Annotated in this window: 46 protein-coding genes and 3 pseudogenes (1 of these 49 running past the window's edge); 25 read left to right on the plus strand and 24 right to left on the minus strand. The window is 72.5% G+C overall.

Annotation, left to right across the window (positions count from 1 at the left end):
* Window positions 1-60: 60 nt before the first annotated feature.
* Window positions 61-1,014 (minus strand): BTAD domain-containing putative transcriptional regulator, encoded by a 954-nt coding sequence (locus ABZ459_RS44040; RefSeq protein ID WP_357984384.1) that lies wholly within the window; start codon window positions 1,012-1,014, stop codon window positions 61-63.
* Between the two features lie 521 nt (window positions 1,015-1,535).
* Here ABZ459_RS44040 and ABZ459_RS44045 point away from each other — a divergent pair.
* On the plus strand, window positions 1,536-2,738 hold the full coding sequence (locus ABZ459_RS44045) for a histidine kinase (RefSeq protein ID WP_357984387.1): 1,203 nt from the start codon (window positions 1,536-1,538) through the stop codon (window positions 2,736-2,738).
* Between the two features lie 33 nt (window positions 2,739-2,771).
* Window positions 2,772-3,470, plus strand: coding sequence for a response regulator transcription factor (locus tag ABZ459_RS44050; protein WP_357984390.1), 699 nt, complete (start codon window positions 2,772-2,774; stop codon window positions 3,468-3,470).
* Between the two features lie 14 nt (window positions 3,471-3,484).
* Here ABZ459_RS44050 and ABZ459_RS44055 read toward each other — a convergent pair whose 3' ends face one another.
* Entirely contained in the window at window positions 3,485-3,682 is a 198-nt protein-coding gene (locus ABZ459_RS44055; RefSeq protein ID WP_357984393.1) for a TrmO family methyltransferase, read from the minus strand.
* Entirely contained in the window at window positions 3,679-6,297 is a 2,619-nt protein-coding gene (locus ABZ459_RS44060; RefSeq protein WP_357984396.1) for an AAA family ATPase, read from the minus strand. The genes ABZ459_RS44055 and ABZ459_RS44060 overlap by 4 nt, the downstream gene beginning before the upstream one ends.
* A 65-nt stretch (window positions 6,298-6,362) precedes the next feature.
* On the opposite strand from ABZ459_RS44060, the gene ABZ459_RS44065 reads away from it, so the two are divergent.
* Together ABZ459_RS44065 and ABZ459_RS44070 are read left to right on the plus strand one after the other, a co-directional pair.
* Complete coding sequence (locus tag ABZ459_RS44065; RefSeq protein WP_357984399.1) at window positions 6,363-7,469, plus strand: epoxide hydrolase N-terminal domain-containing protein; 1,107 nt, start codon at window positions 6,363-6,365, stop codon at window positions 7,467-7,469.
* 192 nt (window positions 7,470-7,661) lie between these two features.
* Entirely contained in the window at window positions 7,662-8,090 is a 429-nt protein-coding gene (locus tag ABZ459_RS44070; protein ID WP_357984612.1) for a VOC family protein, read from the plus strand.
* 17 nt (window positions 8,091-8,107) lie between these two features.
* On the opposite strand, the gene ABZ459_RS44075 is transcribed toward ABZ459_RS44070, so the two are convergent.
* On the minus strand, window positions 8,108-8,632 hold the full coding sequence (locus ABZ459_RS44075) for a YceI family protein (RefSeq protein ID WP_357984402.1): 525 nt from the start codon (window positions 8,630-8,632) through the stop codon (window positions 8,108-8,110).
* Window positions 8,629-9,087: a nuclear transport factor 2 family protein gene (locus tag ABZ459_RS44080; RefSeq protein ID WP_357984405.1), complete on the minus strand. Its 459-nt coding sequence runs from the start codon at window positions 9,085-9,087 to the stop codon at window positions 8,629-8,631. Before ABZ459_RS44080 ends, ABZ459_RS44075 begins: the two co-directional genes overlap by 4 nt.
* Before the next feature lie 101 nt (window positions 9,088-9,188).
* Here ABZ459_RS44080 and ABZ459_RS44085 point away from each other — a divergent pair, with 101 nt between their 5' ends.
* Window positions 9,189-10,100 (plus strand): LysR substrate-binding domain-containing protein, encoded by a 912-nt coding sequence (locus ABZ459_RS44085; protein ID WP_357984409.1) that lies wholly within the window; start codon window positions 9,189-9,191, stop codon window positions 10,098-10,100.
* 35 nt (window positions 10,101-10,135) lie between these two features.
* On the opposite strand, the gene ABZ459_RS44090 is transcribed toward ABZ459_RS44085, so the two are convergent.
* The 3 genes from ABZ459_RS44090 to ABZ459_RS44100 form a co-directional block, all read right to left on the minus strand.
* Window positions 10,136-10,636: a nucleoside deaminase gene (locus ABZ459_RS44090; RefSeq protein WP_357984412.1), complete on the minus strand. Its 501-nt coding sequence runs from the start codon at window positions 10,634-10,636 to the stop codon at window positions 10,136-10,138.
* A gap of 69 nt (window positions 10,637-10,705) precedes the next feature.
* Window positions 10,706-11,176, minus strand: a complete 471-nt coding sequence (gene cynS, locus ABZ459_RS44095; protein ID WP_357984415.1) for a cyanase — start codon at window positions 11,174-11,176, stop codon at window positions 10,706-10,708.
* A 76-nt stretch (window positions 11,177-11,252) separates the two neighbouring features.
* On the minus strand, window positions 11,253-11,843 hold the full coding sequence (locus tag ABZ459_RS44100) for a carbonic anhydrase (protein WP_357984419.1): 591 nt from the start codon (window positions 11,841-11,843) through the stop codon (window positions 11,253-11,255).
* 123 nt (window positions 11,844-11,966) lie between these two features.
* On the opposite strand from ABZ459_RS44100, the gene cynR reads away from it, so the two are divergent.
* Window positions 11,967-12,875: a transcriptional regulator CynR gene (gene cynR / locus ABZ459_RS44105; protein WP_357984422.1), complete on the plus strand. Its 909-nt coding sequence runs from the start codon at window positions 11,967-11,969 to the stop codon at window positions 12,873-12,875.
* Between the two features lie 28 nt (window positions 12,876-12,903).
* Here cynR and ABZ459_RS44110 read toward each other — a convergent pair whose 3' ends face one another.
* From ABZ459_RS44110 to ABZ459_RS44120, 3 genes and pseudogenes are all read right to left on the minus strand, one after another.
* Window positions 12,904-13,149 (minus strand): hypothetical protein, encoded by a 246-nt coding sequence (locus ABZ459_RS44110; RefSeq protein ID WP_357984425.1) that lies wholly within the window; start codon window positions 13,147-13,149, stop codon window positions 12,904-12,906.
* 153 nt (window positions 13,150-13,302) lie between these two features.
* On the minus strand, window positions 13,303-13,869 hold the full coding sequence (locus ABZ459_RS44115) for a hypothetical protein (protein WP_357984428.1): 567 nt from the start codon (window positions 13,867-13,869) through the stop codon (window positions 13,303-13,305).
* A 102-nt stretch (window positions 13,870-13,971) separates the two neighbouring features.
* Window positions 13,972-14,499: pseudogene (locus tag ABZ459_RS44120) on the minus strand (DUF2332 family protein).
* A 246-nt stretch (window positions 14,500-14,745) separates the two neighbouring features.
* On the opposite strand from ABZ459_RS44120, the gene lanL reads away from it, so the two are divergent.
* From lanL to ABZ459_RS44150, 6 genes are all read left to right on the plus strand, one after another.
* Complete coding sequence (lanL, locus tag ABZ459_RS44125; RefSeq protein ID WP_357984431.1) at window positions 14,746-17,481, plus strand: class IV lanthionine synthetase LanL; 2,736 nt, start codon at window positions 14,746-14,748, stop codon at window positions 17,479-17,481.
* 158 nt (window positions 17,482-17,639) lie between these two features.
* Window positions 17,640-19,232 (plus strand): alpha/beta fold hydrolase, encoded by a 1,593-nt coding sequence (locus ABZ459_RS44130; RefSeq protein WP_357984434.1) that lies wholly within the window; start codon window positions 17,640-17,642, stop codon window positions 19,230-19,232.
* Between the two features lie 131 nt (window positions 19,233-19,363).
* Entirely contained in the window at window positions 19,364-19,528 is a 165-nt protein-coding gene (locus ABZ459_RS44135) for a hypothetical protein (RefSeq protein WP_357984437.1), read from the plus strand.
* Window positions 19,529-19,677: 149 nt separating this feature from the next.
* Window positions 19,678-21,429, plus strand: a complete 1,752-nt coding sequence (locus tag ABZ459_RS44140; protein ID WP_357984440.1) for an ABC transporter ATP-binding protein — start codon at window positions 19,678-19,680, stop codon at window positions 21,427-21,429.
* Between the two features lie 38 nt (window positions 21,430-21,467).
* Entirely contained in the window at window positions 21,468-23,288 is a 1,821-nt protein-coding gene (locus ABZ459_RS44145) for an ABC transporter ATP-binding protein (RefSeq protein ID WP_357984443.1), read from the plus strand.
* A gap of 52 nt (window positions 23,289-23,340) precedes the next feature.
* Window positions 23,341-24,378, plus strand: a complete 1,038-nt coding sequence (locus ABZ459_RS44150; RefSeq protein ID WP_357984615.1) for a radical SAM protein — start codon at window positions 23,341-23,343, stop codon at window positions 24,376-24,378.
* Between the two features lie 382 nt (window positions 24,379-24,760).
* On the opposite strand, the gene ABZ459_RS44155 is transcribed toward ABZ459_RS44150, so the two are convergent.
* Window positions 24,761-25,693 (minus strand): LysR family transcriptional regulator, encoded by a 933-nt coding sequence (locus ABZ459_RS44155; protein ID WP_357984446.1) that lies wholly within the window; start codon window positions 25,691-25,693, stop codon window positions 24,761-24,763.
* Window positions 25,694-25,815: 122 nt separating this feature from the next.
* Here ABZ459_RS44155 and ABZ459_RS44160 point away from each other — a divergent pair, with 122 nt between their 5' ends.
* From ABZ459_RS44160 to ABZ459_RS44170, 3 genes are all read left to right on the plus strand, one after another.
* The gene (locus ABZ459_RS44160; RefSeq protein ID WP_357984449.1) at window positions 25,816-26,514 is read left to right on the plus strand and encodes an MBL fold metallo-hydrolase; all 699 of its coding nucleotides are present in this window, start codon (window positions 25,816-25,818) and stop codon (window positions 26,512-26,514) included.
* A 226-nt stretch (window positions 26,515-26,740) separates the two neighbouring features.
* The gene (locus ABZ459_RS44165; RefSeq protein ID WP_357984453.1) at window positions 26,741-27,049 is read left to right on the plus strand and encodes a hypothetical protein; all 309 of its coding nucleotides are present in this window, start codon (window positions 26,741-26,743) and stop codon (window positions 27,047-27,049) included.
* Between the two features lie 182 nt (window positions 27,050-27,231).
* The gene (locus tag ABZ459_RS44170) at window positions 27,232-28,155 is read left to right on the plus strand and encodes a TIGR04222 domain-containing membrane protein (protein ID WP_357984456.1); all 924 of its coding nucleotides are present in this window, start codon (window positions 27,232-27,234) and stop codon (window positions 28,153-28,155) included.
* Between the two features lie 137 nt (window positions 28,156-28,292).
* Here the strand turns inward: ABZ459_RS44170 and ABZ459_RS44175 are convergent, their stop codons facing one another.
* A complete protein-coding gene (locus ABZ459_RS44175) occupies window positions 28,293-29,462 on the minus strand; it encodes an alpha/beta hydrolase (RefSeq protein WP_357984459.1) in 1,170 nt (389 codons plus the stop codon).
* A 127-nt stretch (window positions 29,463-29,589) separates the two neighbouring features.
* On the opposite strand from ABZ459_RS44175, the gene ABZ459_RS44180 reads away from it, so the two are divergent.
* Window positions 29,590-30,507 carry a LysR family transcriptional regulator gene (locus tag ABZ459_RS44180; protein ID WP_357984618.1) on the plus strand — a complete coding sequence of 306 codons (918 nt, stop codon included), beginning with the start codon at window positions 29,590-29,592 and terminating at the stop codon, window positions 30,505-30,507.
* Here ABZ459_RS44180 and ABZ459_RS44185 read toward each other — a convergent pair.
* From ABZ459_RS44185 to ABZ459_RS44200, 4 genes are all read right to left on the minus strand, one after another.
* Window positions 30,464-32,020, minus strand: coding sequence for an OmpA family protein (locus ABZ459_RS44185; RefSeq protein WP_357984462.1), 1,557 nt, complete (start codon window positions 32,018-32,020; stop codon window positions 30,464-30,466). The two genes, ABZ459_RS44180 and ABZ459_RS44185, sit on opposite strands and share 44 nt — an antisense overlap.
* 158 nt (window positions 32,021-32,178) lie before the next feature.
* Window positions 32,179-32,994, minus strand: a complete 816-nt coding sequence (locus tag ABZ459_RS44190; RefSeq protein WP_357984465.1) for a hypothetical protein — start codon at window positions 32,992-32,994, stop codon at window positions 32,179-32,181.
* Window positions 32,995-33,013: 19 nt separating this feature from the next.
* Window positions 33,014-34,231: an MFS transporter gene (locus ABZ459_RS44195; RefSeq protein WP_357984468.1), complete on the minus strand. Its 1,218-nt coding sequence runs from the start codon at window positions 34,229-34,231 to the stop codon at window positions 33,014-33,016.
* Between the two features lie 120 nt (window positions 34,232-34,351).
* Window positions 34,352-34,876 (minus strand): hypothetical protein, encoded by a 525-nt coding sequence (locus ABZ459_RS44200; RefSeq protein WP_357984471.1) that lies wholly within the window; start codon window positions 34,874-34,876, stop codon window positions 34,352-34,354.
* A gap of 452 nt (window positions 34,877-35,328) precedes the next feature.
* Here ABZ459_RS44200 and ABZ459_RS44205 point away from each other — a divergent pair, with 452 nt between their 5' ends.
* Window positions 35,329-35,892 carry an FAD-dependent oxidoreductase gene (locus tag ABZ459_RS44205; protein ID WP_357984474.1) on the plus strand — a complete coding sequence of 188 codons (564 nt, stop codon included), beginning with the start codon at window positions 35,329-35,331 and terminating at the stop codon, window positions 35,890-35,892.
* Window positions 35,893-36,014: 122 nt separating this feature from the next.
* On the opposite strand, the gene ABZ459_RS44210 is transcribed toward ABZ459_RS44205, so the two are convergent.
* Window positions 36,015-36,320, minus strand: a complete 306-nt coding sequence (locus ABZ459_RS44210; protein WP_357984477.1) for a DUF1330 domain-containing protein — start codon at window positions 36,318-36,320, stop codon at window positions 36,015-36,017.
* Between the two features lie 188 nt (window positions 36,321-36,508).
* Between ABZ459_RS44210 and ABZ459_RS44215 the strand changes: the two genes are divergently transcribed.
* The 3 genes from ABZ459_RS44215 to ABZ459_RS44225 all read left to right on the plus strand — a co-directional run bounded on the left by ABZ459_RS44215 (window position 36,509) and on the right by ABZ459_RS44225 (window position 38,985).
* Window positions 36,509-37,411 (plus strand): LysR family transcriptional regulator, encoded by a 903-nt coding sequence (locus ABZ459_RS44215; protein WP_357984480.1) that lies wholly within the window; start codon window positions 36,509-36,511, stop codon window positions 37,409-37,411.
* A 226-nt stretch (window positions 37,412-37,637) separates the two neighbouring features.
* Window positions 37,638-37,898 (plus strand): helix-turn-helix domain-containing protein, encoded by a 261-nt coding sequence (locus tag ABZ459_RS44220; protein ID WP_357984483.1) that lies wholly within the window; start codon window positions 37,638-37,640, stop codon window positions 37,896-37,898.
* 79 nt (window positions 37,899-37,977) lie between these two features.
* Window positions 37,978-38,985, plus strand: coding sequence for an RNA polymerase subunit sigma-70 (locus ABZ459_RS44225; RefSeq protein WP_357984485.1), 1,008 nt, complete (start codon window positions 37,978-37,980; stop codon window positions 38,983-38,985).
* Window positions 38,986-39,123: 138 nt separating this feature from the next.
* Here ABZ459_RS44225 and ABZ459_RS44230 read toward each other — a convergent pair whose 3' ends face one another.
* Window positions 39,124-39,708, minus strand: a complete 585-nt coding sequence (locus ABZ459_RS44230) for a dihydrofolate reductase family protein (protein ID WP_357984488.1) — start codon at window positions 39,706-39,708, stop codon at window positions 39,124-39,126.
* 183 nt (window positions 39,709-39,891) lie between these two features.
* Between ABZ459_RS44230 and ABZ459_RS44235 the strand changes: the two are divergent.
* Window positions 39,892-39,960, plus strand: a pseudogene (locus ABZ459_RS44235) (hypothetical protein); the annotation flags it as partial.
* A gap of 80 nt (window positions 39,961-40,040) precedes the next feature.
* On the opposite strand, the pseudogene ABZ459_RS44240 reads toward ABZ459_RS44235, so the two are convergent.
* The 4 genes and pseudogenes from ABZ459_RS44240 to ABZ459_RS44255 form a co-directional block, all read right to left on the minus strand.
* A pseudogene (locus tag ABZ459_RS44240) lies at window positions 40,041-40,374 on the minus strand (sigma factor-like helix-turn-helix DNA-binding protein); the annotation flags it as partial.
* Between the two features lie 69 nt (window positions 40,375-40,443).
* Window positions 40,444-43,065 (minus strand): PQQ-binding-like beta-propeller repeat protein, encoded by a 2,622-nt coding sequence (locus tag ABZ459_RS44245; protein WP_357984490.1) that lies wholly within the window; start codon window positions 43,063-43,065, stop codon window positions 40,444-40,446.
* Window positions 43,059-43,922 carry a hypothetical protein gene (locus ABZ459_RS44250; protein ID WP_357984493.1) on the minus strand — a complete coding sequence of 288 codons (864 nt, stop codon included), beginning with the start codon at window positions 43,920-43,922 and terminating at the stop codon, window positions 43,059-43,061. Before ABZ459_RS44250 ends, ABZ459_RS44245 begins: the two co-directional genes overlap by 7 nt.
* A 100-nt stretch (window positions 43,923-44,022) precedes the next feature.
* Window positions 44,023-44,691, minus strand: coding sequence for a hypothetical protein (locus tag ABZ459_RS44255; RefSeq protein ID WP_357984621.1), 669 nt, complete (start codon window positions 44,689-44,691; stop codon window positions 44,023-44,025).
* 10 nt (window positions 44,692-44,701) lie between these two features.
* Between ABZ459_RS44255 and ABZ459_RS44260 the strand changes: the two genes are divergently transcribed.
* From ABZ459_RS44260 to ABZ459_RS44270, 3 genes are all read left to right on the plus strand, one after another.
* Window positions 44,702-48,013 (plus strand): serine/threonine-protein kinase, encoded by a 3,312-nt coding sequence (locus ABZ459_RS44260; protein ID WP_357984496.1) that lies wholly within the window; start codon window positions 44,702-44,704, stop codon window positions 48,011-48,013.
* Between the two features lie 267 nt (window positions 48,014-48,280).
* Complete coding sequence (locus ABZ459_RS44265) at window positions 48,281-53,764, plus strand: fibronectin type III domain-containing protein (protein ID WP_357984499.1); 5,484 nt, start codon at window positions 48,281-48,283, stop codon at window positions 53,762-53,764.
* A 235-nt stretch (window positions 53,765-53,999) separates the two neighbouring features.
* Complete coding sequence (locus ABZ459_RS44270; RefSeq protein WP_357984502.1) at window positions 54,000-54,314, plus strand: hypothetical protein; 315 nt, start codon at window positions 54,000-54,002, stop codon at window positions 54,312-54,314.
* Between the two features lie 108 nt (window positions 54,315-54,422).
* Here the strand turns inward: ABZ459_RS44270 and ABZ459_RS44275 are convergent, their stop codons facing one another.
* A complete protein-coding gene (locus ABZ459_RS44275; RefSeq protein WP_357984505.1) occupies window positions 54,423-56,213 on the minus strand; it encodes a DUF5107 domain-containing protein in 1,791 nt (596 codons plus the stop codon).
* A gap of 209 nt (window positions 56,214-56,422) precedes the next feature.
* Here ABZ459_RS44275 and ABZ459_RS44280 point away from each other — a divergent pair, with 209 nt between their 5' ends.
* Window positions 56,423-57,671, plus strand: the start of a protein-coding gene (locus ABZ459_RS44280) for a discoidin domain-containing protein (RefSeq protein WP_357984508.1). 1,904 nt of this gene lie beyond the right edge of the window; the window shows 1,249 of its 3,153 coding nt (coding positions 1-1,249); its start codon is at window positions 56,423-56,425; the stop codon falls past the right edge of the window.

A 57,671-nucleotide genomic window follows, 5' to 3' on the forward strand; every position in this document is an offset into this window, starting at 1 on the left:
TTAAAACACTAGAGGTCATACGATATTCTTGTGGTTGTGACTGGTTTTCAGAAGTGTGCTCTACCGTTCTTCGCCGGCCGCCGCGCCGCCGCGCGGCACCGGCGCGACGGCCTCGGGACGGACCAGGGACAGCCGCACGGGGCCCGGCTCGGGCGGCGGGGTGATCGACTGCGCCTGCCGGAGGATGTCCTTCTCCAGTTCCCGCAGTTCGGGCCCGGGATCGAGGCCGAGCTGGTCGGCGATGACCTTCCGGGCTCTGCGTAAGGTGGCCAGCGCGTCGGCCTGCCGCCCGGACCGGTAGAGAGCCAGGGCGCGCAACCACCACAGCCGTTCCCGCAGCGGGTGCTCCGCCGTCTCGGACTCCAGTTCGTGGATCACCGGCTGCGGGCGGCCGACGTCCAGCAGCGCCTGGGCGCGGGACTCGATCGCGTTCATGCGCAGCTCGCCCAGGCGGTTCACCTCGGCGGCGGCCCACAGCTCGTCGGCGAACTCGCCGTAGGGGACGCCGTGCCAGAGCCCGAGTGCCTCCTCCAGCAGGGGCAGCGCCTCCGCGGGCGGGCGCAGCTCGGCGTCCGTGACCAGCTTGCCGAAGCGCAGCGCGTCGACGTCCGTGGTGGCCAGGAGATAGCCGGGCCTGCGGGCCACCAGCAGCCGGGGCGGCGTGCGCGGCGCGCGTGCCGGCTCCAGCACCCGGCGCAGGTTCGACACGTAGACGTGGACGGAGCCCACCGCGGTCGCCGGCGGCCTGCCCTGGTACAGGTCCTCGATCAGCGTGTCGGTGGAGACGACCGTCCCGGCGGCGGCCACCAGCCGGGCGAGCAGGGCACGCTGCCGCGGCCCCCCGAGGCTGATCGGGCCGCGGGCGCCGAGGATCTCGAACGGCCCGAGCACCCGGAACCGCACGTCCTCCGCCCGGCCGCCCGCCTCCCCGGCCCCGCCGTCCGAGCCCTGCTGTCCGAGCCCTCCGCACCGTTCCCCATCGGCTGTCTCCTCGTGACGAGAGGTTCGCGACATCGCTCCATCGTGGCCGCTGCCCGGCCCGGTCTCGTCACTCGTGAGGGTGATGCGGAAATCAGCCCGGGGCGGGACGCGCGGCACGTCCCCGGCGCCGGGCGGGGTCGCGGGGCTCGTACCGCCAAAGTTGACGATCTTCTCAACCCCCGGGCTGACGCCGCCGGCATGCCGCGGGTCCTACCGTCTTGGCAGCTCTCGGCATCGCCCGTGTCCCGGAACGTGCCGGGATCCCGTCACGCCTGCCACCAGGGCCGCAGCCGAGGAGCAACCGTGAGAAGACGTTGGAGCGCGGCAATCGCGAGCGTGCTCGCGCGTCCTTGCCGACCGAGCACGCCGGGCCGACCGCGGGGGCCTGCCCGGCGTGCCGGACGCTGAACCAGGTCATCCGCGGCACGGCGAAGAAACGCAGCTCGCGCGGGTACCAGGCCCGGCACCAGGAGCGGGGGTCTGCAACTTCCGCGGCAGTCGATGTCCACCCCCGGTTTGATGCGCCGGGGGTGGCGCCGGGGTTAGCGTGACGGGTGCCCTTCACCGCCCCGTCCCTTCTCCGGCGGGTGTTCGCGGTCCACCCGCTGCTGCTCGACGGCGCCGTGGCCCTGACGCTCGTCGTCGGCACCTGGCTGTGGGAGATGTTCGAGCCGGGCCGGGGCCGGCCCGGCGACGCCCTGTCGGTGGCCTTGACCGTGCTGGTCAACGCGCCGCTGGCGCTGCGCAGGGTGACGCCGGTGGCGGTGCTGCTGGTGTCGGTGGGCGCCTCGCTGGTCTACCACGTGCTGGGCTACCACCTCGGGCTCAACAGCATCGGGCCGCTGGTGGCGCTCTACTCCGTGGCCGCCCACCGGTCGTGGGCGTGGTGCGCGGCCGGCTCGGTGCTGATCGTCGTCGAGTGGACCTACGCCTCGGCGCAGCAGCCCGGCGTCGCGCTGTGGTCGGCCGCCGCGCAGTCGTGCATCGTGGCGGCCTGCGGGGTGGGCGCGGGCACCAGCGTGCGGCTGCTGTCGGAGCGCACCGGGCAGCTCGCCGACCTGGCCGCGCAGCTGCGCGCGGAGCAGGGCGCCGCCGCCCGGCGGGCGGTCACCCGCGAACGGGTGCGCATCGCCCGCGAGCTGCACGACGTCGTCGCCCACCACATGTCGGTCATCTCCGTACAGGCCGGGCTGGGGCGCTACGTGGCGCTGAGCGACCCGGCCACCGCCCACGCCACGCTCGGCGTCATCGCCGACACCAGCCACGAGGCGCTGACCGAGATGCGCCGGCTGCTGTCGATCCTGCGCATCGAGGCCCACGACGACGACGAGGGCCTCTACGCCACCGCGCCGGGGCTGCTGGCCCTCGATCCGCTGGTCGAGCGCATGCGCGGGGCGGGCGTCGGCACCGAGCTCGTCGTCGAGGGCCGGGCCCGGCCGCTGCCGTCCGGCCTCGACCTGTGCGCCTACCGCATCGTCCAGGAGTCGCTGACGAACGTGCTCAAGCACGCCGACCCCGGCCGGGTGGAGATCCACATCGGCTACGGCCCGGCCACGTTGACGTTACGCGTCAGCAACGACGGCGCCGCCGTCCAGGCGGCGGACGGGCCTTCCGGCGGCCACGGGTTGATCGGCATGACTGAACGTGTCAGGCTCTACCAGGGGTCGATCACCGCCGGGCCGCTGCCCGGGGGCGGGTTCGAGGTGCTGGCGACCTTCCCGCTCCCCGCACCCGGTGCCGACGATCGGCCGCCGTGACGACCGTGAAGCAGGTGCGAGATCAAAGTCCTCGTGGTCGACGACCAGGTGCTCATCCGCGCGGGTCTGGCCGCGCTGCTGCGCGCCGCGGGCCTGGAGGTCGTGGGCGAGGCCGCCGACGGGGAGGAGGCCGTGCGCCTGGCCGCCACGCTGCGGCCCGACGTGATCCTCATGGACATCAGGATGCCCGGCATCAACGGCCTGACGGCGACCGAGCGCATCCTGGCCGCCGCGCACGACCCGCCGCCCAAGGTGCTCATCCTGACCACGTTCGACCTCGACGAGTACGTCTACAACGCGCTGCGCCTGGGCGCCGGCGGATTCCTGCTCAAGGACACCCCGCCCGAGCGCCTGATCGCCGCCATCCACACGGTCGCGGCGGGCGACATCCTGCTGGCCCCGGCCGCCACCAGGCGGCTGATCGAGGCGTTCACCGAGCCGCCCGCCCCACTGCCCTCCCCCTCCCTCGACCGGCTCACCGGGCGCGAGACGGAGGTGCTGCGGCTGGTCGGGCACGCGCTGTCGAACAGGGAGATCGCCGAGCGGCTGTCGGTGAGCGAGGGCACGGTCAAGACGCATCTCAACCGGCTGATGGCCAAGCTGGGGCTGAGCAGCCGGGCGCAGGTGGTGGTGGTGTCGTACGACGCCGGCCTCGTCCGCCCCGGCCACCCCCTGTCCCGCCGGACGACCGCCGGCGACCAGGGCCCGGCGGATCCCCCGGACGGCTGGTAGGGCGGCGCCCGAGGTCAGCGGTGGGGCGTGAGCAGGGGCTTGACGTCGAGGATCGGGGTCGCGTCGAGCGCCTCCAGGTTGCGGACGTGCACCCGCCGGCCCTCGACGGCCAGGATGTGCACGGTGTGCAGGCCGATCGGGTGCGGGGGCGTACCGGTCGTCGAAGACCAGCCAGGCGTCGGGGGCTCCCTCGTCGGGCTGCCGAGGCTCAATCGTCGAGCGTGAGGCCGGCGAGCTGGCCGCGGGCGGTGACGCCCAGCTTGGGGAAGGCCTTGTACAGGTGCTGGCCCACCGTGCGCGGGCTCAGGAACAGGTGCGCGGCGATGTCCCGGTTGGACAGCCCCGTGGCGGCCAGCTGCACGATCTGCCGTTCCTGCGGGGTGAGCCGCGCGAAGCGGTCAGCGCCGGTGCGGCGTGGCGCGCTCCAGCCCGTGGCGCCGAGTTCCGTACGCGCCCGCTCGGCCCAGGGTTCGGCGCCGAGCCGTTCGAACACCTCCAGCGCGGCCCGCAACCGTTCCTGGGCCTCGCCGGTGTGGCGGGCCCTGCGCAGCCACTCCCCGTACAGGAGCTCGGTGCGCGCCCGGTCGAAGGGCCGCTCGTGCACGGCCAGCGCGGCGCGGAAGTGCGCGCCGGGGTCGCCGGTGGTGTCCAGCAGGGCACGGCATCGCAGGACCAGGGCGTCGGCCCAGCGCTGGCCCAGCGTCGCCGCCCACGACTCCAGCCGGGCGAACGGCTCCGCCGCACGGGCGATCCTGCCGCTGCGCAGCGCGGCCTCGACCAGGTCGGGCACGTGGTGCATGGCCTGGATGCGGTTGCGGGAGCGCCCGTAGACGAGCGACTCCAGGCTGAGCAGGGCCTGCTCGGAACGTCCTTGACCGAGGTCGAGCAGGGCGAGCGCGCCCGGGTGCGCGGTGGCCGGATCGAGCGCCTCGCCCCGGACCGCCGCGAACCGGTCCAGCAGCCCGGCGGCCTGGCGCGCCCACGCGGGCTGGCCGGTGTCGCCGGAGATGGCCACGGCCTCGGTGGCCAGGCTGCGCGCCTCGGCGTGGCGGCCGCGCGCGTACTCGACCCTGGAGAGGAACGTCAGCGCCTGCGGCAGCAGGCCGACCATGCCCTCGGCCCGCATCGTGGCGGTGGCCGCGGAGGCCAGCATGTGGGTACGGGCGTCGTACTCGGCCAGGCCCAGCCCGCCGATCAGCAGCAGCCCGCGACGGTCGGCCTTCGCCAGCGCGCGGGCCGACTCCACCACCTCGGCCAGGGGCGGCAGCCCGTCGGCCGGCCGGCCGAGCGCCATGGCGATGAACCAGCGCGACAACCGGTGCACCGGGACGACCTCGTCGTCCGGCGGCACCTGGAGCGCGTCGAGCTGCTCGGCGGTGCGCCAGGCCATGTCGCGGTCGCCGTCGAACCAGATCATGGACGCGGCGTCGAGCAGCAGCCAGGCGGCCGAGCGCGGATCGGTGATCGCCAGGTGGTCGACGCCCGCCGACAACATCGCGTGCGCTCCGGCGAGGTGCCCTTCTCCGTAGTCGGAGCACGCGCGCACCCGGATCAGCCGGGAGGTCAGCTCGGTGCCGGGATCGCCGGCGTCCTCGGCCAGGGTCCTGGCCCGGTCGAAGCGGCCGCTGAACTCGGTCGCCTCGGCGGCGAGCGTGAGCCTGCGCGAGCGGTCCCCGAGCTCCGGGCTCAGCGCGGCGGCGCGCTCGTAGGCCGCCGCGGCGGCGGCGTACCCGCCGCGGGAGCGCGCGCGGTCGGCGGCCGACTCCAGCCGGGCCGCCACCCGCTCGTCGGCGGCCAGCGTGGCGGCGGCCAGGTGCCAGGCGCTGCGGTCGGCGTCCGCGGTCCGGTCCAGTGCCTGGCTGAGCGCGTGGTGCACGGTCAGCTGCCGGGCCAGCGGCGTACGCTGCCGGACGGCCGCGCGCACGAGGGGGTGGCGGAACTCCAGCCGCTTGCCCTCGCCCCAGACGACCAGTCCGGCGGCGAGCACCTGCTCCAGGTCCTCCGGCGTGCTGCCCAGCGTCCCGGCGGCGGCCAGCACGACGCCCGGCTCGCCCGTGCCGTCGACGGCGGCGACCTGGAGCAGGACCTTGGCACTGGCCGGCAGGCCGTCGGCCTGGGCGGCGAAGGCCTCCTCCAGGCGGGCGGTGAGCGTAGGCTCGTCGGCGGGGCCGTGCGACTTGGGCAGCTCGAGGAGCGCCAGCGGGTTGCCGGCCGCCTCGGTGAGGATCCGCCGGCGGGCCGCGGCGGCCAGGGCCGGGCCGGCTGAGTCGAGCAGCTCGGCGGCCGCCGTCTCGTCCAGGCCGGACAGCTCCAGCACGGGCAGCCCCTTGGCCTCGAACCCCGGCCGCGCGGCGAACACCATGACCACGCCCTCGGCCGCCAGCCTGCGCGCCGCGATCAGCAGCGCTTCGGCCGAGGCGTGGTCCAGCCACTGGGCGTCGTCGACCAGGCAGACCAACGGCCCGTTCTCGGCCAGCTCCGACAGCAGCGACAGCACCGCCAGCCCGATGAGGAACCGGTCGCCCGCGCCGTTCTCGCCGAGCCCGAAGGCGCCGCGCAGGGCGGCCGCCTGCCGGTCCGGGATGTGCTCCAGCCGGCCGAGCACCGACCTGAGCAGCAGGTGCAGGGCGCTGAACGGCAACTCCGCCTCGGCCTCGATGCCCGTCGTCCGCAGGACGTGCGCGTCGGTCACCTCGGCGTGGCCGAGCAGTGCGGTCTTGCCGATGCCGGGCTCCCCCAGGACGACCAGGGCGCCGCTGACCCCTTCCCGGGCGCCGTCCAACAGTCCGTCGATGATCGTCAACTCGTGGTCCCGCCCCCGCAACATGGGTCAGACATTACCTATGCGATGACTCATGCTGATCTTTCGGGCTCTCTCTACCGTTGGTCGACATGAAGCCGTACAGCGTGAACATTCCTCAGGCCGACCTCGATGACCTGCACGAACGCCTGCGCCGCACCCGGTGGACCCGGGAGATCGCCGGGCGGGGCTGGAGCCGCGGCGTGCCGCTGGACTATCTCAAGGGGCTGGCCGACTACTGGCTCAACGACTTCGACTGGCGTGCGGCGGAGGCCGAGTACAACAAGCATCCGCAGTTCGTCACCGAGATCGACGGGCAGGACATCCACTTCTTCCACATCAGGTCGAGCTCCGGCACCGCCCTGCCGCTGCTGCTCCTGCCCGACAACCCGGGCGGCACGATCGGCTTCCTCGACGTGCTCGACGAGTTGTCGCGCGACTTCCATCTCGTGGTGCCGTCCTGCCCGGGGGTCGGCCTGTCCGGCTACGTCACCGAGCCCGGCTGGACGGTCCCGCGTACGGCGGCGGCCTTCGCCGAGCTGATGTCCCGCCTCGGCTACGACCGGTACGGCGCGCAGGGCGGCGGCGGAGGCGCCAACCTCGCCCTGGAGCTGGCCCGCCAGGAGCCCGATCGGGTGGTCGGCGTGCACGTCAACGCCTGGGTCGCCTTCCCCTCTCCGGACGAGGGCGAGTTCACCGCCGACGAGCAGCGCCGCCTGGGCATCATGCAGACCTTCATGCAGGAGGGCCTGGGGTTCAACCAGATCATGTCGACCCGCCCGCAGACCCTCGCCTACGGGCTGACCGACTCGCCCGTGGGCCAGCTCGCCTGGATCGTGGAGAAGTTCAAGGAGTGGACCGACTCCCGCGCCGAGCTGCCCGAGGACGCCTTCTCCCGCGACCGGGTCCTGACCGACGTGAGCCTCATGTGGTTCACCGCGACCGCCGGGTCGGTCGCCAACCTCTATTACGAGCTCGGCCACGACCCGGGCGCCTACGCCCCCAAGCCGCGGGTGACCGTCCCCACGGCCGTGCTGCTGGCCAAGGACGACGTGACGATCCGCCGCTTCGCCGAGCGGGACGCCGACGTCCGGCGCTGGACCGAGCTCGACCGCGGCGGCGCGTACCTGGCGCTGGAGGTGCCGGACCTGCTGGTGGCGGACGTGCGGGCGTTCTTCACCCCGCCGGCGAGCGCCTGACCGGCGGGCCCGAAGATTCACGGGCCGCCCGATGACATCCGCATCTGGTGGGCGGCCCGCCCGGCGGGCCAAGGTGGGACCGGCATTCCGCCGGCGGCGTGTCGAGAACGCGGCGCCGGCTCCGTCCTGGGAACATCGGCGGCCGGCAGGCGGCCGCACTGACGAAGGAGGCCCGGCGTGGCGATCCAGCGGATGGACAACGTGCTCATCGTCGTCGAAGACCTTGACGCGGTGATCGCGTTCTTCCTTGAGCTCGGCATGGAGCTGGAGGGCAGGGGGCCGATCGAGGGGCGCTGGGCGGAGCGGGTCATCGGGCTCGACGGCGTCCGGCAGGAGGTCGCGATGTTGCGGATCCCGGGCGGCGCGGGCGGGATCGAGCTGGCCATGTTCCACACGCCGAAGCCAATCCGCCCCGAGCCGAAGGACCCGCCGGCGAACACGCTGGGCATCCGCCGCGTCATGTTCGCCGTCGACGACGTCGAGGACGTCATCGCCCGCCTGCGCACGCACGGCGCCGAGCTCGTCGGCACGCTGGAGCGGTTCGAGGACAGCTACCTGCTCTGCTACGTCCGCGGCCCCGAAGGGATCATCGTCGGCCTGGCCCAGCAACTCGGCCGGTGACGCGGGCTCCTGGTCCGCTAGGGCCGCCGGACCGCGGCGAGGTCGAGCTCCAGCGCCACCTTCCTGGCGACCAGTCCGGCGGCGGCGTTCCACTTCACGCCCCAGTCCGTGCGGTCGATCGTGACGCCGCCCCTGAGCCGCAGCGGGCGGTCGTCCCCGTCGCCGGTCAGCTCCAGCTCCACGGTGATCGGGTTGTTCACGCCGCGGATGCTCAGGTCCCCGGTGACCTGGAAGGCCGTCTCGCCGGTCCGCTCCACCCGGCTCGAGGTGAAGGTGATGACCGGGTGGTCGGCGTCCTTGAGGTACTTGCCGCGCAGATACCGGTCGCGCTGCGGGTTGCGGGTCTGGACGCTGCCCGCCTGGACGGTGAGCTCGACGCTCGACCCGGAGGGGTCGTCACCGTCCAGGTGGCCGGATCCCGCGAACCGGTCGAACCACCCGCGTACGGCGGGGCCGACGGTGTGCCGGGCGACGAAGCCGATCCGGGTACGGGCCGGGTCGAGGACGTAGTCGCCGGTCAGGTCGCGAAGGCTGCTCGTCATGCCGGTCGCTCCTGGTCGCCGGCGGGGGCCGAGCCCGGCAGCGGGCTGTCGTCGAGGTACCTGACCTCGTAGACGCGTTCGGCGAACCTCCAGCCGTCGCCGGTGCGCTGGTAGCGGTCGTGGTAGAGGGCGTAATTCGCGTGGGAGCCGCCGTCGCGCATCCGCCCGAACTCGTGGATGTAGGCCCGGCCGGTCGCGGTGTCGCCGTCGATCCGGATGACACCCGGATGGACGTTCTGCACGAAGAACTCCCAGAGGCCCTGCCCCCACTCGATCCCGGCGCGGATCGCCTCCCGGCCGACGAACTCCTTGCCGATGTGCGGCCACCGCATGACGCCGCCGGGCGTGAACAGGGATTCGACGCGGTCGTAGTCGCGGGTCATCACCGCGTCGGTGAGTTCGCCGCGCAGCGCCTCGATCTCGACGCGGTCGGCTATGGCTTGCATGTCGCTCATGTGGATCTCCCCCTCGCTCAGGTGGTGCGTCCAGCATCGAGGCCGGTCGGAGGCCGAACAAGGTAGGGTTCGTGGGGCGATCCATAACATGGGGGTTATCCGTGGAGCTGAGGGACATCGAGATCTTCCTGACGCTCGCCGAGGAACTGCACTTCGGCCGGACCGCCGAGCGGCTGCGCGTCTCGCAGGCGCGTGTCAGCCAGGCCATCAGCAGGCAGGAACGGCGGATCGGTGTGGTGCTGTTCGACCGCACCAGCCGGCGCGTGGCGCTGACCCCGGTCGGCCGCCGCCTGCGCGAGGATCTGCGGCAGGCCTACGACCTGCTCCAGGAGGGGCTCGCCCGGGCCGAGGCCGCGGGGGTGGGCGCGGGCCGCACGCTGCGGCTGGGCGTGTTCGGCCATGCCGGCTACGAGCTGCGCCCGCTAGTCGACGCCTTCCGCGCCCGTCACCCCGGCGCCGACGTCCGGTTCAGCGAGGTCACCGGCGGCGACCCGTTCGCCGCCCTGCGCGCCGGGGACGCCGACGCGCACGTGTTGTGGTTGCCGGTGGCCGAACCCGACCTGACCGTCGGCCCCACCGTGCTTGTCACCGGGCGGGTGCTGGCGGTGTCGGCCGGGCATCCGCTCGCCGGGCGTGGCGGCGCGTCGCTGGAGGACCTGGCCGACGAGCATGTCGTCGACCTGGGCCCCGCCGCCCCGGAGTACTGGGTCGCGTCCATGGTCCCCACCCGCACGCCGCTGGGCCGCCGCATCCCCCGCGGGCCCGTCGCGCGTACGTTCCACGAGATCCTCGCCCTGGTCGCCGCCGGGCAGTGCGTCCATCCGCTGGGCGAGATCGCCGCCCGCTACAACCGGCCGCCCGGCGTCGTCTTCGTGCCGCTCCACGACGCCCCGGCTCTGCGGTTCGCCCTGGTGTGGTCGTCCACCGCCGACGGTCCCGCCGTCCGCGCGCTGGCCAGGACCGCCGCCGACCTCGGCCCGCTCTCGCTCGACGGGAGCGGCGAGCCGGGCTGAGGCCCCGCCGGCCGCCTGAGGTCTGCTCCGGCGCCCTACGCGGTGGTGGGCGCGCCCGCGACGCGGCGCTCGCCGCCGTTGCGCTCCTGCCAGAACCGGTACACCTCGACGGCGTCCGCGCGCGGCTCGTGGCGCATCGGCAGCCGGCGCTGCTGCCAGGGCTTGGCGAACTCGTCGTAGAAGGTGTTCAGCTCGAAGTACTTGCGGTCGTCCACGTAGTGGGGCTCGTAGGCGGCGCGGGTGGTGAGGAAGACGACCTCGGCCGGGGAGCAGTAGTACAGCGCGCCCAGGCACATCGGGCAGGGGTGGGCGAGCACGTGGATGGTGGCGTCGGTCAGGTGCTCGGTGCCGAGCCTGGTGCAGGCCTCGCGGATGGCGAGGATCTCCGCGTGGGCGGTCGGGTCGCCGGTCTGGGCGACCTTGTTGGCGCTTTCGGCCAGCAGCTCGCCGTCCCTGACGATGACGGTCGCGAACGGGCGGCCGCCCTCGGCGACGTTCTGGCGGGCGAGGTCGATGGTGCGCTGGACGAAGTCCATGAAGGTCCTCCGGAAGTGGTCGGGCGGGCCGCCGGCGGGGCGGCGCCGCGGGGACGGGAAGGGGCCCGGTCAGAAGGGCTTGGTCGGCAGGTACTTGCCGTCCAGGGTGATGACGGCGCGCTCGCCGCCCTCGGGGTCGGCGACCTTCTTCACGTCGAGCCGGAAGTTGATCGCGGAGATGATGCCGTCGCCGAACTGCTCGTGGATCAGGGCCTTGAGGGTCGTGCCGTAGACCTGGAGCATCTCGTAGAAGCGGTACATGGTCGGGTCGGTCGGGATCCGGTCCGGCATGGAGCCGCGGACCGGGATGGTCTGCAGCAGCCTCGCCGCGTCCTCGTCGAGGTCCAGCAGCTCGGCCACGGCCCGGGCGGAGCTCTCCGGCAGCGGGTGCTGGCCGAGGACGGCGGCGGTGGTGAAGGCCACCGACAGGCCGGCGGCGTCGGCGATCTGCTGCCAGGACAGGTCCTTCCGGATCTTGGCCTCGACGGCGGCGGCGGCCAGGGCCTGGCGGGCGGCGGGGTCGAACTGTGCGTGCACCATGTGTCGGTACGTCCTTCTCTTCAGGGTGATGTCGGGATGGATGCGGGTTCCCGCGAGCGGGAGGCCCGGGGCCGGGTCAGGCCGTGAGCGCGGTGCCCGCGGCGGCGGTCAGGTCCTCGACGCGGCCGGTCGGGATGTCGTAGACCCAGCCGTGCAGGGCGACCTTCCCCGCCGCCAGCGCGCGGGCGACCGAGGGGTGGGTGGCCAGGTTCGCCAGCTGGGCGAGCACGTTCTGGCGCACCAGGGCCGGCACGTCACCGTGGGCGGCGGTGCGGGCCCGTGAGGCGTCCGCGTGCCGCAGCCAGGCGGCGACCGTCGGGGCGCCGCTGAGGTCGTGCTCCTCGGCGAGCGCGGTCATCGCGCCGCACGCCGAGTGGCCGCAGACGACGACGTCCCGCACGCCCAGGGCGGCGACCGCGTACTCGATGCTCGCGGCCACCCCGTCGGCTTCGGGACGGTAGGCGGGCACCAGGTTGCCGGCGGTGCGGATGACGAACAGGTCACCCGGCTCGGTGCCGGTGATCAGCTCGGGGACGACGCGGGCGTCGGAGCAGCCGATGAACAGCGTGTGCGGTGTGTGATGCGTGGCCAGACGGGCGAAGAGCTCCGCCTTGGCCGGGAAGACGTCCCGCTGGAAACGGGCGACGCCCTCGGCGAGGTCCTGCATGGTCACTCCCTTCGGCGGTGGCCGGCCCTTGCGGGCTGCTGACATCCAGCATGCATGACCTGGCCCTATAGTGTCCAAGAGGCGTTCCGCCTGGAATCCATTGGCTCCATCTATAGTTTGTCCATGGCCGCTCTCGAACTGCGTCACCTGCGCTACCTGCTCGCCGTGGCCGAACACGGCAACTTCACCCGCGCCGCCGAGGAGCTGCACATCTCGCAGCCCACGCTCTCCCAGCAGATCAGGCAGCTGGAGCGGACCCTGGGCGTGCAACTGCTGGACCGCACCGGCCGCACGGTACGGCTCACCGACGCCGGGGCCGTCTACACCGACCACGCCCGGCGCGCGCTTCGCGACCTGGCCGCCGCCGAACGCGCCGTGCACGACGTCCAGGACCTGTCCCGCGGCCACCTGCGGCTGGGCGTCACCCCCACCTTCACCGCCTACCTGATCGGCCCGCTCACCGCCGAGCTGCACGTGCGCCACCCGGCCGTCGACCTCACCCTGACCGAGACGACCCAGGACCGCGTCGAAGCGGCCCTGCTCGCCGACGACCTCGACCTCGGCATCGCCTTCGCCGGCCCCCACCTGCCCGGCGTCACCCCCACCACGCTGTTCACCGAGACGCTCAGCCTCGTCACCGGCACCCCGCGCGCCCGGACGCTGCCCGCCCCTCTACCGGTGCGCGCGCTCAGGGACGAGCAGCTCGCCCTGCTCAGCGGCGACTTCGCCACCCGAGGCCACATCGACGCCTACTTCGCCCGCCACCGGGCCGCACCCCGCATCGCGGTCGAGGCCAACTCCATCCAGGCCCTCACCGAGATCGTGCGCCGCGCCCCGCTGGCCACCGTCCTGCCCGACGCCATCGCCCACGGTCACCCGCACCTCACCCCCGTCCCCCTCGACCCGCCGCTGCCCAGCCGCACCGTCACCCTCCTGCACCGCGAGGGCGCCTACCGCAGCGCGGCCGCCCGCGCCTTCACCGAGCTCACCCTGGACTTCGTCCGCTCCCGCGGCTACACCCCGCCCGCGTGAACCCCGGCGCGCAGCGTGCCGGCGTCGTTCAGAACCCCGCCACACGCCCGGCCGCCGACTCGGAGCCGCCGTCGCCCTGCGGCGCCGATTCGCCGGTCGCCGGGACGCCCCCGCCGGGGCCCGGCTGGACGGCGGCGGCCTGCGTCCGGTCCAGGTTGACCACGCTCTGCGCACCCGCGATCGCGTGGCCGTCCGGACCGATGGGATGCCAGCCGCCCTCCGGTCCGCGCTGCCGCGCGGGTCGCTCGCCGACCTCCTCGGCCTCGCCACGCACAGGGCGGGCACGCCGGCGCTGATCACGTACGTGTGGCTCGCGCCGTACGTCTGGGCCGCCACCGCGGCACTGGCGGCCGCCGCCGTCATCGTCGCCCGTTTCGTCCACCTCGTCCGCGGCCCGCACGCACGCCGCCGGTCTTTCGGGCCCTCCTCAGCAGTTGAGGGCGGTGGTGGTCCGGGGGCCGCCGGAGGCGGGGTTCAGGGCTACGGGGAACGTCCGGCCGTCGGCCACCTGGATCTCAAGTGACGTCGGGCCCGTCCAGGTGACCGAGTCGAAGGCGTCGTCGGGGTCGTCGTCGTTGAAGCAGCCGAGGTCCCACTCCTTGCTGAACAGGCCGGCGTCCCTGCGGAGGCTGAGCCACATCACCGAGTCAGGGCCGAGCCCCGCCATCGACCGCTGCAGCCGGACCCGGTACGGATCCGGCCCGTCCACGAAGCCGGCTTCCTCGATCGAGGAGAACATGAGGAGGACCGCTCCCAGCAGCAGCGCGGCACTCGTGCCCAGCCAGGCGAGGACCATGACCAGGATCCGCAGCCATCCGAGCCGCAGCCTCGCCGCGGCACATGCGGCCAGGACGCAGGTCAGCGCGCCGAGCGCGAACGGATGGTTCAGATGGTCGTTCAGGAGCAGCAGGTCGGAGTCGTGGAAGTACGCCAGGGCCGCGAGGGCGCCCGTGCAGAGCGCGGCTGCCGGGAGCACGAGTGAGCGTGGGGACATCGCGGGATCCTTACGAAACCTGCACAGCTTCTGGTGATCAACGTTGTGCCGGTATCCACGTCAAGGACCCGTGCGGGCCTGCGCGGGCCAGGTGGCGGCCGTTCAGGGCGAGGACGAAGGAAGCCGGTGCCGGATCGGGCAGATGGCGGTCCACGGACGGAAGATCACCGGGGTCGCGCCCGGAGGAGCTTGGGTGAGGAGGTCCCCGACCAGGTGGGTGAGGCCGCCGGTGGCCAGATGGGCGGGTTCGGACCGGGCGACGCGGACGGCGCCTGGCAGGCGGCGCAGGCGGTCGTCCTGCTCCGGTCAGACCAGGCATTCCAGCCAGCGCACGTCCTCGTCGTCGGTCACGTCGAGGGGGTTGAGGTCGATGCCGGCGCGCCGTGCCACCGTCGGCGACCGCTCGGGCAGGGGGACGGGGCCGGCCGTCCGGCATTCGAGGACGACCTCGCCGCCTGCGGGACCGATCAGCGGGCCGCCGTCGTAGCGGTAGCGGTTCACCGGATGTGTCGGCCGCGATGTCCCCTGATCAGGGCCATGTCGAAGATCTTTTCCATCGGCCCGGGTGGACGAACCGCCGTAACGGCCGCACTTCGCCGCTTCTGACTCGCTCAGGAAGTCGACAGGCATGCACGACGGAATCCGGCGCCAGCCGCTTCCGGAGGCAAGGAAGCCTCGGCTCGCTGACCAGTGGGAACCCGTTAACGCCGGATTCCGCTCCGAATCTCTCTGCCCCCGAGCCCAGCACAGCACATCTGAACCGCCCTCCCGCTTTTTCAAGTCTTCACAACCGGTCCACAAGATCGTCCTGTGAATCTCGGCGGACGAGGTCGCGAAGGGATCGAGAAGGCCGTGAAGGACGAACGGGGGTTACGGGTGAGCGAGCGTGTGAATGCGGACCTGCACCTGTTGGAGGACATCGTCAGTGCCATCCTGCGGCGCCGCTCCGGGGATTCTTCCGCATGGGAGATCGGCCACGGCAGGACGTGGACGTACGTCACCCCGGCCGGGGCCGCCCACCGCGCGCAGGGCTGGAAGCTGCACGTGTCGGCGACGCAGCTGGCCGCCCCCCTCGTGCTGGCCCGGACGGTGGAGGTGCTGGCCCACCACCGTTGCGCGTTCAAGTTCGCCTCCACCTTCGACGACCTGGCCGGGCTGCTGTCCAGAGGCGCGGACCGGGGATCCCTCGGCAAGTTCATCACCGTATATCCGCCGGACGACGACACGGCAGTGGCGATCGCCGAGGACCTGCACACGGCCACCTACGGCCTGCCGGGCCCGCCCATCCTCTCCGACCGCGCCTATCGCCCCGGCAGCCTGGTCCACTACCGGTACGGAGTGTTCTCCGCCCCGAGCGTGCTGGACAACGACGGCTCCTACACCTCGCAGCTGACCGCTCCCGATGGATCCGGCGTCACGGACCGGCGCAACGCCTGGTACTCCCCGCCGGAATGGGCCCCCTGCCCCTTCGACTCCGGCCAGGCCCCGGTACGCGCCACCGCGCCTTCGGCCGTCCTGCTGGCCGACCGGTTCGTGGTGCGCCGGGCGCTGCGTCACAGTGCCAAGGGAGGCGTGTTCCTGGCCGAGGACCGGCTCTCCGGCGAGCAGGTGGTGATCAAACAGGCGCGCCCGCACTTCGGCTTCACGCTCCAGGGGCAGGACGATCGCGACCGGCTCCGCCACGAGGCCCGCATGCTGGAGATCTTCGGGCCGCTCGGCGTCACGAGCCGCAAGGTGGACCTGTTCGAGCAGGGGGACAACCTCTTCCTGGCGCAGGAGTACGTCGAGGGCAAGGCGCTCGGCTCGTGGGCCGTCGATGAGCGGCGCGCCGCCCCGGGCCGCTGGCAGGGCCACGCGCTGAAGGTGGTGCGCGGCCTGGTCGCCCTGGTCGGCGCCGTTCATGACCAGGGTCATGTGTTGCGGGATCTCACGCCCAACAACGTGATCGTCGGCAGCGACCACCGTTGCCGGCTGATCGGTCTGGAGACGGCGGCCGTGCCGGGCACCCCGGTGGCCAAGGCCCACACTCCCGGCTTCGCACCGCCGGAACAGGTGCTCGCGCCCTGGCACGCGCCGGCGCCGGGCATCGAGGTGGACCTGTACGCCCTGGGGGCGACCGTGTTCTTCCTGGCCACCGCCTGCGTGCCGGTGCTCGGCCACGACGAACCGCACGACGCCCGGTCGTGGGACTCCCGGGTGGAGACGCTGGTACGCGTGACGTCATCGGGCGACGCCGTGTCCGAGGCGCTGACGACGATGATCCTGGGCCTGATGCGCGAGGACCCGGCCCGGCGCTGGGATCTCGCCCAGGTCAAGAAATTTCTTGATGAACTGGACACCGAGCCCCGGCCCTTCGCCGCCCGTACCGGCAACTCCCGCCTCGGCGTCGAGGAGCAGGACCGGCTGCTGCACGACGGGATCGCCTACACCCTGCGCCGGATGGACCGTACCGCCGTCGATCACCCGGACGGCGGCGGCCGGCTGTGGCCCGCGCCGGGGTTCGGGGAGACGGCCGATCCGTGCGCCGTCCAGCACGGCTCGGCCGGGGTGCTCACGATGCTGTCCGCGCTGCTGGATCCCTCCTGCGAGGCCCTGCCGGGGCGGGCCGAGGTCGCGGCCGGCCTCAAGGAGGCGGCGCACTGGACGCTGCGGCGCGTGCGGAGCGAGCGGCACCGGCCCTCACCCGGGCTGTACTTCGGCCGGGCCGGCATCGCCTGGGGCCTGCACGAGGCCGGGCGGGCACTCGACGACGACACCCTGCGCACGGCCGGCCTCGACCTGGCGCTGGACCTGCCGGTGACCTGGCCGAACCCCGACGTGTGCCACGGCCTGGCCGGGACCGGGTTCGCCCTGCTGCACTTCTGGCACGCGACCGGCGACGAACGCTTCCGTGACCTGGCGGGCCGCTGCGCCGACACCCTCCTCGCCGCCGCCGAGCGCACCCCCGCCACCGTCCTGTGGCCCGTCCCCCAGGACTTCCCCTCGACGCTGGCCGGGCTGGTGCACTACGGCTTCGCCCACGGCGTCGCCGGAATCGGGGCGTTCCTGCTCGCCGCCGGTACCGGTCTGAGCCGCGACGACTGCCTGGAGACCGCCGTGCTCGGCGGGCGCACGCTGTTGGAGGCCGCCGAGCACATCGACGGCGACACCTGGTGGGCGGCCTCTCCCGGCGACGACGGCAGGCTGCCGCATTGGTGCAGCGGCTCCTCGGGCATCGGCACCTTCCTGATCCGGCTGTACCTCGCCACGGGGGAGGCCCCCTTGCTGGAGGCCGCCAGGGGCGCTGCGGCCGCCGTCCGCGCCTCCCGCCTTTCCGCGGGAAGCGTGGCCTGCCACGGACTGGCCGGCGACGGGCAGTTCCTGCTCGACATGGCGGACCTGCTCGGCGAACCGGCCTACCGCCACCAGGCCGAGGAACTGGCCGCGTGCCTGCGGACCCGCGCGGTGCTGCGCGACGGGCTGCTCGTGGTTCCGGACGGGGAGGGCATGGGGATCGCCTTCGGCTGGAACACCGGCCTGGCGGGAATCCTGGACTTCCTGCGGCGGCTGCGCCGGGGCGGCGCCCGGCCGTGGATGGCCGACCATCTCCCACCCGTCGGTGCGACGGCATGAGCACGCTCCTCGACAGGACGGCCGCCGGCGTACTGCGGCGGATCGGCTTCCGCTTCTCCGGCACCGGGCGCCATGTTGCGTGCCTGGCCGCGCGGGGTCGCGGTGGTTTCGCTCCTGAGCTCTGGGATCTCGCCGGGCCGCGCCCTCGTGCTCGCCTCTTGCGTCCATGGGAGGACGAGAACGCCTGGAGCAGCGCGGTCCCGACCGACGACGGGAACCTCCTGCTGGCCCGTGCGGGGATCCTCCTCGTCGTCCCAGAGGCTGACGGCGCCGTCGCGGCGGTCCACGAACTGGCCGTCGCCCCCGGCGAGAACGTCAGGCTGGTGGCGGGCGGGACGAACGGCACCGCCGCCCTGGCCTTCCGTACGACCTCCGCCGGGCGTACGACGGTGTGGCGGTTGTCGGGACGGGCCGAGGCCCCCGAATGCGTCGCCGACGTGCCGGGCCGGTTCACCGGAGGCGTGTGGCTCGACGGCGACCTGCTCGCCCTCGCGAGTTCCGACGGGGCGCGCACCGTGGTGCTGAACCTGTCCGACGGCACCGTGCGCCCTCTTCCTGGCCTGGCGCAGGGGGAGCATCTCCTCCTCGCCGCGCCGCAGGCCGGAACCCTGATCACGGCACAGAAGCGGGAGGGCGTCCTGCGGCTGGGGATCCGCCGGCGCGACCACGACGCGCTCACCGTCTTCCCCGACCGGTTGAACGCCGTCGAGGGGACGGTCGTGCCGCTCGCCCTCGACCCGTCCGGCAGGCACCTCGCGCTGTCGGTCACCCGTGGGGTGCGCTCCACAGCGCTGCTGTACGACCTGGTGGAAGGCGGCAACCGGGAGATCGAGCCGGCCGGGGTCCTGCTGCCCGTCGCGCACTGGAACGAGGCCGGGCTGCACCTGGTCCGTTCGGCCCCCGACCTGGCGCCGCGACCCGTGACCGTTCCCGATCCCCTCACGGCGACGGCCCTGACCGGCCACGGCCGCACCGGGTGGTCGCCCGCCCGCTCGCGCCGCTTCGCCGGTCCGGGCGGCCCAGTCGAGGCGGTCGTCTACGGCGACCTCGCCCACGCCGGGCACGTGGTGCTCGCCCTGCACGGCGGGCCCGAGGCGGCCTGGCGGCTCACGTTCGACCCGCTGTTCCAGCGCCTGGCCGCCGGCGGCATCGCCGTGGTCGCCCCCAATCAGCGCGGCAGCACCGGATACGGAGCCGCGCACCGCGACGCGATCCGTGGCGCGTGGGGCGGAGCCGACCTCGCCGACATCGTTCACCTGGGCCGTACGCTGGCCGCCGAACGCGCCCCGGGATCCTGCCCGCCCATGCTGTACGGCGCCAGCTACGGCGCCTACCTCGCGCTGCTGGCCGCCGCCGCCGAGCCGGGCCTGTGGTCCCGTGCCGCCGTCGTCGCGCCGTTCCTGTCAGGACGGGCGCTTCATGAGAACGGGCCCGAATCGGTCAGGAGAATGCTTGACCGTCTCGGCGGCCGGGAGGAGATCGTCGACGACCATCTCGGCTCGCGCGACCTGCTCCGGCTGGCCGACCGCCTCCGGCTGCCGCTCCTGCTCGTCCACGGCGATCAGGATCCGATCATCCCCGTCAGCCACTCCCGCCGGCTGTGCGAACGGCTGGCGCTGATCGGCCACCCTGACACCGCACTCACGTACCTGGAGGTTCCGGGCGCGGGGCACGATCCGCTGACCGATCAGGAGGGCCATGCCGTGCTCGAACGGCTTGTCGCGTTCCTGCGCGGCGGGCCGAGGCCGTAGCGGGCCTGTCTCCGCGCCGCTCCAGGCGGCACCCAAGACCCCGTCTCCCGCATCACCGGGGGCGGTGGCATCAGAAGTCGTCGGGCGGATGCGCGACGGCTCCGTACAACCGCGAAAGAAATGAGGAAACCATGGAAATCGACGTTTCCGCCCTGGAAATGCTCCCCTCCGGCATGGAGAGCGGCCTTTACCCGTGCGAGTTCTCCACCTGCGGGGCCTACTCCTGCATGGGCGCGACGCAGACCTACTGCACCACCTTCACCAACGCCACCTGCGAGAACAATACGCGCGAGTAGCGGCCCGCCCTCTTCCAGAAGGGCATGACGTAGGCCCGTAGCCGAGGTGACAGGCCAGGCGGCCGCTGCTTCGGCCGCCTGGCCGCGCCTTCACCGGCCGTCCCCGCCGTGGATCCGCCTGGCCGCGCTTCGCCGCAAGGAGAGATGTGATGCACCCACCAGCACCAGCCGAGGAGCAGGTGACGACCCGCGCGTACGGCGACCGGCTGATCGCCTCCGTGGCCGCGTGCGCGTGGGCGCCGCTCGCCTTGACCGCGCTCGCCGCCGCAGCGGGGTGCGTCGTCGCGCTTGCGCTGCCCGCGTCGCTGGCCGCCGCAGTGGACGCGGCGGTCACCGGCAGGGACGCACTGCCCGCGACCGTACGCCTGGCGTTCCTGCTGGGCGGTACGGCTCTGATCGACATCGTCTCCGCGATCGCCGGTGCCGCCTACTCCGCCTCGGCCGCCGGTTCGCTGCGTATGCGCCTCGCCGCCCGGCTCCTCGCAGTGAGCATCGTCGAAGCCGGGCGTCTCCCCACGGGCGAGCTCGTCAACCGCCTGGTGAGCAACGCCGCGACCACGGCGTCCGTCCCGATGACGCTGATCGGCGCGGTGTCCGGGCTGGTCACCTCCGTGGGCGGCGTCGTCGCGCTGTTCACCGTCGACTGGCGGGTGGGCGCCGCCTTCCTGACCGGCGTACCCCTCGCCCTGGTCGTGATGCGGGTGTTCGTCTCCGGCGTGTCCGGCCTGTACGACCGCTACCAGGCGGCGCAGGGCCGGCTCGCCGCCCGGCTGACCGAGACCCTTGCGGGCATCCGTACCGTACGCGCCGCCGGCACCGCCTCCCGCGAGACCAGCCGGGTGCTCAGGCCGTTGCCGGACCTGTCCGCCGCCGGGCACGCGCTGTGGCGGGCCCAGTCGCGTGGCGGGTGGCAGCTCATGCTCGCGCTGTCCCTGATCGAGATCCTTGTGCTTGCCACGGCCGGGTTCGGCGTGGCGGAAGGCCGGCTGGAGCCGGGGGCGTTCCTGGCCGCGGCCGGGTACACGGCCCTGGGCCTGGCCTTCGCCGGGCTGACCGAGACGCTGATGGGCGTGGCTCACGGCCGCTCCGCCGCCCGGCGCCTGTGCCAGGTGTTCGCGCTGCCCGTCCTGCCCCCGGGCACCGTCCCGCTGGCGGCCGGTCCTGGAGTGCTCTCCTTCCGTGGCGTCACGGTGACCCGCGAGGGCGGCCCGCTCCTCGACGACATCTGCCTGGACATCCCCGCCGGGGCCATGACAGCCGTCGTCGGCCCCTCCGGCGCGGGCAAGACGACCCTCGCCCTGCTGGCCGGGCGGCTGACGGACCCCGACCGGGGACAGGTGCTGCTCGACGGCCAATGCCTGGCCGACCTCGACCCCGCCACCCTGCGAGGTGCCGTGGCCTACGCGTTCGAGCGCCCGGCGCTGCTCGGGGGCGACCTCGCCGCGGCGATCGCGTACGGCGGCACGGTGAGCGACCTCGAGGAGATCCGCGCGGCCGCGAGGGCCGCGCACATCGATGACGTGATCCGGCGGCTTCCGGCGGGGTACCGTACCCCAGCCGCCGGCGTGCGGCTGTCCGGCGGTGAGGTCCAGCGGCTCGGACTGGCCCGCGCGCTCCTTCGCCGGGCCCGGCTGACCGTACTCGACGACGCCACCTCCAGCCTGGACACCGTGACCGAGGCTCAGGTGACCTCCGCGCTGCGGGACGGGTCGCGTGGACGCACCCGCCTGGTCATCGCCCATCGCCCCGCCACCGCCGCCCGCGCCGATCTGGTCGTCTGGCTGGACGCCGGACGGATACGTGCCCAGGGCACCCACAGTGAGCTCTGGCGGGACCCCGCCTATCGCGCGCTGTTCGCCGCCGCCTCGAACGGGGAGAAGCCATGCCCGGCGACGCCATGATGGACCCACGACCCGCGCCCGCGACTGGCTCACCCGCCGTGCGGGCGACTTCCTCCACCGACGGCGGTGCGTCCCAGGCCGCCCCGGGTGGCGAGGGCGGTGCGCCGTCCCCCTGGCGGACGCTGACGGCGTTGCTGCGTCCCCGGCGGCGTCCGCTCGCCGTCGCCGCGTTGTGGTCGCTCGTCGAGGGTGCTCCGGCGCTGTCGTCCGGGTTGCTTGTCGCGGCGGCGGTCGATCGCGGCTTCCTGGCCGGCCGGTTCGCGGCCGGTCTCGGCTGGCTCGCCCTCCTCGGCGGCACGCTGCTGGTGAGGGCCGTCGCGATACGACGGATGTTTCCCGCGCTCGCCGCAGTGGTCGAGCCGTTGCGGGACGACCTCGTACGCGCGGTCGTCACCACCACCGTCGACCGCGCCGCCACCGGCGGGCGAGCACCCGACGGCGCCGCGGTCGCCCGTCTCACCCAGCAGGTGGAGACGCTGCGCAGCCTGATGTCGGCGATGCTGAGAAGCGGTCGCGAGCTGGGGGTGTCCCTGGTGGCCGCCCTGGCGGGGCTCCTGCTCCTGTCCCCACCGGCCGCTGCCATCGTCGCCGGTCCGGTGATCGTGGCGTTGGTCGTGTTCGCCCGGCTCCTGCGGCTGATCGCCGTACGGCAACGAGACCTGCTGCTGGCGGGGGAGATCCTGACCGCGGGGGCGACGCCGATCCTCGCCGGGCTGCGCGACGTCGCCGCCGGCGGCGCGCAGGCCCAGGCGGAGCAGGACCTGCGGGCGCTCGTCGCCGCGCAGGCCGCCGCCACCCGCGCCCTCGCCCGGGCGGGCACCGGCAAACGTCTGGTGCTGACGCTCGGGGCGCACGTGCCGCTCATCGGCCTGCTGCTCGCCGCCCCGCCCCTGATCGAGCGCGGGCAGCTGACCGCGGGCGAGGTCGTGGGCGCGGTGACCTACCTGTCCACCGGCCTTGGACCGGCGCTGCGCAGCCTCATGGGCACCGTCGGTTCGTGGGGCGTGTCCCTCGCGGTCACACTGCGGCGGATCTCCGAATCCATCGCGCCCGCCCCGGAACCACCGGCGCGGCCCGGGCCCATGGCCGTGCCCGCAGTTCATGACCTGCAGATGGACGGCCTCACGTTCGCCTACTCGCCGCGGGCCGCACCGGTCGTCCGTGAGCTGAGCCTCACGATCGGCGAAGGCACGCATCTGGCCGTGGTCGGCCCGAGCGGCATCGGCAAGTCCACCCTCGCCATGCTGCTGACCGGGCTGCAGGCGCCGACAGCCGGCGAGGTTCGGCTCGGCGGTCTCCCCCTGGCCACGATCCCGGAGTCCCACCTGCGAACCGTCATGGCCCTGGTGCCGCAGGAGGCGTACGTCTTCGCGGGAACGGTACGCGAGAACCTCGCCTACCTGTGCCCCGAGGACGCCTCAGGGAGCGACGCCGGAGACGAATGGCTGTGGGCGGCCGTCGCCGCCGTCGGGGCGGACGCCCTCGTCGAGCGGCTCGGCGGGCTGGACGGCACGATCGAGGAGCCGTCCACGTTGTCCGCCGGTGAACGCCAGCTCATCACCCTCGCCCGTACCTACGCCTCACCCGCACGGATCGTGATCCTCGACGAGGCCACCTGCCACCTCGACCCGGCCGCCGAAGAGCGGGCCGAGCGGGCGTTCGCGACCAGGGGGACGACACTCATGGTGATCGCCCACCGCATCAGCTCCGCCGCCCGCGCGGACAGCGTCCTGCTGATCGACGGCACCTCCGCCGTCGTGGGCGCACACCTGGAACTGATCACCCGATCGCCCCTGTACGCCGACCTGGTCGGCCATTGGCAGGACGACACCACGTACGAACACCAGGCCGCGATCTGAGCTGCCATGCCCGCCAATGCCGACCTGCCTCACCACCCAACGAGAGGACACCATGCCGCATCCCGGACCGAGTGACATCATTTGGGACATCACCTACGCATGCCCGCTCCGTTGCGTCCACTGCTACTCGGAGTCGGGAAGACGGCCGACGCGGCAGCTCAGCCACGAGGACATGCTCGAAGTGGCCGACGGGATCATCGCCCTGCACCCGCGAACGGTCGAGTTCGCAGGCGGTGAACCGCTGCTCGTCAAGGGAATCCACGAGATCGCGGAGCACATCTCACAGGCCGGGATCGAAGTGAACCTCTACACCAGCGGCTGGACGTTGACGGCGGAGGCGGCGCAAGCGGCGGCGCGCGTCTTCTCCAGGATCACGGTCAGCATCGACGGGGCCGACGCCGCGACACACGACCGGATCCGAGGGCGTTCCGGCTCCTTCGACCGCGCGATGAACGCGCTGACCCTCCTCGACGACATCTCCCGGCGCGCGAGCGAACACGGCTACGACCCCCTGCTGTTCGGACTCGACTGCGTGGTGATGCGCGGCAACTTCCACCAGCTGGGCGAACTCTGCCGGGTGGCCACCTCACGCGCCCCGCACCTGCGCTTCCTCAGCTTCGGCGCGGCGGTGCCGTCCGGTCTTGCCAGCAGGCCCACGTTCGCCGACCGGGAGCTTCTCACGATGGAACAGCTCACCACCCTCATGAGCTCTGGCCACGGGCAGCACCTGCGGTCCCTCGTTCCCTCCTCGGTCATGGTGACGGTCAGTGACAATTTCATCCTGCAGATGAACCCGAAACTCGTGGAACGATTCGGCTTCTCCCTGATGCAGATCGAGCCCGACGGGCAGGTACGCGCGATGCCCGTCTACGAGGGCACCGTCGGTTCCCTGCTGACGGAAGATCCGCAGGTGCTGTGGGAACGGACGGTCGCGCGCTGGAGCGACCCCTTCGTCGTCGATGCGCTCTCCGGCGTACGCGACTGGGCCGACTGGGCGGCGGCAACCCGCCGCATCGACTACCATTTCGGATCCGCCGAGGTCAGGCAGCGTATCGACCGCCGACCCGAGTACTCCGTCGCCGCCCCCTGACGCCGCCTGCCGACCGAACCCTGTGGGGCTCATCAGTGGGATACGGGTGTCTGGCCTGCCAGTTCTCGGGTGGTGTCCTGCACCGTGGCGGCCGTCGAGCGGCCGCGCGAATCACTGCGCCGCCACGAGGTGTTCGTGCCCGGTCTGCGGGCGACCCCACTGCCGGGCTGCTGAGGCCGCCGGCCTGTCCGGTGAAGCGGAGGGGGACGACTGGGTGTGCCTGGCCACTGACGACGGCGGCAAGGACCACCTGGTGCTCACCGGCCTGGACGAGCCCGCCTCCCTGATCGCACTGCACGCCGACATCGACGCCCGCATGCCCGTACCGCCGAAGGGTTCGAGGGCGACTTCGCGCTGTTCATTCTCAGCCGCCTGCTGCGCCCTACGGGAGGGCACGGTCGGCGTCGGGGATCCAGTGTCGCCCGTCCGACGGGTCCAGCGGGCGCACGCGTGGGAGCTGACCGAGCAGCGTACGGAGCAGCGGGTGCGGGTTGCGGCGGTGCCAGACCACCCACCACGGCAGGAGGGGGATCGGGTCCACGATGGGGATGCGGCGCAGCCCGCTCCCCGCCGCGTCGATGCTCCACTCCCCCAGGCCGACGGCGCTCTTCTCGCGCAGGAACTGCTGGACCAGGTGCCCCTGGCCGATGGCGGGCTCGGTGAAGCGCAAGGGGACGCCGAGGCGGTCGGCGAGGCGTCTCAGGTAGGCGCGCCATTCGGCGGCGCCCGCCGGGTCGGGCATCGCGATGCCGCCCGCCCGCAGGTCGGCGGGCCGCAGCTCCCTCAGGTGCGCGAGCGCGTGATCCTCCGGGACGAACGCGGCCAGGGGCTCCAGGTGGACCAGCCGCTGGGACAGCTCTTCCGGCCACGGCAGGTCGCGCGCCCGTCCGAAGGCCGCGTCGATCTCCTGGCGGCGCAGCGCCGGCAGCGCCACCGCGAGCCCCTGCCGCATGCTCACCTCCACGCGCAGCCGCGGGTCGCGCTCGCTCGCCTCCCTGACCATGCGCAGGGGCGTGAAGCGCTCGTCGTAGACGTCCACGCGGACGGGGCTGTCCACCACGCGGACCGCCCCCACGGCCTCGTCGAACGCCGCCACCGCCGCCACGGCCAAGGGCAGGAACCGCCTTCCGGCGGCGGTCAGCTCGATGGACCGGGTGGTCCGTTCGAACAGCGGCGTGCCGAGGGCGTCCTCCAGCCTGCGGACGCGTTTCGACAACGCCTGCTGGGTGATGAACATGCGCGCGGCGGCCCTGCCGAAGTGCAGTTCTTCGGCGGTCGCGATGAAGGCGCGTACGCCGGGAACGTCTGCTTCCACGACCAGACCCTGCATCGACAACCATCGGTTGTCAATCCGCGGTCCCATGGGTGTTGGACAGTGCCGCCGGTGGACCGGTTACCTGTTCCTCGACATCCGTGCTGATGAGAAGGGGTCCCGCGATGGAGGTCGTGGAGGTCGACCGGCGCCTGCACCTGCTGCGGCTGACGTTCGGGCAGGCGTACCTGTGGAACGACGACGGTGCGCTCACCCTGGTGGACACGGGCATCGCCACCTCGGCCGGGGAGATCGCCGAGGCGATCGGCCGGCTCGGGCTGCGCGCCGACGCCGTACGGCGGGTCGTCCTCACCCACTACCACGAGGACCACTGCGGCGGCGCGGCGGACGTGACGGCGTGGGGCGAGGTGACGGTGATGGCCCATCGCCTGGAGGCCCCGGTGATCCGAGGGGACGTGCCCGCCCCGCCGCCGAACTTCGCCGGCGAGGAGCGGGCCCTGCATCACAGTCTGGGCGCCGACCTGCTGCCGCCCGCGCCGCCGTGCCGGGTGGACCGCGAGCTTGAGGACGGCGACGTGATCGCCTTCGGGGGCGGGGCCCGCGTGATCGCCACCCCCGGGCACACCGCCGGCAGCATCGCCCTCCACCTGCCGGAGCACGGAGTCCTCTTCACGGGCGACACTGTGGCGCACGTGTCCGGGCTGGTCATGCCCGGAGTGTTCAACATGGACCGTGACGAGATGCTCCGCTCGTTCCGGCGGCTGGCCGAACTGAACGTCCGGACGGCCTGCGTGGGCCACGGCGACCCCGTCACGAACGCCGGCGACGCCCTCCGGAAGGCAGCCGCCGACATCCCCGCCTGACCCGCCGCTCAGGCGTTCTCAGCCCGCGCGCTCGGCCTCCTCCCACCTGAACCGGGGCCGGTGATGCACCGCGACAGCCGGTCTGCGCACGGCTCCTGACGCGTGACCAGACCCACTTTCGGCTCGATTCATGTGCCTGGAGGGACAAACATCCCTGACCTCGACACTTTGGGTGGTGGATCGAATACTGAGCGTGACAAGCTCCTCGGACGGAAGGATTCCCCCCATGCCCACCGCCCGCATCGCCGCCGGTCAGACCTCCCCCGGACAGGGCTGGCAGGCTTACGGCTCCAACGGCATCTACATCGACGTCGACACCACCTCCGCGCGCTTCTCCGGGCGTCCCGTCTACGTCACCTCCGTCGGCAGCACCGGCGGCAACCAGTGGAACCTGGTCGGCCCCAGCGCCGTCTACGACGCCACCGCCACCAAGTTCCGCGTCTACGTGCAGTGGCGTGACGCGTCGGCGCTGTCCCCGGGCACCGCCCAGCAGTTCGGCTGGTACATCCAGTGGATCGGTTACGACAACCCCTGACCGCGGCTCGCACGGCCGGCCGGCGCCCGCACGGGCCCGGCCGGCCTCGCCGTGAGGCCAGGGCGTCGCCTGAGGGCCGCCGAACGCTCCTCGTCCGGCGGGTCCACGGGAATCGGTGCAGTGGCGCTCCCCGGAACCTTCGTGTCCGCCTCACACGTTGATCAACAACACGGGAGGTGGGCATGGATGTGATCCTCGCCTGGTTGGCGGTGCTCCTCGGGGCGGTCACCGTCGGCACGGTTCTCGCCGCCGAGGTGGCGCACGTCCGCGCCCGCCTGAGGCTGGGCGGGCTGCGCGACGTCGATCTCGGCCACTACGAGCTCGCCTATCTGGCGGGCGGTCCGGTACGGGTGGCGGACACCGCGCTCGGGCTGCTGGCCAGGGAAGGGGAGATCCGCGTCTCCCGTGGCGGGAAGATCCATCGCGTCTCCACGGCCGTGACGGCGGGATATCCCGTGGAGGAACGGCTTGTCGCGATCCTCGCCGAGCGCAGGAGCCCGCCGGTCGTCCTGGTCAAGCGCCGCCTGGCGGAGAGCGCGGAGGTCGCCGGGATCAGGGGCCGGCTCGCCGACCTGGGCCTGCTGGTCGACTCTCGGAGCGTGCCCGGCTTCCGCGTCTGCCGCGACGTCCTGAAGCTGATCCCCACGGTCGCGGTCGTCGCCGCCGGGGCCGACGTGGTCTACATGATCGTCGCGCAGTCGCCGCCGCTGAGCGTGGCTGCCCTGTTCGGGTTCGGCGGCAGCTGGCTGGCGGCCAGGAAGATCCGGTCCCTGTACGTCAGGAACCGGCCGGTCCGGCTCGGCCGCGCGGGCCGCCACCAGCTGGAGAAGGCACGCCGGGCACACCCGTACGGGGCCGGGACCGACGCCGTGCCGCTCGCGCTGTACGGACTGAGCCACCTCGGCGACCCGCACCTGTCGGCCGAGCTCAGCAAGCGTTCGATCCCGGACGGTCACCTCTACCCGGCCGAACCCAGCAGCCCGAGCGCCCAGTGCGGCTCCGTCGGCTGGACCCCGGACGACAGCGGAAGCGGCACCTGGGACGGAGGGGGCGGCGGCTGGGACGGCGGCGGCTCGGGGGACGGCGGAGGCGGCGGCGGTTCCTGACGACCGGCACGGCACTCCCGCGACCACTCCGGCCACGACCCGCCCGCACGAAGCGAGCCACGGCCGCTCAGAGGGCGCGCCGCAGCCCGCCCCGATCCGTCCCTGGGACGCCCCCGGGCAACAGCGGGATGAACAGGCTAAGGCTGCGGTGTCCGCTGCTTCGATCTCACTCGGGCGGTGAAGGCTTCGATGGCGTCGACGAGCGCCTCGAAGCGGACCGAGTGGTACAGGTCGAAGGCGTGGTTGCCGCCGCGCAACTCGGCGTAGACGACGGGGGAGGCCGACGTACGGCGAAGCTGGTCGGCGAAGTGCCTGGCCTCGGCCACGGGCACCAGCGGGTCCAGATCGCCGTGGGCCACGAGGAACGGCGGTGCGTCCGCGGTGATGTGGGCCAGCGGCGAGGACTCGGGCCCCTGCCCGAAGTAGGTGCCGTACCAGCCGTTCAGGTAGATGGCGCCGGTCACGGAGGTGTCGGCGTGCTCGAAGCCCGGCTGGTAGGCGGGGTCGTTGGGGGTGAGTGCGGCCAGCGCCGCCATGTGCCCGCCCGCCGAACTGCCCGCGACGAACAGCGTCGAGGGGGCCGCGCCGTACTCGTGGCCGTGCTCACGTACCCAGGCGATGATCTTTTTGAGATCGATCACGTGGTCCGGGTGCTGGGCCTGGGGCCGTAGCCGATAGTTGGCGCTGATGGTCACCCAGCCCTGGCCGGCGAGCCGGTAGAGCAGCGGCAGCGACTGGCTGTTCTTGTGGCCGCCGGTGTAGCCGCCTCCATGCAGGTGGATCAGCACGGGCGCGCCTTGCGGGCGCGAGCGGTGGTGGTAGAGGTCGAGCAGGTTGCGGCGGCCTGCTTCGCCGTAGGAGAGATCGGCCACCCGGCGGACGTCCATGCGGCGCTTGAGGACGGGCAGGAACAGGATGCGGGCCCAGGGTGGAGAACGACGCAGTCCGGCGGCGAGGTCGGCGTCGATGGCGGCGCGCCAGCCCGCGCCCAGGCCGGCGTCCATCGCGCGCCAGATCCTGGCCCGCTCCCCCAGGCCACGGTAGGCGATGACCGTGAGCCCGATCGTGGTCACGGCGGCCAGGGCGACGACCGCCCAGCCACCCGCCGTGTGGATGTCACCCTCGGCGAACGCCAGCACCGTCGGGGCCAGCAGCAGCCAGAAGAAGGCCGCGAACGGCAGTTCGTTGGCGGCCAGCCCGAAGAAGTAGCTCACCCGGCCGACCGTGCTCCAGCCCGGCAGCGGCCGCAGCGCGAACAGCGTCCCGATCGCGACGAGCGCCACGGGGACCAGATATCCGACGGGCACCGAACCTCCAAAGCCGCACTGCCTGCGAACCCGCCAAGCCTCCCCCAATCGCCCGCCGCGCATCTACGACGGATCCGATAACGTCCTTTAACCCTGGAATGAAGAATGTGGAGGGCCGCCCGTGGAGATGCGAGAGATCGAGATCTTCCTGACGCTGGCCGAGGAGCTGCACTTCAGCCGTACGGCCGAGCGGCTGGGCATCAGCCCCGCCCGCGTCAGCCAATCGATCAAGAAGCAAGAGCGGCGCATCGGCGCCCCCCTGTTCGACCGCACCACCCGAGTGGTCTGCCTCTCCCCGCTCGGTGAGCAGCTGTACCAGGCGCTCAAGAGCGGCCACCGGCAGATCATGCAAGGGATCGCGACCGCTCAGGCCACCGTCGACGGCACCGCGGGCACACTGACCCTCGGCACACTCGGCCCGCTCTCCACGCAGATCAAGAACGTTCTCGACCTGTTCCTCGCCCGCCACCCGAACGCCCGACTCCAGCATCGCGAGATCCAGCCCGCCTCCCCTCTGGACCTGCTGAGGTCGGGCGAGGTGGACGTGGCGCACCTGTGGTTGCCGATCCGCGAGCCCGATCTGACCATCGAACCGACCTCGTACGCCTCCGACGTGGTGTTGATGGTCTCCGCCGACCACCCCTACTCGGGACGAGACTCCATCTGCCTGGAGGACCTCGGCGACTGCATCGTGGTCGAGGGCCGTTCGATCCCCACCTGCATGGAGGAGATCTTCAACCCCTGGCACACCCCCTCCGGCCGCCCCGTCCGCCGCGGGCACAAGGTCACCACCTGGCAGGAGACCCTCAGCGCCGTCGCCTCGGGCCAAGCGACCGCCGGGGTCACCGCCGAGGCCGCGACCTTCTACCCCTGGCCCAGCCTCGCCTTCGTCCCGATCCGCGACGCCCCGCCGTGCGAGTGGACCTTCGCCTGGCGTACGGCGAGCGAGACGCCACTCATCCGCGCCTTCGCCCGAGCAGCAGCCGGCACGAGGCGTGGGCTCAGGACAGGGGCACCTGCAGGGCGCGCCAGGTGGCCACCTTGACGGTCAGCGCGTCGGCCTGGGCGGGCAGGGCGTACAGCGACCAGAACTCCTTCGTCTCCGCCGGCTCGAAGCTCATCGCCGACAATGCCACCCCGGAGGTGTTCGTGCATGCGCAGTACGTGCCCGGCTCCTCCCCCTTGGCCACGATCACGCGGGCCGGGCGGTACAGGCGGCGCGCGGCGGGGTCGGTCACCTGGATGTTCGTCGCTGCGTGGTACTTGAAGGCGTTCCAGTCATCGGCCCAGTTGAGGTCGTGGTACCACGCCTCGCCGTCACCCCGGTTGGTGATCGTGTAGCGGAGCAGGCCCAGGTCACCAGGCATCCGGCGGAAGGCCGTCACCTCCAGGTCGAAGGGCACCCCCTTCGCGCGCACCGTCGCCTTCGTCCCTTCGCCCTCGGGCAGCGGGGACGCGCTGGTGCCGGCAGCCGGCACTTGTGCCGGTGCGGGCTTGGCGAACGTGATCGTCACCCGGCGGTTGCGGCGACGTCCCTCGTCGGAGCTGTTGCTGTACAGCGGGCGGCGGGAGCCGTATCCGCGGGCCCTGAACGTCACCTGGTCGCGCGTGATCAGCTGCGTGAGAGCCTGGCGCACCGCCTGCGCGCGACGGCGGGACAGCGGTTCGTTGATGGCGTCGGTGCCGGAGGAGTCGGCGTGGCCGTCGACCTCGATCGTCGTGTCCGCGGACGTGTCGACGAGCTTGGCCGCCTTGGCCAGCACCGTGCGGGCGCGCGACGTGAGCGTCGCCTTGTTCAGCGCGAACAGCACGTCGGAGGAGAGGCTGACCTTGAGGTCGGCCCCGTCGTCGGTCGTCTCCTCGGTGCGGTCGAGCGACTGCGACGGCGTCTCGATGAGGTGACTGACGGTCTCCACCTGGGACGCGTCGGCGTCGGGCAGTTGCTGACCAGGTGGCGGCACGGGCGGGTCGTCGCTGATCGGGACGTCAACCATCGGCGGGCCGATCGGTGTGACGATCGTCGTGGTCGCCGGGTTGCCGGACGGCGCGGGCAGCACGGCGTAGACCGTCAGCGACTTGCCGGGGTCGATGATCGACTTGAGGTCGTCGCGGTCGGTGTCGCTGCACAGGCATTCGCCGTCGGCGGGCTTGTACGGCATGAGCCACCGGTGGGCCGGGGCGTCGAGCACCGCGATGCCGGAGGGCCAGCGCCACTTGAGCGGCCGCATCGGGTCGGCGAGCGGCGCCTGCCAGTGCAGCGGCTTGTCGGTGCTGGTGGACAGGCGCAACTGCACGATCAGGTGCTTGCCGCCGATGCGGTTGAGCCCGACGAGTTCGGCCTTGTAGTTCGACTCGACGGTGCCCTGGACGGTGGCCAGCGCGGGTCGGGTGTCCCCGCCGCCGGACGTCGCGTTCCCACTCGCGGAGGGCGCAGGAGCGCTGGTCGAAGGCGCGGGAGGCGGTGCGGTGGTCTCGCTCGCCGAGGGCGCGAGGGGTAGCTGACCACATCCGGCGGCCGCTAAGGCGACGGCGGTCAGGGCCATGATCCGGATACGCATGCCGGGCATTGTGCCATGACCGAATCAAAGACGGTCAGTCAAGGACATCGTGACCAGGCACGCGCCGGGCGGGGTCCCCAGCTAGTGCGGGCCGCTCGGCTCGGCGCAGCGCCTGACCACGCTTGGGGTGAGGACGCCGGTCACTCAGGCAGCTCATGTCAGCGAGGCCGTCGCCCGGCTGGGGGCTGTTCGACGCCGGGTCCTCCTGTGTGCGGCGTCTGCACGTAGCCTTCGGCGGGCTCGGGAAGCGCCTCGACGCATGTCGTCGAGCAGGCGTTGACCAGCAAGGGCAGAACGTCGGCGCCCGACGTCCGCAGGGAGACCCAGACCTGGCGGAGGTTCCCGGCGTCGATGTGCCGGTCACAGACACTGCACGTACGGATCGCGGCGGCACCCCACACGCCGGGGTCCAGGTCTTCGAGACCCATGCCCTGAGCACCGGCCGCCGCGGCCGGCAACAGCGGGAAGGGCGGCCGCAGCTTGTAATTGCCGTAGAGGGCGCGGGTGCTCACCGTGCTGCGCCGCAGGCCGGGGCACCGGGTGATCTCGTACGGGAACCAGTGCAGGCGGTAGGAGGTGTAGGGGGTGAACTCCTCAAGGCTTCGCATGGCGCCGATCTCAGGCGGGATGCGCACCAGATTGCTGCCGTAGAGCACGAGGTGTTTCACCGAGGTGAGTTCGGCGATGGTCGGCGGAAGCGTGACGACCTGGCGCCGCTGGTCCGCGGTGAGTTCGGCCAGCGGCTTGAAGACCTCCCGTTCGTCGGCTGCCGCCTCTTCGACCAGTTCGAGCAGGCGGATCCATCCGGGTGCCGTGGTGTCCTGGCGTTCTCCGTGGAAGCGGGTCGTTCGCTGCGGCTTGGTGCTGGTCTGCTCGATGCACCCGCAGAGATCACGAGGGGAACCTCGGCCGCCGGAACCAACGGCGTCAGCCCAGCGATTCGAGAAGACCTGCGGCGTCGACTCCTCACTCATCCGCTCACAGTAGTGTCGCTCAAGCTTCGGGTGGGGCCACGGCGGCGGGCGGCAGGCGGCGCGCCAGGCGGAGCAGCGCGAGTGCGGCCGGCCCCACGAGGGCCGCCAGCGTCAGCCACAGCAGCGGTGGCGCCGTGCCGAGCAGGGCCGAGAAGCCGGCGGGCGCGAGGACCGCCGCGAGCGCCCAGGTCTGCTGGTAGATCGCCAGGTAGCGGCCCCGCAGGGCCGGCGGTGCGGTGGCGGCCGCGAGGGCCCAGCTGGGCACGGTGTGCATCAGCTCGCCGAAGGTGAGGACGAGCGTGGCGACGAGCAGCCCGCCGACGCGCGCGAGCCCGGCGGGGAGCAGCGCGGTCGCGGCGTAGGCGGCGCACGCCGCCATCAGGATCAGGCCGCTCAGGGCCATGGCGTGCGTACGGCGGGCGTGCCGCTGCCACCTCCGGACCGGGAGCTGTCCCGCCGCCACGAGGACCGTGTTGATCGCGTAGAGAACGCCCAGCAGGGCCGGCGGGACGCCGAGCACCGTGACCGCGTACACCGGCAGGGCGACGGGGAGGACGAGGTGGATCAGGGTGTATGCCTGCTCGGCCGCCACCAGGGTGACGAACGGCCGGTCGGCGAACAGCTGCCGGTAACCGCCCGGATTCCGGGGCGGCGGTGCGGGCGCGCGCCGTCCCGAGAGCGTCAGGCATGCGGCCGCCAGGGCGAAGCTCGCCGCGTTCATCAGGGCGACGACCGCGAACCCGGTGGTGCCGGCGAGGGAGACCACTCCCGCCGACAGCAGGCCGCCCAGGCCGAAGGCGACGTTCCTCGCCGTGGCGAGCAGGGTGTACAGCCGCTCTCTGAGCGCGCCCTCCGCCAGTGCGGAGACGTAGCTTCCGGAGGCGGGGTAGTAGGCGCGATCGCCGGCCGCGATCAGGGCGGCGACGATGAGCAGGGCCACGAACCCGTCCACGAGCGGATAGGCGGCGAAGGCCACCGCACGCAGCACGTACGTGGCCATCAGCACGCGGCGCGCGTCGAACCTGTCGATGAGGGTCCCGGCCACCGGGTTGGCCGCCAGCCCCACGACCGCCGCCACGGTGACGCCGAGCCCGACGCTCGTCATGGGCAGGCCGGTCACCTCGTGGATGAACAACAGGGTCAGGGGCACGTACAGCCCGTTGCCGAGCGCGTCGACGAACATGCCGACCAGGAACGGGCGTACGCCGACGACACTCGTGAGGGAGGGGGAAGCCATGTGATCAGTGTTGTCAGGCACCCACGTGGACGGCATCGGCCGGTGGCCCCATGAAGGCGGCCCACGGTCCGTCCATGGTCCTAGGTCTCCGGTCTGTGGCGCCCGGAGGAGGACGACCGGTCAGAATTTGCCGGGCTCGAACCTTCGGACGAAGACATAGGTGTGGGATCGGCTGACCAGCTCGACCACCCTCCTGCGCCGGTTCTCCAGCATGGTGACCTTCACGCATTTCAGCGTGACCTTGCGCCGGCCGAGGAGCGCGTCGTAGGAGAGGTACATCTTGTCGAAGCCCCGGTTGTCCCTCATCCCGACGCCCAGCTGTGTGCGGAACTGCCTCGAACCTGGCGGGTTGAAGGGTTTGGCGGCCACGATGGCGTCGGTGGCCTTGGCGGGGCAGCGTACGAGCACGCGAACGTAGCTGTCCTGACGCGGGCGACGCGGCCTGATCTTGACCCCCGTCCAATCACCGATCCCCTCCGGCGCCGCGGGCCGGTCCGCCGCTCCCTCCGGGTTGGTCTGGTCATCGGCGCTGTCGCCCTCCTCCACCGGAGGGTCGGGCATCGGCAGGACGGGCACGGCCGCCGCGATCGTGCAGGGACTTGCGACAAGGGCAGCGAGCAGGCCGAATGTCGCTACAACCCTCATGATCTCCCTCTCGGCGGGCAACTGAAGCGATTGACGACGGGAGGAGAGTAGCCCCCAGTATGCGGGCGAGCCTGAGCTGTTGAGGGGATGCCACGCCGTTCGCTGGTCTTCGACGGTTTCGGCCGAGTCCGCGCCAATTCTTCTCGGGAAGCCGGCCTCCACGCGCTCGCCTCGGCCATGGCGCTGAGGCGCACCGGTCCGTCTCACCGTCGAGGCCCTCGGCGAAGCGGGTCGGGACCACAGGTCCCTGCGGTCCCGACCAGCCCCGTCGGCCGGTGGCCGGTGGCCGGTCGTGCCTGATGAGCCGCCCACAGCCCCGCCCCCGGACGCGCCGCCCCTTGGTCAGCGGTACGGCGGTCCGCCATGAGGGAGCCCTCCGAGATCGGATGAGCAGCGTGCGACCCACCTGTCTGCTGTTTCTGGAGGCCACCTACCGGCGCACCCGCCGGTAGGTGGCCGCCCTGCGCAGGCTGGGCTCCGGCGCCCGGGTCACCTGGCGCGACCGCGCCACCGGACGGGTGAGCGCGTGGGAGGCCGACCACGTGATCGTGACCGTGCCCCTGCCGGTCGTCAGCTCCATCGACCATGACCTCTCGCCCAAGGTGAAGGCGGGCGGCCGCGCCTACCTGCCCGCCGTCAAGACCGCCTTCCAGGCGCAGCGGCGCTGGTGGGAGCAGGATCACGGGATCTACGGCGGCATCTCCTGGACCACCCGGGGACATCACCCAGGTGTGGTACCCGAGCGCGGCCATCCACGGCCGCAAGGGCATCCTGGTCGGCGCCTACATCTGGTCGCACGACCTCGGCCGCGCCTATGCGGCGATGACACCCGCCCAGCGGGCCGCCGCGACGCCTACCCCGCGCTCCTGCCGCCGGACGGGCCGTACTGGTTCGCGGGCGAGCACGTGAGCCACCTCGCCGGCTGGCAGGAAGGCTCGATCCGGGCCACGCACCACGTGCTCGAACGCATCCAGGCCCGCGTCGCCGCCGGGCGCACAGAGGGCCGCCCCGGCTGAACCGGCGCCGGTTCAGCCGGCCGCGGTCGACGGCCGTACACAACCGGCTCATCAGCTGCCCGGCCGGGGCGAGGATGCTGGAGGGCGGTCGCGCCCAGCGCACGCTCTTCCTCGCCCGCCGGTCAGTCGACGCCCTCGATGATGCGGAAGTCGCGCTCGACGCCGTCGGGGAAGGCCACCAGCGCCTTCTGGTACGCCTCGCTCTCGTACGCCGCGACGGCCTGTTCAAAGGTGTCGAACTCGATCAGAACGACGCGCTGCGTGATTCCGGCCTCGTGGGCGACGACTCGACCGCCACGGGACGGGAGGAGGGCCAGGTTGCGCCCGCCGCCAGCCTGGACAGCCGGACCGGCCAGTTTGTCGTAGGCACTCAGCCGCTCAGTGTCGGAAATGGCGGGGTAGACACTGACCCAGTAGCCCTTAGCCACGGAAACCTCCAGTGTTCGGCCGGACACGGCCGACGTCGAATTGACACTCGGATCGATCGATCCCGGCGACGGGTACTGCGGTCAGTTGGATCGTCATATGCGCAGGTTAGGGCTTGATGCGCGGTCGAGGGAAAGATCGGTACGGGATAGACTCAGAACGGATCGTTATCAATCGGCAGGGAGGGCACGTGGCGCCGGACACGGTGAGCCTGCGGTACTTCCTGGTGCTGGCGCAGGAGCTGAACTTCACCCGCGCGGCCGCACGGATCGGTATCGCACAGCCCGCACTCAGCGCCCGGATGCGCCGACTGGAGGCGGAACTCGGTACGGCCCTGCTGGTCCGCAACACGCGTAGCGTCGTGTTGACCACAGCCGGTGCGGCTTTGGCGGAGTCCGCGCCGCCCGCGCTGGCGGCGCTGGACCGGGCATGGGACACCGCCCGGAGCGCGGCGGCCGGCGAGCTGGGCACCCTGCGCATCGGATACAGCCTCAGCACCGGCGCCGAGACGGCACCGGCCCTGGTGGACAGGCTGATTCGCGACAACAGCGGACTCCAGGTCGGCGCGGTCCCGATGGCGACACCGGAGATCTCCCCCGCCGTCGCCGACGGCCGCATCGATGCCGGGATCACCCGCGGCGAACAGCCGGGCCGTGGCGTGCGCCGGTTCCTGCTGCGGCGTCAGCGCGTCGGAGTCCAGCTGGCGCAGCACCATCCGCTGGCCGAACACCCGGAGATCGAGATCGCCGACGCGGCCGCCTATCCGCTGCGACTTCCGGACCGTGCGGCCAACCCCGTGGTCCACGACCAGCTGTCCGCACTGTTCCGCGACACCCGGCCACACCCCCGATTCCACACTCCCGCAGTCTCTTTCGACATGTCTCAGCACGACCTGCGCGACGGGGTCACCCTCGCCCCCGCCGGAGAGGCCGCGGTCACGGCACAACCGGCCGGTCTCGCCTGGCGACCGCTGCGGGGCGCGCCCAGCCTGACGATCCACCTGGTCCTCCCACGCGAGCCGTCGCCACTGCACCGCCGCATCCGTGCCGTCGCCAAAACCCTGGCGCACGAGCTGCACTGGCTGCCGGACTGACGCGCAAGAGGCCAAGCGAGACGGACGCCTGCGGTGGCGAGGCCGGCGGATGTGGGCCACCGCTGCCTCCGGGAAGTCCTGGGAAACCGCCCATCCGGTTGAAGCACTTCAGCTGCACCAACAGTGCCAGCAGGTGGCACATCGCCGCAGGTCGTGAACAACTTCGTCGAATTCACTCGGAAACCTGCGCGCCGCGGCGAGGTAGAGCGCCGGCTGGTGCAGCGCGGTGACGGTCCCGGCGCCCGGCCCCGCCATGGTGATCACCAGGATGGTCCAGCCGGACCTCGACGAGATCGACGTGTCCACCGTGCTCCAGGCGCCGGCCGACCCGATGCGGCTGCGCATCGTACGGCTGCTCGACCAGGTGGAGGAGTCCACCTGCACCGCGCTCGACCTGCCGGTGAAGGTCTCGACGGTGTCCCATCACGTCAACGTCCTGCGGCACAGCGGCGTCGTCTCCACCCGCCTGACGAACGGCCCGGTGTGAGCGGCTGCACCGCTCAGAAAACCTCCGCCCCGTCGTCAGTTGTCATGGCCCCTTGCCACCCGCGGAAGGATTGACGACCATGACCGACGCCAGACTGCCAGGCGACGATGGGGCCGCGTTCATCGCGGCGGCCCGCTCGAACGACGCAGCACAGCTCGCGCTCATCACGGAGCGCTACCGGCATGAGCTCCAGGTGCACTGCTACCGGATGCTCGCGAACTACGAGGACGCCCAGGACCTGACGCAGGAGACGTTCCTGCGAGCGTGGAACAAGCGGGAGTCGTTCAGGGGCCACGCCGCGCTGCGGACCTGGCTGTACCGGATCGCGACGAACGCCTGCCTCGACTTCCTGGACAAGCGCAACGACCGCATACCCGTGCCTGCCGAGCTGCCGGGCACGGGCTCGGAAGTGCACTACCTGCAGCCCTACCCGGACCGGATGCTCCCGGAGGATCCACAGGAATCGGCGGTGGCGCGGGAGACGATCGAGCTGGCGTTCATCGTCGCCGTCCAGCACCTGCCGCCGCGGCAGCGCGCGGTGTTCATCCTGCGCGACGTCCTCGGCTGGCCGGCGTCGAAGGCCGCCGACGCCCTCGAGCTGACCGTCGCCTCGGTGACCAGCGCACTGCAGCGGGCGCGCGTGACGATGCGCGAGCAGCTGCCCGGCCGCCGCCTCGACTGGCGGAGCCCTGCCACGCACGAGCTGTCGCATGACGAGCGCGGCGTGGTGAAGTCGTACATGGACGCCCATGAACGCAACGACCTCGACGGGCTGACGGCCCTGCTCCGCGACGACCTGCGCTTCGCGATGCTGCCCGATCCGGGCACCTTGGTCGTCACGGCCAAGGACGCGGTGGACGGCTGGGTCTCCGGCGGGCTCTTCCAGCGCGGCTACGACGACTGGCGCTGCATCCCCACGACGGTCAACCTCATGCCTGCCGCCGTGCTGTACCGCCGCACCCCCGACGACCCGGAACATCGTCTGTTCAACATCGCGGTCCTGCACATCGTCGACGGGCAGATCTCCGAGCTCACCGGATTCGACGCCACCGACAAACCATGGCTGAGCCTGCCCGCGACGCTGTGATCGCACCCATCGTCGACGGGTCCGGCGCACGGGCAGGCGAGGCGGGCCACAGCTCACTCGGACGTCCGCCGAGGGTCACGGTGAGCATGCCACGAAGGATTGCGGCCTGACCTTACGGGCCGAGCATGTGGCCCGTGGTCATCGCCTCCTCTCGTATCGGGTCAGCAGCACGCCGCCGGGAAATGTCCGCGTCTCGACCAGGTTCAGGTTCACCCAGCTGTCCAGCGCGGTGAAGAACGGCGTGCCGCCGCCCACCAGGACCGGATGGGTGACGATCGCGTACTCGTCGATCAGCCCGGCCCGCATGGCCGTCCCGGCGAGGGTCGCGCCGCCGATGTCCATCGGGCCGCCGTCCTCGGCCCTGAGCCGGGCGATCTCGGCGACCGCGTCGCCGGTGACCAGGCGGGTGTTCCAGTCGACCTTGTCGATCGTCGACGAGAACACCACCTTCGGCATGTCCCGCCAGCGGCGCGCGTACTCGATCTCCGCCGGTGTGGCACCCGGCTGCTTGTCGGCGGTCGGCCAGTGGGAGCTCATCGCCTCCCACAGCCTGCGCCCGTACAGGGCCAGGCCCGTCGCGTCCACCCGGTCGGACCACCACTGGAACAGCTCGCCGCTCGGGGACGAGTCCGGTCCCTCCCCGCCGCTCCAGCCGAGGTCGTCGCCGGGCGCGGCGATGTAGCCGTCCAGGGTCGCGTTCATGGCGAAGATCAGTTTCCGCATTGTGCCTGCCTCCTGTGAGTCGATCTCACACGTACAGACGGGCGCGGCGCGGAAACCTGATCGGTGCGCGATCACACCTGAGCCGGTCGGCTTCCCGAATGGCGTCGCACCCCTGTCACATCGGCTCGTCGTCCGGGCTCATTGGTACGAGTGCAACCACATGAGGAGGACACCATGCAGTTCATGGAAGCCGTCGAGGCCGCCGGCGCCACCGCCTTGCATCATGCGGCGGCAGCAGGCGAGCCGTCGATCGCGCGCCTGCTGGTCGAGCACGGCGCCGATCACACCGCCCGCGAACCCGGGTTCAACGCGCAGCCGGCGGGTTGGGCGCAGCGGCCCACGACGCCGGCGATCTCCTCGAAGGGCATGTCGAACATGTCGTGCAGCACGAACGCCAACCGCTCGGCCGGTGTGAGCTGGTCGAGCACGAGGAGCAGGGCCAGGCCCACCGAGTCGGCCGGCAACGCCTCCTGTTCCGGATCGGGATCCCCGGCCGGGACGACTGTCAGGTCGGGCAGGTGCGTGGCGAACGATTCCTCGCGGCGGCGTCGGCGGGAACGCAGCATGGGCAGGCACTCCCGGGGCGACGACGGTGGTCAGCCATCCGCCGAGGTTGTCGATCTGTTCCGCGTCGGACCGGCTCAGCCGCAGCCAGGCATCCTGAACGCGACGACCGGGAAGTGGCCTTCCGCGCGCTGTTCGCCTGACCGGACGAATCCTGGCATTTGTCCCGGCTCAGCGAGGGCGCAGGGCGTACAGGTTGCCGCCGGCACCCGTGTAGATCAGGCCGTTCGCGGCGACGGAAGCGGTCGCGTACGTTCCGCCGCCGCTGACCAGCGCCCGGTCCGCGCCGGTGGCGGCGTCCAGGGCATGGACGGTGCCGTCGACGGTGCCCGCGTACACGGTGCCCGCGTGCAGGACGAGGCCGGACCTGAGTGGCGCGCCCGTCGGGGTGCGCCACAACACCGTTCCCGAGGCGGCGTCCAGGGCGTGGACCGCGCCGTCGGGGGCCTCCACGTAGACGCGGCGCCGGTCGGCGGCCGGGGTCGTGCCCGCGAGGCCGACGCCGGTCGGGAAGATCCAGCGCCGCCTGCCGGTACGGGCGTCGAGCGCGTGCAGGACGCCGTCCGTGCCGCGCACGTAGACGGCGTCGCCGTCGGGCAGCGGGGCGGTGAGCGGGGCGGCGCCGAGCGGGACGTTCCATCGTTCCTCGCCGGTGGCGGCGTCCAGGGCGTGGAGGCGTTCGCCGGCGCCACCCAGGTAGACGACCTTTCCGGCCGGGGCGACCACCGTGTTCTCCCCCGTCTCCACGTGCCATCGCGGGCGTCCGGTGGCGGCGTCCAGCGCGTGGCCGGCGACGTAGACCAGGCCGTCCGCCGCGACGGGAGCGTCGGCTCCGCCGGCGTAGGGTGAGCGCCACAGTTCCCGGCCGGAGGCCGCGTCGAGGGCGACGGTACGGGACCAGTCGCGGTAGAAGACTCGGCCCTCCGCCACGGTGAAGTCCAGCAGGTGCCTCAACCGCCGGTGCCAGCGCGGCCGGCCCGTACTAGCGTCCAAGGCGTAGAGGTTGGCCCCGTCCGCGACGTGCACCAGGCCGCCGGCGACCACGAGCGCACGGCCCAAGGACCCGCCGGGCGCCCGGCTCCACCGCAGGCGGCCGGAGGCGGCGTCCACGGCGTAGACCTGGCTGCCGTCGGCGGTGTACACGATGCCGCCGCGGACCACGGGGTCGGTCACCACGAGTGCGTCGGCGGGGAAGCTCCAGCGCACCTGCGGCAGCGCGGCGGGCGCGCGCCGGGGCAGCCGGTAGCGGGCCAGCAGCTTGTCGCGTACCTGCGGGGCGACGGCGTGGAGCGTCTGCTGCGAGGAGGCGGTGAGGCGGACGATGACCGGGCCCACGTTCACGACGGCCTCGGGCGCGCTGCCGGTGCCGGTGGCGGTGGACCGGAGGAAGACGAGCAGGTACGGATCCTCCGTCACCGGATCGTGGAACCATTCCCGCTTGATGAAGGTGGTCTCGACGCCGTACAGGCGGTGCGCGTCGGCGGAGACCCAGTCCACCGACAAGGAGACGACGGGCTCGTCGTCCGTCGGCGGTACCCGGTCGCACTGGACGGGCTTCGGCAGTGCCCGCCCGAACAGGGCCTGGGTGGCCGGCCTGGTGATGTAGCCGCCCCCGGGAGGGCGGGGCAGCAGGTCGCATGCGTCCGGCCAGGCGTCCGCCGCGACCCCGCCGAGCAGCTCGCGCCCGTCCGGCACCCCGTAGCCGAGGGTGTAGGCGGCGACGGTGCCGGCGGCGGGCCGCACGAAGGCCAGGCCGGGGGCCGTCCCCACGAGGACGGTGCCGGTGGCGGGCGCGGAGATCGGTAGCGCGCGCAGGCGCCCGGTGACGGTGTCGAGCGAGGTCAGGAAGGCCGGCAGCGGCCACTTGGCCGGGCCCGCCCACAGCACGCCGCCGTGGTCGATCCTGGGGACGCCGCCGGCGAACAGCGGCTCGCTCCACCGGCCGCCCCGCCCGGGACTCAGCGCCTCCTCCGCGCTGGACAGGCGGCGGCCGTCGGGCGCGTAGAAGGCCGGGGTGTCGCCGCTCGTGACCTGGGCGTATCCGTCGCCGCTCATCGTGATGCCGAACGAGGGCGGCCGCGCGTCCGAGAGCCGGAGCGCAGGCGAGGGCAGCGTACGCGTCCAGCCGGTACGCAGCGTGGCGGGGTCTGCGGCGGCGAGGCGTACCCGGTCGCCCGCGCAGTGGTCGAGCAGCAAGATCGAGCGGGCGCCGGCGGCGGCCGTCAGGTGGCAGTGCCGCTCGTGCACGGTTCTGGCCGCGACGGTGCCCTTGCGCAGGTCCAGGGAGAGGAGGGCGAGGGGTTCCGACTCCCGTTCGGCGAGCACGAGACCGCGCTCGGTCACCATGATCCGCGGCCCCTGGTAACGCCCGGCGCCCGCCTCGACGTCCTGCCGGGACAGGGTGATCCGGCGCCGCCACAACAGCGCGCCCGTGCCCGCGTCGTACGCCTGGAGCCGCTGGTCGCCGCCTCGCGGACCCGCGGTGAGCACGACGACCGTGCCGGCCGCGACCCACGTCCCGGCGATGGGGGCGGCGAAGCCGGACAGGGTGTGGACGAGCCTGCCGGTGCGGGCCTCGTGCACGCGTACCGTGTTGCCGGCCGTCGCCATGGCCAGGGCCTGCGCGGACGCACCGTGCAGCGGGACGTTGAGTTCCCAGTTCCAGTACTCGCCGTCGGCGGGCGCCGTCCACGCCAGACGCCACCGGACCGGCGCGAGTGTGTCGCCGGCCGCGCCGGCGGCCGTGCCCATCAGCAACAGCGCCGCCAGCACCGCGGCGGCGGCCCTCAGCACTTGTCCGCCGTGGTGCAGGCATGGCCGGGAGGCATCGGCGTCCAGCCACCGTTGCTCGCCTTGCGGTACGCCTTGCGGTAGGAGCCGGCCCGGCCCGTCAGCCGGAACGGCCCGCCGCCGGGCCCCTTGATGACGATCTGCTCCGACTGCTCCCCTGCCAGCACCGTTGCCACGAGGTCGAACTCGTAGTACGCGTCCTCGCCGACGACCGACAGGCTGAGCGTGACCCGTTCGCCCCGTTGGAGGTCGATCTGCTTCTTCCGGAAATACGGGACGTCCGGCTCCTTCTTCATGGCGAAGCGAAGGGGACGCCGATCGAGGTCGGCGACCAGCTCGACCGTGCCGGTCTCGCCCGCGGTCTCCTCGACCAGGTAGACGGCGTCCGAACGCGGCGCACGCAGGAGGATCCGCGGCTCGATGTCGATGACGCGCACGCTGCTGCGGTTGCCGACCAGGACGACGGTGGCGGTCAGGTCGTCGATCGTGGCGATGTGGTGGCGGGACAACATGGCGGCCAGGTCGGCGTCGTTCACGGCCTTGCCCAGCAGGGTCGCCCGGTCCTGGGGGTCGGTCAGCGGCTCCCTGAGGGCGAGGTCACGCTCGCCGTACTCGACCTCCACGTGACCGACCGTGAGCGGGGGCTCGCCGCCGATGCGGTCGAGGGTGTCGGAACCGCGCGCGGTGTACCAGGCGGTGAACACCACGCCGATCGCCGCGATGAGCCCGGCGCTGACGATCCCGGCGATCCAGGTGCGGGCGGCCTTCCAGCCGTTGCCCTCACCCTTGCCGTCGGAGCCGCCGTCGAGGCCGCCGTCGGGATTGTCATCGCGTTTCCGACTCCGGCGCGCTTTGGCCATGAATGTCCCCCGGGAGGTGCGGACAGTGACCGTGCGCTACCGAGTATGCCCCGCCCGTCGATGGCTCGCCGGGGTTTGACGGACACGTCGAGGAGCAGGGTCAGAGGCGGATGCCCTTGATGATCCCCGCCAACCCCGGCACGAGAGGCGGGCTGGCCATCACGGTGACGACGACTCCCGCGCGCTCGACCCAGCCCGTGTACACACCGGCCCCCAAAGCGCCGTCACCCTCCTGGCGGAGCACCTGGCGATCGCCGATCTTCGTGGTGGTCGTGTCGCCGGAGAAGGTCCCGACGTCGAACGGCGCGTTCTTGAGCTGCGCCAACGAGGTCGCCTTCGGCCAGCACACCACCCTGACCCACAGCGCCCGGTGCCGGCGGCTCACGTCGTCGCGGTCGTCCGACCACTGGTAGCCGTACTCGACGATGCCGTCGTGCTTGTTGACGACGACCTGCCCATACGTGAAGCCCTTCGGGATCCGGCCGACGCGGACCCCCTTGATCGCCGCCGCGCCTCTCGCGGGCTTGTCGACCTTGCCGGCTGACGAGCGCCGCACCTCTGCCTTGGAGGGGACGGGACAACTCGGACGCTCCGCCGCCTGCGCGGGGACGGCCACGAGAGCTGCGGCAACGGGGAGCACAGCCAGGACGGCAAGCTTCTGAATCTTGTTCATGTCAGGGTTGGATGCGTCCGGATCAAGAAGGGTTCGACATTTTTCATGATGCGTAAATCGGCATTTCGGCCGGAACTTCATCCGTGATGGGCGCATCAAACCCACCGTGTTGATCGAAGGAGACCCTCAGCGGCTCGGTCGTTACTGGCTGGCCGGACGGCTCGGCGCCGGCGGCCAGGGCGTGGTGTACGAGGCCTACGCCGAGGACGGCCGCCGGGTGGCGATCAAGGTGCTGCACGGCGATCAGGTGGCCCAGCTCGGCCGGGAGGCGGCGGCCGCCCAGCGGGTGGCCTCGTTCTGCACCGCGCCGATCATCGAGGCCAGGCTGGAGGGCCCGCGCCCCTACATCGTCAGCGAGTACGTGGAGGGCCCGAGCCTGCGCACGGCGGGCAGGACCTTCGCGGGCGACGACCTGCACCGCCTGGCCACCGGCATCGCGACGGCGCTGACCGCCATCCACGACGCCGGGGTGATCCACCGCGACCTCAAGCCCGACAACGTGCTGCTGGGCCCGGACGGTCCCCGCGTGATCGACTTCGGCATCGCCAGGACCGCCGAGATGTCGCTCACCGCGACCGGCGTGGTGAGCGGCACGCCCACCTACATGGCCCCCGAGGTGTTCATCGGCCAGCGGGCGGACGCCTCGGCGGACGTGTTCGCCTGGGGAGCCGTCGTCGTCTTCGCCGCCACCGGCCGTGATCCGTTCCACGCCGAGAACCTGGGCAGCGTCATGCACCAGGTGTTGTCCGCCACCCCCGACCTGTCCGCGCTGCCCGGGACGCTGCGCCGGCTGGTCTCCTCGGCGCTGGCCAAGGAGCCGGCCCAGCGGCCGACCGCCCGCGAGCTGCTGCTGGCGCTGGTCAGCGGCGACGGCGACCTCGACACCGCCCGCCTGCTCGCCCAGGGCGGCCACCGGGCCGCCGGGATCGGCGCGCAGGGGCACGATCCCGCGCTCGGCATGCTGGCCGAGCAGGCGTACACGATGCTCGATCCGGCCGAGCGCGAGCTGGTCCCCGAGGTGTTCCTGCGCCTGGTGACGGTGGACGAGGCGGGCGAGCTGTCGGCCCGGCACGCCGAGCTGGCCGAGTTCGTCGAGGGGCGGGCGCCGCACGAGGTGGCCGCCGTGCGGCGGATCCTCGCCGTGTTCGGCTACCTCCTGGCCAGGCAGGACAGCGGCGTACGGCTGGCCAGGCCGGCGCTGCCCCACGCCTGGCCGCGGTACCGCCGGTGGATCGAGACCAACCGCGACGGCCTGGCCGTACACCGGCAGATCCTCGCCGCCGCGCGACGCTGGGAGGTGGCGGGACGCCGGGACGGCGACCTGTTCCAGGGCAGCAGCCTGGAGAACGCGTTGGAGTGGGCGGCCACCGCCCGCCGCGACATCACCCTGTCGCCCGTCGAACGCGATTTCCTGTCCGCGGCGGCCGGTCTGGCCAGGCACAGGGCCAAGCGGGCCCGGCTGACCTCGCTGAGCCTGGGCGGGCTGCTGGTGATCGCGCTGGTGGCCGGCGGGCTGGCCGTTCAGCAGAGCGCGGTGGCCGACGACCGGGCCGAGCAGATCGCCGGGCAGCTGACCAGGTCGGAGGCGGCCAGGCTGGCGGGGATGGCGACCGCGACGCGCGGGAGCGACCCGCGTCGGGCGATGCTGGCGAGCCTGGCGGCCTGGCGGCTGGACCGCACGCCGGCCACCAGGGCGGCCCTGGTGGCCTCGCTGGCACAACGCGAGACGGCGATGTTCCGCGACCCGTCGACCGCGGGCGACACGGTAAGGGCGCTCGGCGCCGACGGCCGCACCCTGATCAGCGCCGATTCCACCGCGACGCACGTGTGGGACGTGCGGAACGGCCGGCTCCTGCGGACGCTCGGCACCCGGCCGGCCGAGCCGCTGGACAGCGTGACGCTGAGCCCGTCGGGCAAGGTGCTGGTGACCGTGACGGCCAGGCACGCCACCGCGGTGGACCTCGTCAGCGGCAGGCCGATCAGCGACCACGCCTTCCCCACCGCCAAGGACTTCACGAACGAGTGGGTCGACGTGGTGTTCGAACGGGACGACTCCGTCCTGCTCGAGGAGGCTGACCGGCGTACCCGCTGGGACCTGCGGACCGGCGCCGCCCAGGCGCTCGGGCCCGCCCCCGCGGGCACGTTCAGCCGCGACGGGGTCTGGCGGGCCGCACGGCGCGGTCGCCTGCTGGAGCTGACCAACCTGAGGAGCGGGGCGAAGGACTTCATCGGCGACAAGGACGGCGCCGGCACCCAGGGCGCCTGGAACGGCGGCGCGGCCGTGTTCGGCGCCCGCCTCATCGCGACGGTGACCTCGCGGTCCATCCAGTTCTGGCGCAGGTCGGACACACAACTGCTCACCACGGTCCAGGTGCGCGGGGACGATGAGGCGACGCAGGGGGCCTTCGACGGAAGCACGTTCCGCTACCTGCTGGGCGACCAGGTCTTCTCGGTGGACGTGGCCGACCTGAGCACCGAGAACGACGATCACGTTGTGAGCACGGCGGCCTTGAGCGGCGACGGACGGCTCGTGGTCCGCGACGGCGAGCTGTCGGCCGTCGGCGGGAGAAATGTCGGCGGGAGGAACGTCGGCGCGTTGAAGGCGGCGGAGAACGCGGTGTTCAGCCCGGACTCCCGTTTCGTCGCCACGTTCGGGCCCGGGGTGCGGATCGTGGACACCGCCTCGGCCGCCGTCCAGGGCACGCTGCGCACGTCGGCCGTGCAGGCGGCCTTCTCTCCCGACGGCGCCAGGCTGGCCGTGGTCACCGAGAAGGGCGGGGTCGAGCTGTGGGACCGGCAGACCAGGCGGCGCGTGTGGTCGGCTGAGGCGGGCGCGGCGACGTACGCGGCCTTCTCCTCCGACGGGCGGACGCTGGTGGTGGCGGGCGACCGCCTGCACCTGCTGGAGACGGCCGGCGGCAAGGCGTTGGGGCCGGCGTTCGGCGGCGGCGGCAGGAACGCCGAGGGGGTGCGCGCGTATTTCACCCGTTCCGGCAAGGCGGTCGTGGTGCTCGACGCGCGGCGCCGGATGACGGTCTGGGACGTGGCCACGCGCCGCAGGCTCGCCACCGCCCGCGGGTTCGGCGACCCCGCCGCCTACTCGCCGCGCGAGGACCTGATCGCCACCCTCCAGCTGGGCGGCCGGGTGCGGCTCGTCGACGTGATGTCGGGCACGGATCTGGGCGCGCTGCTCGACCAGGGCGGCGGGCAGGACCCGGAGATCGGGCAGCCGCTCGACGTGGCCTTCACCGGCGACGGGTCGGCGGTGCTGACCGTGGACGGCAACGGCGTCGTCAGGCGGCACGCCGTGGGCGGGGAGGCGCTGGCGGCGGCGGTGTGCGCGAAGGCGGGCGGGCTGAGCGCGGCCCAGTGGCGGGCGATCGTACCCACACTGCCGTACAGAAAGGCGTGTCCCTAGCGGCTTCCGGCCGGTCGGCGTCGAGTCCGCCTGCCCGGCAGGCGGCTCCGCCGTCCCTGGTCAGCTGCACCTCCAGCCGGACGCCACGCCCGCGAAGGCTGACGGCGGCTACCGCCGAAGTTGCAGTCGGACGAGCCGCCGTACGGCGGTTGATAGACGAAAAATCTCTATTTTTCGCCGTATTTCACGAGCTCAGGGCCCTTGGTAGCGTCAGCCGCGCAACGCGGAGTGATCCATAGCCAGGAGGCCGGTGTGGTCATGCGATGGTTGTCAGCACTCATCCTGGTCTTCTCCGGGATCCTCGTGGTGACGGGGGCGGCCCCGGCCGCCGCCGCGTCGGTTCAGCCGGGACCGGGCCAGTTCTACGGCGTCCGGATCCGGGTGCTGAGCAACGTGTCGATCGCGGCGGGGGCCACCACGACGGTCAAGGTGGCGGGGGTGGGCGCGGTGCCCGCGAGCGGGGTCGCGAGCGTCGCGGTGAACTTCGCGGCCAAGGGCGCGAGCGCGGCGGGCGGCCTCGTCGTCTTCCCCTCCGACCTGGCCGCGGCGCCCGCGGTGACGGGCACCCGCTACCGGTCCGGCGTGTGGGACGACCAGCTCGTGACGGTCAAGCTCGGCCCGGACGGCGCGCTCAAGGTCAAGAACACCGGCACGGCCGCCGTCAACGTCTACGCCGACGTGCACGGGTACTTCACCGCCACGGCCGCCGCGACGGCGGGAGCCCGGTACGTGCCGCTGAACACCGGCCGGGTCATCGGCAACCAGAGCGTCGCGGCCAACTCGACCGCCACGTTCGCGGTGGCGGGGGTGGGCGGCGTGCCGGCCTCCGGGGTGGCGTACGTGGCGCTGACGTTCGCGGTGAAGAGCACCGGGTCCGGCAAGATGATCGCCTACCCGTCCGGCGGCACGCTGCCCGTCGGGTCGAACATCGACTACCGGCCCTCCTACTTCCAGTCGAACCTGGTCATCGCCGCCCTCGGGGCGGACGGCAAGATCGCCGTCAACAACAACGGGGCCGCCGCGCTGACGGTGTACGCCGACGTGGCGGGCTACTTCGCGACGCCCGCCGCCGCGGTCGCCTCCTCGATCTTGGCGCCCGTCGCCCCGTCACGGACCCTCACCTCCGTGACGGTGGCGGCGGGCGCCTCGTACACGGTCGCCCCGCTGGGCAAGGGCGGTGTGCCGGCCTCCGGGGTGAGCGCGGTCGGCGTGAACATCACCGCCAAGGGCACGGTGAACGGCCTGCTGCGCGTCCACCCCACGGGCCAGGCGAGCATCCCGGGCGGCGGCTCGATCGCGTACCAGCCGAACGACTTCTGGTCGAGCCTGGTGCCGGTCAAGGTGGGCACCGGCGGCACGTTCGTGATCCTGAACACCGGCACCGCGAGCGTCAGCGTGACCGTCGACACCTTCGACTACTACGGATCTGCGTCCGTGCCGTCCGCCCCGGCCGGTGTGAGCGCGACGGCGGGCGACACGTCGGCGACCGTCTCCTGGCAGCGTCCCGCCGACGGCGGCGCGCCGATCACCGGGTACACGGTCACCTCCAGCCCCGGTGGCAGGACCGCGACGGTCTCCGGCGACCTGTTGAAGGCCACGGTCACCGGCCTGACCAACGGCACGGCGTACACGTTCACCGTGACCGCCGCCAACGCGGTGGGCAGTTCGGCGAGGTCGGCCGCGTCCGCGCCGGTGACGCCGGCCGGGGCGGTCACCCGTCCCTCGCCGCCGCTCGGGGTGTCCGCGACGCCGGGCGACCGTACGGCGAAGGTCACCTGGCGCGCGCCCGCCTCCGACGGCGGCTCGGCGATCACCGGGTACGTCGTGACGGCCGCCCCCGGCGGCGCGACCGCGTCCGTCGCCGGCGACCAGTTACAGGCCACGGTCACCGGACTGACCAACGGCACCGCGTACACCTTCACCGTCACGGCGGCCAACGCGAGCGGGGTCTCCGACGCCTCCGCGCCCGGCGACCCGGTCACGCCGGGCGTCGCGGGCAGGCCCGGCCGCCCGTTCGTCACCGGCGTGTACGGCAGGGACGGCGCGGTACGCGTCACCTGGGCCCCGCCCGAGACCGGCGCCGCAAGCGTGACCGGCTACGTCGTGACGGCCTCCCCCGGCGGCGCCACCGTGAACACGACGGCCACGGAGGCCACGGTCACCGGCCTGACCAACGGCACCGACTACTCCTTCACCGTCACCGCGGTCGGCGCGGCGGGCGCGGGAGACCCGTCGCCGCCCTCGGACGCGGCGCGCCCGGCGCCCGCCGAGGTGCCCATGTCCCCGCCCGCGCTGCTGGTGACCCCCCTCGACCAGCGCGTGGACGTGCAGTGGGCGCCCGCGGTGGACGGCGGCTCGGCGATCATCGGGTACACGGTGACCGTCCAGCCCGGCGGCCGGAGCGTCGACACGCCGCCCGACACGACGGTCACCTCGGTGACCGGGCTGGCCAACGGCACCGCGTACACGGTCTCGGTCGTCGCCAGGAACGCGGTGGGCGCGAGCGCCCCGAGCACCGCGGCGGCGGTCACCCCGGCGGCGAGCCGGCCGCCCGGCGCGCCGACGCACCTGCGGGCCGGGCTTCCGGCCTCCGGCAGCGTCCAGGTCACCTGGGACGCGCCCGCCGACGTCGGCACCGGCCCCGTCACCGGCTACACGGTGACGGCCAGCCCCGGCGGCAGGACCGCGACGGTCACCGCCACCACCGCCACGATCTCGGGGCTCGACCCGGCCACGGCCTACACCTTCACCGTGCGCGCCACCAACGCCGCGGGCACCGGCACGGCCAGTGCCCCGACCGAGGCGATCACCCCGAAGCTCACGGTCAAGAGCGAGCCGCGGGTGTTGTCCCCGCAGGCGGCGGCCACGCTGCGGGCCGTACGGGGGCGGGCCCTGGAGTTCGAGAACCCGCCGGCTGAGGTCACCGGGCTCACCGCGGGCACGCTGCTGGTCATCGGCCAGACCGCACGCACCCCGGAGGGGTTCTTCGGCAAGGTGTCCGGCACCGCGCTGCAGAACGGGCGGTTCGTCGTCTCGACCACGGCCGCCTCGCTGAGCGACGCCTTCACCGACGCCAACTTCGCCACCGACGGCCGCGTGGACACCGGCGACCAGGTGGAGTTCGTGCCGTCGGTGCCGGGGGCGCGGCTGGTCAAACCCGTCGAGAACACCCGTGACCGGGCGGCCGGGCCGCGGATCGGCCTGCGGGACGGGAACCTGGTCATCGAGTTCGAGGAGTCGTTCGAGCAGAAGGGCCGCTCGATCACGAAGGTCGAGGGCTGGGCGGTGATCGACCAGGACACCAAGATGGGCGCCAGCACCGACTCCGCCGGCCGGGGCGTGGACATCAGCAACACCACGAAGATCAGCTCCGAGGTGCGGGTGAAGCAGGGCCTCGGGTTCGCCTTCGACAAGCGGGTGCACCTCGGGCACGTCAACGGGCCGTGCTTCTCGTTCATGGTGGGCAAGGTGCCGGTCGTGGTGTGCGTGCGCTTCTCGGTCGCGCTGTCGGTCGAGGCGTCCGCGTCGGTCGGGCTGAGCTTCGCCGTCCACTGGGACAAGCAGTTCGGCACGCGCTGCCACACCGGCAAGAGCGGCACGTCCTGCACCCCGAACGACGGCGGCCCGGGTTTCTACAGCGACGGCGGCGTCGGGGCCTACGGCGACGGCACGGTCACCGCCGCCATCTCCACCGACATCGAGCTCCTGCTGTACGGCCTGGCCGGCCCCGCCCTGGTGGTGGACGTGCCGGGCGTGCAGCTCAAGGCCGACACCACGCAGAACCCCTGGTGGGAACTGCGGGTGCTGGCCCGGCTCGGGGCCGCCATCGACCTGGGCGCGATCGGCAAGGACTACTCGGTCTGGCGCAAGGACGACATCATCAGCACGTTCTGGACGGTCACCCACGCCGCGGGCGCGTTCCAGGGCATCAAGGTCACCCCCCAGCTCGGCGGGGTGGGACCGGGCCAGAACTACCAGTTCAAGGTCACCGTCTCCGGCTATCCCGACGACGTCGTCACCCGGTGGAAGCTGATCAGCGGCCCCGGCACGCTCACCGCGGACGGCCTGTACAACTCCTCTCAGGAGGGCATGGCCGAGGTCGAGGTGACCAGCCCCGCGACCGGCGGGCACCCGCAGTTGCAGGCCCGCGGCGGAGTCGAGGTCGGCACGAAGTACGGCACACCCGGCCCGCCCAAGCTCGACACCTACACCGCGCCGACGCTGCGCGGGGCCACCGTGAGCTGGTCGCCGCCGGCCGACACCGGCATGAGCGACATCTCCGGCTACGTGGTGACCGCGACGGCCGAGGACGGCAGCCAGACCGCGCGTGCGTACGCCTATGGCGGCGACGCGACGCACCAGCTCGTCCAGGGGCTCACGCCCGGGGTGACGTACAGCGTCACCGTGATCGCGCAGAACGCCCAGGGCAGCGGCGAGCCGTCCGCGCCGCTGAAGCTGACGCCGACGGACGTGATCTTCTTCGGCCCGCCCTCCACGCTCGGCGCGGACCTCGCGGGCAGCACCGAGACGCAGGGCCGGCCCGACTCCTCAGGCACGGCCGGCGGCGCCACCGGCGCCGCGGCCTCCGGCGACGGCCGCTACATCTTCTTCATGACCAAGGCCCGCAGCAACCTCATGCCGGACGACCGGCGCGCGCCCTCCAGCACCGCGCCGTTCATCCTGCGCAAGGACACGCAGGGCGGCACGCAGGTCGTGTCGATGGGCGCCGACGGCGTCACCCCGGTCACCGGATTCGTCGGCGGCCCGCTGGCCAGCCGGGACGGCAACGTGGTCGCCTTCACCTCGCTGGAGTGGACCGGCGTGCTGACCCCGAGGTCGGTCGTGCACGACGTCTCCGCCAGGACCTCCTGGACGCTGGAGGAGTACGGCTACGTCTCCGCCGTCAGCGACGACGGGCACGCGGTCGTCTACTGGAAGAAGCTCGACGTGCACTCGGGCTCCTCCCGGTGGAACCTCTACCGGCAGGTCAAGGGCGGCGCGGCGCGGAAGCTGACCTCGTGCGACTCCCAGACCGACGGCGACTGCCCGACCTCGACGGGCGAGGGCATCCTGTCCGGCGACGGCAACCGGGTGACCTGGTCCACCTACGACGCCACCGCCCAGAAGTACCGCACCTGGCTGTACGACGCCGCCGCCGGCGGCACGACGGAGATCTTCCCGGGCACCGACGTCGGCGACCCGATCATCTCCGGCGACGGGCAGGTGGTGGCCCTGCGGTTCACCGCGCATCCGTCCCAGACCTCGTGCCTGATGGTCGCCAGGATCGGCGGCGCCACGCCGGGCGCGGGCAACTGCCTGGTCCCCGAGGACGTCAACGGTCACGGCAAGGCGCTGTTCCTCAGCCAGAAGGGCACCGCGCTGGCCTACGAGTACACCGACGACGACTCGGTGCGCAGCCTGCGCAGCTACCGGGGCGGCGCCACCCACCTGGCGGGCGGCGCGCCGGGGCAGTCGTGGCCGGTGACGGCGTTCATCACCGACGACGACCAGCGCCTGATCTACACCCTCGGCTACGACGGCGGCACGGCCACGGCCGGCACCGTCGTCGCCCACGAGGTGCCGGGCGTGTGGTGGGACTTCACCACGGGCGCGATGCCCGGTGGCGCCCCGGCGCCCGCCCGGCGCGCGCCGGACCGCGATCTGCGGGTACGCATGCCGGACAAGCCGGTCACGCTCGCCTCGACGCGGCCACATCCGAACGCTTCCTCCTCCCGCGAACAGGGCGATTGAGTGGGTGACCGGGCCTTGGCATCGAGGCCCGGTCAGCGCCACGGCTCCGCGGAGGCCGACTGATCTTTCGTCCGCGCCTGGACGCGTCCGGCCCAGGTCGTCCGCAGCCCTGTTGGACACCAGCACCACGTGGCTTTGCTGATTCTCAAGGCGGTGCCGGCCACACACCTCGGCGGCTCCCCGACACGACTGACGGTCATCCGGACCTGAGGTCCTCCACAGAACAGGAAGCAACATGCGTGCTCAGACGAAGACTGCCGCCCTCGGTTTCGCGCTCGCCCTCGGCCTCGGCCTCGCCGCTCTCACCTCGCCGGCCGTCGCGCAGTCGACCGGCATGCGGCCCACTGCACTCGCGGACGACACGTGCGGCCACTACACCAAGGGCTCGACGGAGTACTACCGCAACTGCAAGGAGACCAGCGAAAAGATCTGGGTCACCTACCGGAGGTCCTCCGACAACCAGCATTTCTGTGTCCCGGCGGGGAAGCAGGTGGAACTCGGCTACTACCTGAACGTCTACGGCGTCTATCACGACAGCTGGGGCTGCTGACGTTCGGGCCGCGCGGGCCGGCGGGCGGGCGCTCCGCCACATCGCGGCCCGCGCTTCGGCCTGTTCCAGCGGCAGCGCGACCGCCCGGGGCCGGGATGATCGGCGGGATCAGTCCATGCGGAAGTCGTACGCGGGCGGGAGGGGGTGATCGGGGCCGTGGTGGGCGAACCACAGGTCGTGCAGGGCGTCCTCGCCTTCGCGCAGGTCCGGGACGGTCAGGCCGGCCGCCAGGATGCGTCCGGCGCGTACGCGGTCGCCGACGGCCACGGCGGCCTGGGCCTCCAGCAGGCGGACGCGGCCGTGCGCGCGGTCGCCGGGCGGGAGGCGGTCGACGAGGTCGAGGGCCCGCGCCGGGCGGCCGGCGGCGACCAGGGCGGCGAGCGTCTCGACGGTGAGCGGGCGCACGTCGGGCGCCAGGGCGTGCGCCTCCAGCAGGAGGACGGCCGCGGCGGCGTCGTCGCCGTCGATCCGGTGGGCCTCGGCCAGCGCCCGCAGCAGCAGGGGGTGACGCCGTCCGGCCAGGGCCTGGCGCCAGGCGTCGAGCGCTCCCGTCCGGTCGCCGGCGGCCCACAGGTTCAGGCCCAGGTGGTAGCGGCCGGGCCAGTCGCGGGCCGGGCGGAGCAGCTTCAGCCAGCGGGGGCCGACGACGCACACCGCCTCCTCGCCCGGCAGCTCCCCCTTCTCCAGGAGGGTCAGCCACGGCTTCTGTTCCGGCCCGAGGGTGTCGTCGGCGAACGGGGTGGCCGTCGACTCCGGCAGGCCGCCCGCCCTGCGTTCCAGCGCGCCCCATCCTGAGCCCCGGTGGATCACCTCGGTGACGGGGTGGTCGGTCCACGGCCCGAGCTGCGCCGATTCCCGCGGGAGCGTCCTGGCGATCACGTCGACCGTCGCGCGCGCGTCGTCGTAGGGGGCGTGCGGGCGGCGCAGGGTGAGGGGGTTGTAGGTCTCGGTCCAGGTCCAGGCGGTCCCGCCGGGGAGCGGGAGGTGCTCCAGCTGGGTACGGGCCAGGCCGGCCTGGATCTCCAGGTACGGCGCCCCGGCGCCAGAGAGCCAGCTCTGCCAGTGGGTCCCGCCGGGGGAAACGCCCCAGCCGAACAGCTTGCGCCCCTTCAGCCGGGACGTCGAGGTGTGCAGCAGGCCGTAACCGTCGTCGTCGACGGCGGCGATCCAGGGGACGTCCGACGTGATGTGGAAGAAGTAGTCGGCGGCCGAACGCCAGCGCCCCGGGTAGCCGGCATCGGGTTCGCCCGGGTACGGCACGGTGGTCAGCCGCTGGGCGTAGCCGAAGTGCTCGGCCCGGTCGGCGGGGGCCAGGACGCGAGTGCGCGGCGTCTGCGGGACGGCGATGTTGGACCACCAGTAGACCGGCACGCTCTCCGGACGCGGATTGCGGATGGTGACGGACACGACCAGCGCCGGCGAGCCGGGCGGCAGGCTCGCGTCGATCTGGACCACCAGGCCGCGCATCCGTTCGTATTCGTACAGCCGCAGGACGGGGTACGGCGCCGCCACCCACGCCGCGTGCAGCGGATCGCAGGTCAACGGCCAGTGCCCGGTGGTGCCGAGGTTCCACTCCACGCCGCCGGCGAACCACGCGTCCCGCAGTGCGAGGTTGGCCGGCTGGATCACCGGGTTGCGGTGCAGCAGCTCCCGGCCGGTGGCGAGGTCGACCAGCGACCACAGCCGCCCGCCGAGGCCGGGCAGGAACACCGCCCGCAGGTGCTCGTTCTCCAGCGTGACTGAGGGCACCTCCTGCTCGGCGGGGTCTCGGCCGTAGGAGTCGCGCTTGCCGTACGGGAGCAGCGAGGGCGGGTGCCCGAAGTCGGTGATCGCCACGGCGGGAGGCCGCAGGATGGGCAGCGGGCTGACGGGCCCGGCATCGGCGATGGTGAGCTTCATCCGGACATGGCCCCTTCGCGCAGAACGTTTTAAGGCGATCTGCGGCGAACGGTAGGGATCGCAGGGTTCCTTGTCAATGGCCTGAAATTTGCGTGCAACAGATCGAATACGAGGCATTGACGACATCTATGCGCACATCTATCGTCCAGTCAGCGGATTTTGAAACGTTTTACCGCCAGGTTTCGGGGACCTCAGTGAGGAGCCGCCCAATGGCCGTCAAACCCGTCCCGCTCGTCGCGTTATCCGTCCTCTTCGCTTCCTTGTTCGTGGCCGTGCCCGCCCGGGCGGCCGTCCTGTCGGTCTGGGTGCAGAGCGCCGCCGACCGCGCGTTCTCCTCGACCACCCGTCCGTCCGGCGCCCCGGCCTCGATCGCGCTGCGGGCGGCCCGCGGCGAGAGCGAGGCCGCCCAGATCCTGGTCAGGCCGTCCGCCTCCGCCACCGGCGTGCAGGTCACGGCCGGCGCGCTGAACGGTCCGGGCGGCGCGGTGATCCCGGCCTCCGCCGTCACCGTCAGGCGCGAGTACAACCACCCGCACGTCTCCAAGATCGGCGTCTACCAGAACCCGCCGGACGGCGGCACCGCCTACTACGACGCGCTGGTGGAGAACACCCCGCAGTCGGTGGCGGCGAACGTCACGCTGCCCTACCACTACAGCGTGCGGGTGCCCGCCGCACAGCCGCCCGGCACGTACGCGGGCACCGCCACCGTCAGGAGCGACGGCGGCGACGTCACACTCGACGTCACCGTCACGGTCTACGACATCACGATCCCGCCCACCGACCGGTCGACGTTCAAGATGAACAACTGGTTCACCTCGGCGGGCTGGGACTACAACGGCACGATCAGGGCCATTCCCGCCCAGTACGGCGTGCAGATGTACGACGCCGGCTGGTGGCGGGTCATCCAGAACATCGCGGCCAACCACGCCAGGCACCGCAACAACGTGATCTTCGCCGACTTCCAGGCCCTGCTCATCCCCGACACGACCGTGGACGCCGCGGGCACGTACACCTTCGGCTGGACGACGTTCGACAGGTTCGTGCAGACCTTCGCCGACGCGGGGGCGATGCAGTACATCTACACCCCCCACCTGCTGGAGGGCCTGCCGGGCGACGTCGTCAAGCTGGACATGATCAAGAAGGTGGGCGGTGTCGTCCAGCGGGTCCTGGCCGACCCCGACACGGCCGAGACCAACGCCTACCTCACCCAGCTCCTCCCCGCCCTCAAGGCCCACCTGGACGCCAAGGGCTGGACGGACCTGTTCTACATGAGCGCGCTGGACGAGCCGTCCACCGCCAACCAGGTCAGGGCGGCCAAGTGGCTCTACGCCAGGTACCGCCAGTACTTCCCCCGCCCGCTGACCAACGAGGCCCATCTGGCCGTGCTGCCCGCGATGGAGGAGGACCTCACGACCGCGACGCCGTACACCGGCCTGTACGACGGGAACGTCGCCTACT

It is taken from the genome of Nonomuraea sp. NPDC005692, assembly GCF_040631115.1.
GTDB lineage: Bacteria > Actinomycetota > Actinomycetes > Streptosporangiales > Streptosporangiaceae > Nonomuraea.

Bases quoted from the DNA above. Each gene is read 5' to 3' on its own strand.
- ABZ459_RS44040 (WP_357984384.1), bottom strand. From the start codon at position 1,014: ATGTCGCGAACCTCTCGTCACGAGGAGACAGCCGATGGGGAACGGTGC.
- ABZ459_RS44060 (WP_357984396.1), bottom strand. From the start codon at position 6,297: ATGTTGCGGGGGCGGGACCACGAGTTGACGATCATCGACGGACTGTTG.
- ABZ459_RS44065 (WP_357984399.1), top strand. From the start codon at position 6,363: ATGAAGCCGTACAGCGTGAACATTCCTCAGGCCGACCTCGATGACCTG.
- ABZ459_RS44070 (WP_357984612.1), top strand. From the start codon at position 7,662: ATGGACAACGTGCTCATCGTCGTCGAAGACCTTGACGCGGTGATCGCG.
- ABZ459_RS44075 (WP_357984402.1), bottom strand. From the start codon at position 8,632: ATGACGAGCAGCCTTCGCGACCTGACCGGCGACTACGTCCTCGACCCG.
- ABZ459_RS44080 (WP_357984405.1), bottom strand. From the start codon at position 9,087: ATGAGCGACATGCAAGCCATAGCCGACCGCGTCGAGATCGAGGCGCTG.
- ABZ459_RS44090 (WP_357984412.1), bottom strand. From the start codon at position 10,636: ATGGACTTCGTCCAGCGCACCATCGACCTCGCCCGCCAGAACGTCGCC.
- cynS (WP_357984415.1), bottom strand. From the start codon at position 11,176: ATGGTGCACGCACAGTTCGACCCCGCCGCCCGCCAGGCCCTGGCCGCC.
- ABZ459_RS44100 (WP_357984419.1), bottom strand. From the start codon at position 11,843: ATGCAGGACCTCGCCGAGGGCGTCGCCCGTTTCCAGCGGGACGTCTTC.
- cynR (WP_357984422.1), top strand. From the start codon at position 11,967: ATGGCCGCTCTCGAACTGCGTCACCTGCGCTACCTGCTCGCCGTGGCC.
- ABZ459_RS44115 (WP_357984428.1), bottom strand. From the start codon at position 13,869: ATGTCCCCACGCTCACTCGTGCTCCCGGCAGCCGCGCTCTGCACGGGC.
- ABZ459_RS44135 (WP_357984437.1), top strand. From the start codon at position 19,364: ATGGAAATCGACGTTTCCGCCCTGGAAATGCTCCCCTCCGGCATGGAG.
- ABZ459_RS44140 (WP_357984440.1), top strand. From the start codon at position 19,678: ATGCACCCACCAGCACCAGCCGAGGAGCAGGTGACGACCCGCGCGTAC.
- ABZ459_RS44150 (WP_357984615.1), top strand. From the start codon at position 23,341: ATGCCGCATCCCGGACCGAGTGACATCATTTGGGACATCACCTACGCA.
- ABZ459_RS44160 (WP_357984449.1), top strand. From the start codon at position 25,816: ATGGAGGTCGTGGAGGTCGACCGGCGCCTGCACCTGCTGCGGCTGACG.
- ABZ459_RS44165 (WP_357984453.1), top strand. From the start codon at position 26,741: ATGCCCACCGCCCGCATCGCCGCCGGTCAGACCTCCCCCGGACAGGGC.
- ABZ459_RS44170 (WP_357984456.1), top strand. From the start codon at position 27,232: ATGGATGTGATCCTCGCCTGGTTGGCGGTGCTCCTCGGGGCGGTCACC.
- ABZ459_RS44180 (WP_357984618.1), top strand. From the start codon at position 29,590: ATGCGAGAGATCGAGATCTTCCTGACGCTGGCCGAGGAGCTGCACTTC.
- ABZ459_RS44185 (WP_357984462.1), bottom strand. From the start codon at position 32,020: ATGCGTATCCGGATCATGGCCCTGACCGCCGTCGCCTTAGCGGCCGCC.
- ABZ459_RS44190 (WP_357984465.1), bottom strand. From the start codon at position 32,994: ATGAGTGAGGAGTCGACGCCGCAGGTCTTCTCGAATCGCTGGGCTGAC.
- ABZ459_RS44195 (WP_357984468.1), bottom strand. From the start codon at position 34,231: ATGGCTTCCCCCTCCCTCACGAGTGTCGTCGGCGTACGCCCGTTCCTG.
- ABZ459_RS44200 (WP_357984471.1), bottom strand. From the start codon at position 34,876: ATGAGGGTTGTAGCGACATTCGGCCTGCTCGCTGCCCTTGTCGCAAGT.
- ABZ459_RS44225 (WP_357984485.1), top strand. From the start codon at position 37,978: ATGACCGACGCCAGACTGCCAGGCGACGATGGGGCCGCGTTCATCGCG.
- ABZ459_RS44230 (WP_357984488.1), bottom strand. From the start codon at position 39,708: ATGCGGAAACTGATCTTCGCCATGAACGCGACCCTGGACGGCTACATC.
- ABZ459_RS44250 (WP_357984493.1), bottom strand. From the start codon at position 43,922: ATGGCCAAAGCGCGCCGGAGTCGGAAACGCGATGACAATCCCGACGGC.
- ABZ459_RS44255 (WP_357984621.1), bottom strand. From the start codon at position 44,691: ATGCGCCCATCACGGATGAAGTTCCGGCCGAAATGCCGATTTACGCAT.
- ABZ459_RS44270 (WP_357984502.1), top strand. From the start codon at position 54,000: ATGCGTGCTCAGACGAAGACTGCCGCCCTCGGTTTCGCGCTCGCCCTC.
- ABZ459_RS44275 (WP_357984505.1), bottom strand. From the start codon at position 56,213: ATGAAGCTCACCATCGCCGATGCCGGGCCCGTCAGCCCGCTGCCCATC.